This window comes from Hymenobacter sp. BT559, assembly GCF_017571525.1.
Taxonomy (GTDB): domain Bacteria; phylum Bacteroidota; class Bacteroidia; order Cytophagales; family Hymenobacteraceae; genus Hymenobacter; species Hymenobacter ginsengisoli.
The window spans coordinates 1-57,671 of record NZ_JAGETY010000013.1 but is presented as its reverse complement, the minus strand read 5'-3'; the positions used below and the strand labels follow the sequence as shown (position 1 = coordinate 57,671).

Below are 57,671 nucleotides of genomic sequence, written 5' to 3'. Positions count from 1 at the left end.
GCTGACGGCAAAAACAGTAGCGCGGACTTTCAGTCCGCCAGCAAGCAGGGCGCTGCACACTTACGGACTGAAAGTCCGCACTACTGCACTATTGAGTAATAAAAATGCCCGTAGGCACCGCGGCCACGACCCAGCTAGGGGTCGCAACCGCGATGGCTACGGGCATAGTGAGGCGCATGCGCCCCGGGCAGTAAAACCGGCGGCCCCGGCAAGGACCAGCCAGTGGCGGCGGCCTAGCGGCTGCCGAAAGTGGAGGTGAAAACGCACGGAGTTGGTTGCGGGTGGTGGGGTCTCAGAATGCAGGGCTGCATCGGTGACACGCTCGGCGGCTGGGTACCCAGCCACCCGCAACGCGCCGCCTTAGTTGCCCTCGGCTACTACTTGCTTTTTCTCTTCTTCTTGGCCTTGGTCTTCGGGCTGGCCGGCTAGCACGCCCTGGGCACGCTTCACCACATTGGCCACCGTGAAGCCGAATTTCTCAAACAGCTCCTCGGCGGGGGCCGACTCGCCAAAGCGGTTCATGGCAATGATGCCGCCCTCGTCGGTGGTGTACTTGTGCCAGCCAATGGGCGAGCCGGCCTCAATGGCCAGACGCTTCTTGATAGCCGACGGCAGCACCTGCTCGCGGTAGGCTTTGTCTTGGTGCTCAAACAGTTCCCAGCTCGGCATGCTCACTACGCGGGTGGGCGTACCGGCTTTTTCCAGTTCTCCCTGCGCTTCCATTGCCAGCTTCACTTCCGAGCCGGTGGCGATGAGGATGAGCTTGGGCTCGCCGCCCTGGGCTTCGCTCAGGATGTAGGCGCCCTTGCGCACACCCTCGCGGGCCGAGCCGAGCTTGCTCTGGTCAAGAATCGGCAGTTTTTGGCGCGAGAAGATGAGCACGACCGGCGACTTAGGCGTGGTCATGGCGATGCGCCAGGCCTCGGTGCTTTCGTTGGCGTCGGCGGGGCGCAGCACCACGATGTTCGGGATGGTGCGCAGGGCCAGCACCTGCTCTACCGGCTGGTGGGTGGGGCCGTCTTCGCCCAAGCCAATGCTGTCGTGTGTGAACACGAACGTGGCCGTGCTCTCGGCCAGGGCCGTGAGGCGGATAGCCGCGCGCATGTAGTCGCTGAACGTGAGGAAGGTACCGCCGTAGGTACGCAGGCCGCCGTGGTGGGCGATGCCGTTCATGGCCGCGCCCATGGCGTGCTCGCGCACGCCCCACCACACGTTGCGGTTGGCCGGGTGCGCGGGCTGGTAGCTGTCGCTGCCCGCCTTGTCCATCTCGTTCGAGCTAGCCAGGTCGGCCGAGCCGCCGAACATAAACGGCACCGTTTTCTTGATGGCATCCAGGGCTTTGCCCGAAGCCTGGCGGGTAGCCAGCTCGCCATCGGCGGGCGTATATACGGGCAGGTTAGCGTCCCAGCCCTCGGGCAGTTCGCCGGCGAAGGAGAGCTTGAACTGGTGGGCCTCGTCGGCAAATTTCTCGGCGTACTTGGCGAAGTCGGCTTCCCACTGCTTTTGCAGCTCGGCGCCGCGCTGGCCGGGCTGCTTGAGGTGCTCGTACACCTCCTGCGGCACCTGGAAGCTCTGCTCGGGGTCGAAGCCGTAGAACTTCTTGGTGGCCTTCACATTATCGGGGCCTAGCGGCGAGCCGTGCGACTTGCTGGTGCCTGCCAGCGGCGAGCCGAAGCCGATGATGGTGCGCACCGCAATAATCGAGGGCCGGTCGGTCACCGACTGCGCCACCTTGATGGCGTTTTCGATGGCGTCGAGGTCGTTGCCGTCCGTGACGTGCTGCGTGTGCCAGTAGTAGGCATCGAAGCGCTTCATCGGGTTCTCGGTGTAGGTCAGGTTGGTGGGGCCGTCGAGCGAGATGTTGTTATCGTCGTAGAGATAAATCATCTTGTTCAGCTGCAAGTGGCCGGCCAGCGAAGCCGCCTCCGAAGCAATGCCTTCCATCAGGTCGCCGTCGCTCACCAGCACATAGGTGTAGTGGTCCTGCACCGGCGCGTGGCCCTCTTTGTTGTAGAGCGCGCCGAGGTGCGACTCGGCCATGGCCATGCCCAGGCCGTTGGCAAAACCCTGGCCTAGCGGGCCGGTGGTCACCTCCACGCCGGGCGTGATGTGCGACTCGGGGTGGCCGGGCGTCTTGGAGCCCATCTGGCGGAAGTTCTTCAGGTCGTCGAGGCTCAGGTCGTAGCCGTAAAGGTGCAGCAGGCTGTAGAGCAGCGCCGAGCCGTGACCAGCCGACAGGATAAACCGGTCGCGGTTGGGCCAATGCACATCCTTGGGGTTGAAGCGCAGAAAGCGCGACCATACCACGTAGGCCATCGGGGCAGCCCCTAGCGGCAGGCCGGGGTGGCCCGAGTTGGCTTTCTGTACCATATCCACCGATAGCAGGCGGATAGTGTTAACGCTCAATTCATCAATCGAAACGTTGTTGGGATTGGAGTTGCTCATGGGTAAGCGAAAAAGATTGGTAGCGCAAAGGAACGCGGTGTAGCCGCGCCGCACCGCGTTCCTCTACGAATTTTTCGCTAGATGTACTGATTAATGATGCTCTCCAGCCACTCCTGCTTGCCGCTGCGGGGCGTGGGCTCGCCGGTTTCGTGCGCAATGCGGCGCAGGTCTTCCAGCGTGAGGCCCCCCTTTTCGTACTCGGCGCCGTGGCCGGCGTCGAACGAAGCGTAGCGCTCCTGGCGGAATTTCTTGTAGCCCGACTTGCTCAGGATGGCATCGGCCGTCACGAGGGCCCTGGCGAAGGTGTCCATGCCCGCAATGTGGGCGATGAAGATGTCCTCCAAATCGGTCGAGTTGCGGCGCGTTTTAGCGTCGAAGTTGATGCCGCCCTGGGTGATGCCACCGGCCTCCAGGATGATGAGCATGCTCTCGGTCAGCTCGTTGAGGTTGTTCGGGAACTGGTCGGTATCCCAGCCGTTCTGGTAGTCGCCGCGGTTGGCGTCCATGCTGCCGAGCATGCCGGCGTCGGCCGCCACTTGCAGCTCGTGCTGGAAGGTGTGGCCGGCCAGCGTGGCGTGGTTCACTTCCAGGTTCAGCTGGAAGTCTTTGTCCAGGCCGTGCTCCTTCAGGAAGCCGATTACGGTGGCGGCGTCGAAGTCATACTGGTGCTTGGTCGGCTCGGCTGGCTTGGGCTCGATGAAGAACTTGCCTTTGAAGCCCTGCTGGCGGGCGTAGTCGCGGGCCATGGTCAGGAACTTGGCCATGTGCGCCAGCTCGCGCTTCATGTCGGTGTTGAGCAGGGTCATATAGCCTTCGCGACCACCCCAGAACACGTAGTTTTCGCCCCCTAGCGCGATGGTCGCGTCGATGGAGTTTTTCACCTGCGTGCCAGCATGGGCCACCACCGCGAAGTCGGGGTTGGTGCTAGCCCCGTTCATGTAGCGCGGGTTCGAAAACACGTTGGCCGTGCCCCACAGCAGCTTCACGCCGCTTTCCTGCTGCTTGCCCTTGAGGTAATCGACGATGGTGCTCAGGTTGCGCTCATATTCGCTCAGCGAAGCGCCTTCGTCCACCAAGTCGATGTCGTGGAAGCAGTAGTAGGGCGTGCCGAGCTTGGTGAAGAACTCAAACGCCGCATCGGCTTTGTCCTTGGCGCGGCCGATGATGTCGCCCTTCTGGTCCCAGGCAAAGTTCTTGGTGCCGGGGCCGAAGGGGTCGCCGCCGGTGCCTACGAAGGTGTGCCAGTAGGCCGTAGCGAAGCGCAGGTGGTCCTTCATGGTCTTGCCGGCTACCACGCGATTTTCGTCGTACCATTTGAACGCCAGGTGATTATCAGAGTCGCGGCCTTCGTACTTAATCTTGTCGATGCCCTTGAAAAATTCGGAGGTTGCCATGAAAATGGTTGGGGTAATTGGGGTAATTAAGAAGTTCTTAGTTTTGGTTGTTCTGGCGCCGGACCTCATCCCCGACCACTCTCCTTGGGGAGAGGGGCCAGGGGTGAGCAGTCGCTAGCCCCGCCGTGGCTCCCCTCTCCCTAAGGAGAGGGGCCGGGGTGAGGTTTTTACGCTAGCAGCAATTCTGCCGGACGGGTTTCGCGGGCCAGCAGGGTCTGCCAGTCGCTATACATTTGTTGGTATTGCGCCTGCAAAGCGGGCGTCGGCTCTACGGTGCTGATGCGGGCCAGCCCGTTGAATGCCTCTTTGGGACTGGCGTAGATGCCCGCGCCGATGCCCGCGCCGCGCGCCGCGCCCTGGGCCGCGTCGGTGTCGTAGAGCTCCAGCGTCACGTTGCCGCAGTTCACAAACGCCTCGCGGAACACCGGGCTCAGGAACATATTGGCGTGGCCGGCGCGCACGGTTTGCACTTGTACGCCGGAGTTACGCATGATGTCCATGCCGTAGTTCAGCGCATACACGATGCCTTCCTGCGCGGCCCGGATGAGGTGCGGCTGGCCGTGCACGTTAAACTGCAAGCCGTGGAGGCTGGCGGCGGCGGGCCGGTTTTCGAGGATGCGCTCGGCGCCGTTGCCGAAGGGCAGAAACAGCAGACCCTCCGCTCCTACTGGCGCCTGAGCCGCTAGGGTGTTCATCTGGTCGTAGGGCAGGTTGCCCACCGCTTTGCGCAGCCAGCTGTTCAGGATGCCCGTACCGTTGAGGCACATGAGCACGCCGTTTTTGGGCTGCTCGCGGGTGCTATTCACGTGGACAAACGAGTTGACGCGCGAGCGCGGGTCGGCCGTGGTGGTTTCGTTGATACCGTAGACTACGCCGCTGGTGCCGCCGGTGGCGGCTACTTCGCCGGCATTCAGCACATTGAGCGAGAAGGCATTGTTGGGCTGGTCGCCGGCGCGGTAGCTGATGGGCGTGCCGGCAGCTAGGCCCAGTATTTGGGCCGCTTCGGCCGTGAGGCGGCCCTGGATGGCGAAGGTGTCCACCACCTCAGGCAGCAAATCGGCGCTGATACCGTAGTAGTCGAGCAGCTCCTGGGCAATGGCTTGGCGCTTGAAATTCCAGAACACGCCCTCCGAGAGGCCCGATACTGTGGTTTGCATCTGGCCCGTGAGCTGGTAGGCGAGGTAGTCGCCGGGCAGCTGAATCTTGTGAATTTGGGCGTACACCTCCGGCTCATTCTCGCGCACCCACTTCAGCTTGGAAGCGGTGAAGTTGCCCGGCGAGTTCAGGAAGTTTTGCAGGCAAAACTCCTCCCCTAGCTCACTGAAGGCCTCGTTGCCAATTTCGACAGCGCGGCTGTCGCACCAGATGATGGCGGGGCGCAGCACGTGGCCCGACTTATCGAGCAGCACCAGGCCGTGCATTTGGTAGGTGATGCCAATGCCAGCCAGCAGCGAGGCGTCGAAGCCGTAGCTGGCTTGCAGCTTTTTGGTGGCGTTGATGACTTCCTGCCACCAGCGCTCGGGGCGCTGCTCGGCCCAGCCGGGCTGGGGCACGGCCATCTCCATCTCGGTTTCGGGCGAGGTGGCAGCGGCTACGCAACGCCCGGTGGCGATGTCGAGCAACGAGGCTTTAATGGAAGAGCTACCGATGTCGTAGCCGAGTAAATATTTCATATCAAAAGCTATTTAATAGTAAGCAGCGCCGAGGTGGGCTTGGCAGCTCCCAGGGCCAGGCTGCGCGCCGAAGGCAGCGAGCCGCCCACGTATACCGTGACCGGGCCGCTCGGCGTCACGGCGCTGCCGGTTTTATCAATCAAGGCCAGCTGCGCAGGGGTAAGCGTGAAGTTGACCTGCGTGCTAGCCCCCGGTTGGAGGTTCACGCGCTTGAAGCTCTTCAGGGCAAACAGCGGCGTTTGGGTGCCGGCCTTGGGCGGGTGCGTGAGGTAGAGCTGCGCCACTTCATCGGCAGCCACGGTGCCGGTGTTGGTGATAGTTACCGTGACTTCGGCCGACTCTTTTTTGCCAATTTTGGCCTTGCCGAATTTTAGATTCGAGTACGTGAATTTGCCGTAGCTGAGGCCGTAGCCGAACGGATACATGGGCTCGGCGTCGAGGTAGCGGTAGGTGCGGCCCTTCATGCCGTAGCTTTCGTAGGCGGGAAGCTGGGTCAGGCTCTTGGGGAAGGTGACGGGCAGGCGACCCGAGGGCGAAGCCTTGCCAAACACGAGGTCGGCCACGGCGTTGCCGCCTTCCTCACCGGGGTACCAGGTCAGTAGTACGGCGTCGGCCAGCTCGTGCACCTCGCTCAGGTTCATGGGGCTGCCGCCCGTTACGATAGCGATGATGGGCGTTTTGCTGCCCTGGCGCAGCTTTTTGAGAAAATCAATCTGGTTCTGAGGCAGGTTGTAGTCGAGGCGGTCGCCGGCATTGGGCGAGGCGATAGACTCGCCCTCCTCCCCTTCCAATACACCCGTGATGCCCATCACTACGATAATGGCATTGGTCTGCTTAGCTTCGCCGGTGGTCCAGTCGATGGGGTTGATGTTGGGCCGGTCGAGCAGGGCACCCTGCTTGTATTCAATCTGGCTGCCGGGCTGCACGGCGCTCACTAGGCCCTCCAAAACGGTACTCATCTGGCCATTCACGCCGTAGTAGTTGCCGAGCAGCGCTTCCACGCTGGTGGCATTGGGGCCGGTCACGAAGTACTTGCCCAGGTCGGGGCGCAGGGGCAGCACGCCGTTATTTTTCAGCAGCACCATCGACTTCAGGGCTACCTCCTTGGCCAGGGCGCGGTGCGCGGCACTGTTCACTACTTCGGAGCCTAGCCGGTCATAGGGCGTGGCGTTGGGGCCGTCGAATAAGCCCAGCTTAAAGCGCGTGCGCAGCAAGATGGCCAGCGCGCTATCTACCTGGCTTTCCTTGAGCAAGCCCTGATGTACGGCATCGGGCAGTTTGGTATAGGTATCGCCGCAGTTCAGGTCTACGCCGCGCGAGAGGGCTAGCGCGGCAGCTTCGGTCTTGGTCTTGACCGTTTTGTGGCCTTGGTAGAGGTCGTCGAGTGCGCCGCAGTCGCTCACTACGTGGCCCCGGAAGCCCCACTCCTTGCGCAGCACTTGGCTGAGCAAAAACTCGTTGCCGCAGCAGGGCTCGCCGTTGGTACTGTTGTAAGCGCACATCACGGCCTCCACGTTGGCGTCTTTTACCAAGGCCTGGAACGCGGGCAGGTAGGTTTCGCGCAAATCCTGGGGGCTAGCCTCGGCGTTGAACTCGTGGCGCAGGCGCTCGGGGCCGCTGTGCACGGCGTAGTGCTTGGCGCAGGCCGCCACTTTGAGATACTTCGGGTCGGGGCCTTGCAGGCCCTTCACGAACGCGACGCCCAGGCGGCTCGTCAGCGTGGGGTCCTCGCCGTAGGTTTCCTGGCCGCGACCCCAGCGCGGGTCGCGGAAGATGTTGATGTTGGGCGTCCAGAACGTGAGGCCGCCGTATTTCACGTAGTGGTTTTTGGCAATGGCCGCGTTGTACACCGCCCGCGCCTCGTCCGAGATGGCCGTGGCTTCGCGCAAAGCCAGGTCGTCGTCAAACGTAGCCCCTAGCCCGATGGCCTGCGGAAACACCGTGGCCGGGGCCGAGCGGCCCACGCCGTGCAACGCCTCGTTCCACCAGCTATACGCCGGAATGCCGAGGCGCGGAATGGCCGGGCTCTGGTCGAGCATCTGCTGGGCTTTTTCCTCCAGTGATAATTGCTTGATGAGGTCATTCACCCGCACACTGAGCGGTTGCTTCGCGTCGCGAAACACGGGCGTGGTCTGGGCGTGCGCGCCCAGGCTTGCCAGAGCCAGCAGCGCCAAGCCAGGCAGCGTGAGGGTCGGCCTAAAAGTCATCGGTGCGGAACGTAGAAGTGGGCAGGCCCGCTTTGTTGTACAGATTAGCGCCTTCGGGGTTGTCGGCCCAGGCGTAGCGCACGGCTACGGGCGCGGCCACCTGGTCGCTCCACACCACTACTTTATTGCCCTCGATGCGGGCCTGGGCCCACACAAATTTCTTGTCGGCCCCGGCCACGGCGAAGCCTGTCAGCAGCCCGCCGCCCTTGGCCACCAAGGTGCTGCCGGGGTCGCTGAAGGTGACCGTGATTTTGTTGCCCGTAGTCTGGGCCGATTGGAAAAGCGGCCCCGCAGCCACCACCTGCTTGTCGCCATAGGCAACCTGCTCGGCCGCCAGGGCCAGGCGGTGGCCTACCGTCAGCTTGTCGAGGGGGTGAATGTCATTCCACTCGCCCACATCGAGCAGCACGGCCATGCCGGTGTGCGGCACGGCCAGGGTGCGGCGCTGGGCGTCGCGCAGGGCCGCCCAGCCGCTTTCGCTAGGCTCCTTTTTCACAGCCTGGAAGTTAGGCAGCTGCGCGTAGATAAACGGCAGCGCGGGCCGCTGCGCGTGGGTGCGCCAGTCCTGGATGAGGCCGGTGAGCAGCGCCTGATAATCTTGCGGGTGGCCGGCGTTGCTCTCGCCCTGATACCACAGCACGCCCTTCACGGCGTAGGGCAGGACCGGCGCAATCATGCCATTGTAGAGCCCGCCCGGCTGGTACTGGAACGTAGTAGTGCCGGGCGTGGGCGGCATGGTGCCACCCAGCTTATACTGCCAGGGGCCTTTCAGGTCGATGGTCTGGCCACCGGCCACCAGGCGATACTCCTTGCCCATCGTGAAGCCGCCGCGCCCGCCGTTGCTGATGAGGCGCACCGTAATTACGTTTTTGCCAGCCTTCAGCACGCCGGGTCCGAAGTCGTACTTGCGGGGCGGGTATTGGTAACCGGTAGTGCCCACCAGCTTGCCGTTGATATAAGTAGAGTCGGCATCGATGAGGGTGCCCAGCTCCAGGCGGGCCGGCTGGCCGACCATGCTAGCGGGCACGTCTACTTCTTTCTTAAACCACAGCACGCCGTTGACGGGGCCTAGCGGCGTTCGGTCGGCCCAGTAGCCGGGCACCTGCATGGTAGCCCAGTCGCTGGCGTTATAATCAGCTGCGCTCCACTTGGGCTGGCCGGGCTGCTCGCCCTGGTCAGCCTGGTGCAGGCGCTTGTACCAGTCGGCCACGGCGGCGCCTTCGCGCTGCTTGGTACCGGCCACCAGGGCACTATCGCGGTACTTGGCACCTTGCTGCTCGTAGGTCGGGAATTGCTTCAGGGCGTCGGCGCTTAGCCAAGCCTCGGCCGGCGAGCCCCCCACGGCGTCCTTAATAATGCCGACCGGCACGTTGTATTTGGCTTGAATTTCTTTGGCGAAGAAGTAGGCCACGGCCGAAAACTTGAGGATGCTTTCGGGGGTGGTGGCTACCCAGCTGCCGCCGGTCACGTCGGCCCGCGGGCCATTGAAGGCGTAGGCCATCGGCACCTCAAACTGCCGGATGCGCGGGTTGTTGGCCTGGGCTACTTCCTGGGGATAGCGGTCGCGCACGCGGCTCATGGGCGTTTCCATGTTCGACTGGCCCGAGCACAGCCACACGTCGCCCACCAGCACGTCGCGCACCACTAGGTGGTTGGTGGCGTCGATTTTCAGCTCGTAGGGCCCGCCGGCTTTCTGGGCGGGCAGCTGCACCTGCCAGCGGCCATCGGCGCCAGTGGTGGCGGTGTAGGTTTTGCCTAGCAGGGCCACGCTCACCTTCTCGCCCGGCGCGGCCCAGCCCCAGAGCCGCAGGGGCTGGTCGCGCTGCAGCACCATCCCATCGCTCACAAGGCGGGGCAGGCGCACGGCGGCACGGGCGGCGGGGGCAGCCAGCAAGCCTAGCCCAAGGCTTAGCAAGCCGGCAGACTTTAGACTGAATATGAGTTTATTAGCTAACATAAAGCATCTTTCTAGTACCCCTTCATAAATAAGCCCCGGTTTCGAAGTGAAACCGGGGCTTATTTTCAACCTGCCGCTAGCTTACTAGTAGCCAGTATTTTGCGTGATTTTACCGTTGGTGCGGTCAATCTCGCTCTGCGGAATGGGGCGCAGCACGTGGTAGTCTTTGATATTGGCAGCCGCGTTGGAGCCGTATACCCCGCCCTTGGTAGGGCCATCGGCTGTGATGGAGCGGAAAGCGGGGGCGTAGTTGGTATTGCGCACCCGCGTTAGCAGCTCGTTGGCACCGCTGGCATTGTAGGTGCGCTTGAGGTCGTACCAGCGGGTAAATTCGCCGCACAGCTCGCGCATACGCTCGTCAAGAATGAAGTCGATATTGACCTGGGCCGCGGTGATGTCCATCTGGGCCTTCTTGCCGCTGGCGGCGGCGCGCTCGCGCACCACGTTGAGGTAGGTGGCTGCCTGGGCCGAGTTGCCGAGGTAGTAGTACGCTTCGGCCGCAATCAGGTACGTTTCGGCCAGGCGATAGATGATGTTGGGGCGGCTCGAGAAACCGTTGACCGACGTGCGGTTGCGGCTATCAAACTTGTTGAGCGTGGGATAGTATTCGGTGGTGTACTGGTTGGGCTGAATAACTGCGTAGGGTACCGGCGTGCGGGCCGCAATCTGGGCTAGCCGGGCGGCCGGAAGCTGGCGGCCGGGGTACCAGATGGACGTGTCGCCGACCACGGCCTTCGAGCTGCCGCCGTTGGCACCGGGCGAGTTCACGTAGTAGGTCGTCGTAAACCACTTGTTGTAGCGCGTATCGGTGGTGCGCAGGCTGGCGTCCGCCTCCAAGGGGCTGCCGCTGGCATCCTTCAGGATGTACGAATCGAGCAGGAAGAACGTGGGCACGTGGCGGGCAAACGGCCGGCCGTTGTTCAGGTCGCGCGCCATGTTGGGCAGCTTGTCGTAGCGGCTGCGGAACTGGAAGGCGGCAATATTCTCGCCGCCGTAGGTGAAGCCCCCTAGCTGCGAGAACGTGGGGTCGGCGTTGAACTGGGCATTGAAAATTACTTCCTTGCCGTTCTCGTTGCCTTCGGCAAACACGTTGGCCGGGTCGCTTTCCAGGGCCAGGCCGTAGCGGCCCTGGTTGTCGATGAGCTCTTTGGAATACTGCGCAGCCATCTGGTAATCAGTAGCCTGCTTGGCCGAAGAGGTGGCTCGCGTCAGGTACACTTTTGAAATCAAGTGCAGGGCCGTGGCGCGGGTCACGCGGCCGGGCTGGGCGGGCTTGTCGGCAATGCTGGCCAGCGACTCGTTCAGGTCCTTCAGAATCTGCGTGTACACGTCGGCCATCGGCGCGCGGCTGATGTCGGTGGTCGGCGAGTCTACGAAGTTGAGCATCAGGGGCACATCGCCGAAGTCCTGCACCAGCCGGAAGTAGTACTGGGCGCGCAGCAGCTTGGCCTCGGCCAGCAGTTGCGTGAGCCGGGCGGGCGCAATGCCCTGGGCATTGGGGCCGTACTTGAGCACGCCGTTGGCGTTGTTAATTTGCTGGTAGCACACGTTCCAGATAAACGAGTTCGAGCCGTCGTTGAGCGGCGTCAGGTCGGTGGGGCTGTAGTCCGACAGGCCGCTGCTCGTGGCAATACCCGAAGTCCACTCATCGGTGCCGGCCACGGTGGTAAAGAAGGCCGCGTCGTTGCCGTATATCTGGCGCAGGCCCGAGTACACGCCCGTTACGCCGGCCTCGACGCCCTGCGCCGTTTGCAGGAACGACGGTGTAATAACCGACTGCGGGTTTTCGTCCAGAATGTCTTTGTTGCAGCTCGTCGCCGACAGCACCAGGGCCGTACCGAGCGTAGCTAATACTATTTTTTTCATGATGACTACAAAGGAAGGGGTGGGAAATGGGGCCGGCGGCGGCTAGCGGGGCTAGCCGCCGCGCTAGGCTAGAGGCCCAGGTTTACGCCCACGATGAAGGCGCGCGTAACGGGGTAGTTGCTGCCACCCTGGAAGTCGATGTTGGCCGAAGCCGTGCCCGTGTTGCTGAAGCGCGAGGAGTACGAGAGGGCATCGGGGTCGATGGCCTTGTTGCGCTGGAAGTACTTGTCGGCAGCCCAGATGTAGGGGTTCTGCACCTGCAGGTACACGCGGGCCGAGCTCATGAAGGCCGCCTTGGCCCAGGCGGCGGGCAAGGTGTATCCCAGGTCAATGCTGCGCACCTTGATGAAGGTGCCACTGTGGTAGCCCAGCGTCGAGCCATAGGTCGGCCATTCGTTGGCACGCGAGGTCTGGTCGGGCTGCGGGTAATCGTTGCTGGGGTTGGCAGCTACGCCACCGGGGGTCTGGGGCGTCAGGTTGCCCGGAATAGCCGCGGCGTAGTAATTGAAGTTCAGCTGGTTGCGGCGGCCGGTGTTGGTGGCGTAGTAGCTAGGGCCGAACGAATAAGGGTCCACCACGGTAGCGCCCACGCGGGTCAGGGCAACTACGGTCAGGTCGAAGCCCTTGAAGCGGAAGCGGTTGGTGAGGCCGGCCTCAAACTTGGGCTGACGCGAACCTACGATTACACGGTCGTTAGCGTCAATCTTGCCGTCACCGTTCACATCTTCTACCTTAATCTGGCCAACCTTCGAGCCGTACTTCTTAGCCTGGTCGGCCTCCGAGGCTTGCCAGACGCCGATGTTGTGGAAGTCGTAGATGACGTAGAGCGGCTGGCCGATGAAGCGCTGGTTGCCGATGTCGTTGCTAGGGCTGCCGTCGGCATTGTACTGGTTCAGGTCGAGAACTTTCTCGCGGTTCAGCGTGAAGTTCCAGTCGGTGCTCCACTCAAAGCCGCCGAGGTCCTTGGCGCGCACGTTCACGGTGGTCAGCGTGGCTTCAATACCGCGGTTCTGGGTTTTGCCGGCGTTGATGAGCACCGAGCCGTAGCCGCTGGCCTGTGGCAGCGCCTTGGGCAGCAGCAGGTCGTTGGTGGTTTGCTGATACACCTCCAAGCTACCCGTGATGCGGTTTTCGAGGAAACCGAAGTCGAGGCCGAAGTTGGTAGTGGTGGTGTACTCCCAGCCCAGGTTGGGGTTCGGGATAGCGCCAGGCACTACGCCTACCGCGCCGGTGGGGCCGTAGTTGTAGGCCCCCTGGCCCAGGCCGGTCAGCAGCGAGCCCTGAGTCTGGTACGGGTTGATGGCGGTGCTACCTACCCGGCCGAGGCTGGCGCGCAGCTTCAGGGTGTTGAGCCAGGTGTAGTCCTTCAGGAAGTTCTCGTTGGCAATGTTCCAGGCCACGGCGGCCGAAGGGAACAGGTTGGTTTTGTGGCCGGGTGCCAGGCGCGACGAGCGGTCGATACGGGCCGTGAGGGTGGCCGAGTAGCGGTTGTCGTAGGCATAGTTAATGCGGCCCATGTACGACTCCAGGCCCCAGTCGATGGGCTGAGTGGTATTGTTGACGCGGGTGGGCGTGCCGGCGCCCAGGTTGGAGTTGTACTGGTAGTCGGCCAGCGTGTTCTGCACGGCCCCACCAAAGCCATCGGTGTGGTAGGTCTGGCGGCTATACAGGGCCGTCACGTTCAGGTCGTGCTTATCGGCAAAGTTGCGGTTGTAAGTCAGAATGTTCTCTGCCAGCAGGTTGTAGGCAATGCTGGAAGCGCTGCTGGCCGTGTTCACACCACCGCCGTTCTGCGGCGTTACGGAAGCGTAGAAGCTGTCGTCGGCCTGGGCGCGCCCGTCGAGGCCCACATTGAGGCGGTAATCGAGGCCCTTCAGGATGTTAACCTGGCCGTAGAGGCTGTTAAACGAGCGCAGGCGGCGGCTGCGGTCGAGGTGGGCGTTGGGCGTGTAAAGCGTGAGCGGGTTCGAGAGCTGGTCGCCGTTGGGGTAGAGCACGAGCTGGCCGTTGGCATCGTAGGGCGAGGCTAGCGGGCTGGTCGTCAGAATCTGATACAGCACGTTCACGTTCGGGTCCTTGGCATCGGTGAACGTGTTCAGCGTATTGAGGCCCACTTTCACGCGCTTGCCAATCTGTTGGTCGAGGGTGCCACGCAGCGAGTAGCGCTGGAAGCGCTGCACCGGCACGATGCCGGTTTCGTCGTAGTAGCCCAGCGAGGCCGAGTACTGCGTCTGGTCGGTGCCCCCGCTTATGCCCAGCGAGTGGTTCTGGATGTGGCCATGCTGGAAGAGCAGGCTCTGGTAATCGGTCGTTTTGCCGGCCAGGTAGTTGGCCCGCTCGTCGTTGGTGAGGAAAGTGGCCGCCGACGGGTCGAAGCTGGGGCTTTGCGCCCGGTAGGCCTGCAGCTTGTAGTTGTAGTACTGCTCGCCGTTCATCAGGTCGTAGCGGCCGTAGACGCGCTTCTCGCCGTAGTAGCCGGAATAGGTGACGCGGGGCGCGCCGCTCTTGCCGCGGCGAGTGGTGATGAGGATAACCCCGTTGGCACCCCTAGCGCCGTAGATGGCCGTCGAGCTGGCATCCTTCAGCACTTCGAGCGAAGTGATATCGTCGGGGTTCAGGTCGTTGAGGCTGCCGTCGTAGGGCACGCCATCTACTACCAGCAGCGGGTCATTGGAGCCAGCCAGCGAGCGGTTGCCGCGGATGCGGATGGTCGGGGCCTGGCCCGGCGCCGTGCCGTTGCTCGATACCGTGATGCCCGCCGCGCGGCCTTGCAGGGCCTGGCCCACGTTGGCTACCGGCACATCGTGCAGCTGCTCGTCGCTCACCGACGAGATGGCGCCCGTTACCTGGCTTTTCTTCTGGGTGCCGTAGCCCACCACCTGCACCTCGTTGAGGGCCTGGGTTTCGGGCACCAGGCTCTGGCTCACGTTGGTGCGCTTGCCCACCGCAATTTCCTGCCGCGTATAGCCTATCGAGCTAAATACCAGCACGCTGTTGTCGCCGGGCACGTTCAGCGAGTAGTTACCATTGGCGTCGGTGGTGGCGCCCGTAGTCGTGCCTTTTACCACTACCGTGACGCCCGGAATGCCTTCTCCATTGTCAGAAGTTACTCGGCCGGTTACGGTATGGGTGCCGGCTACCTGGGCATAGGCAACCTGGGGGGCTAGCGGAGCCAAGCCACCGCTCAGCAAGAGCAGCGGCACCAGCCGCGACCATTTCAAGCCCTGAAATGGGCGAGACGAAGGTATGCGTGTGTTCATGGGGTGGGAAAATTGAAAAGTGAAAAGCAGAAGAAAAGCAAGCGCCCTTGACAGCGCAAGCCCTTAGAAACCAATAGAATTGCCGCCATCCACGGGCAAGGACACGCCCGTGATGTAGCGCGCCCCCTCCGAGGCCAGGAACACAGCCGCGTGGCCGATGTCGGCGGGCTTGCCAAACTTGCCCATCGGGGTGCGGCGCATGGCGCGGTCGCGGCGGTCGGGGTCCGAGTTCATGGCCGTGCGGCTCATCTCAGTTTCGATAAAGCCGGGGGCAATGGCGTTGACGCGCACGCCCTGGCTCGAAAACTCCGAAGCCAGCACCTTCACCATGCCTTCTACGGCCGACTTGGAAGCGGCATAGGCCACCACGCGGTCGATGCCGTAGTAGGCGGCCATCGACGAAATCATGAGAATGACGCCGCTGCGGCGGGCCAGCATGCGCTGGGCCGCGGCCCGGGTGAGGGCAAACACAGCATTCAGGTTGGTGTGGATAATGCGGCTGAAATCCTCGTCGGTGACTTCGAGCGCGGGCTTTTTCATGTTGATGCCCGCGTTGTTGACCAGGATGTCGAGCGGGCCATGCGCGGCCTCCACCTGCTCCACCAGCCCGTCGAGGCCAGCCAGGTCGGTGATGTCGTTCACCACGAAGTGCGCCCCCTCCCCTAGCGCAGCAGCCGACTCTTGCAGCACGCTTTCGCGGCGGCCAGTGATGATAACCGTGGCGCCGGCAGCTACCATGCAGCGGGCTATTTCGAGGCCAATGCCTGTGCCGCCGCCGGTGATAATCGCCACCCGGCCGGCTAGCGAAAACACGTCGCCCTGCGGGGCCGATTCGGGAGTAGCAGCGGCCGCGTGGCCATTTGGAGCGAGTACAGCGTGGTTCATGAGGATAAATGCGGGCTGAATAGGCGGGAGTTATTTAAGCTGGTAAAGCTGCACGAGCTGCTTGATGTCGGCCAGCGAGCGCGTGGGCGGCGCAAAGGGCGCCGGAATGGGCTGCCGGGCGAACGTCTGGAAGTAGAGCACGCAGGCATCGCGCCACCATAGGGCCTCCTTGCGCTGGGTTTGGAGGCGGGCCGCCACGTCTGCGTAGAGGGCGGGGTCGAGGGCGGGGCGGGCGGCTAGCCACTGCTTTTGCAGCCAGAGCACCGAGTCGGCCCCGGTGTAGTAGCGGGTGGCCAGCTCATTCCAGAGGGTGCGGCCGGTGCTGAGCTTCTGCGTCCAGGGCACGTGGTGAAACCAGAGCAGGTAGTTGAGCGGGCAGGTGCGGGCATCACCCCACTGCTTCTGCACCTCGGGCTTGTAGAGGGCTAGCGCGTTGGAGCCAGTAGCCGTGCGGTCGAAGCCCAAGCCGATGGAGTCCGCTTTATGGTAGTACACGGCCGTCCAGTCGGGGCGGCCCGCCTTAGCCAGCCAGGGCTGCGGGCCATAGTGAATGCTCTCGCCCATAATGTGATGCAAGCCCAGGGGCATCGTGTAGCGCACGTAGATGCTGCGCGACTGCCCTAGCATATCCGCGATAGTGCGCACGGCGGCCGGCTCGGTAGTCAGCGTCATGCGCGTCCACTCCCGGGCAATGGCGGCCGGGCTCAGCTCGTGGTCCCAGGCCAAGCGGCCGAAGGCATACCAGTTGGCCTGGCCCACCGGGTGGCCGGTCCAGTTGCGGTCAGAGCCGATATTGGATACGCCCGCAATGGCGCTCAGCGCGTGATGGTCTACCGAGCCATCCACTACCCTAGCCACTGTCGAGCCGGGGCCCTTGGCGTAGGTGTCCGACTCTAAGACCTCCTTGATAAGCGGCCCCAGGTACACGAGGTGGGTAGCAAAGCCTAGATACTCTTGCGTCAGCTGCACTTCCAGCACCAGCGGCGTTTTGGGCATGGCCCCAAACAGCGGGTGAAACGGCTCGCGAGCCATGAAGTCAATCGGCCCGTTCTTCACCTGCACCAATACTTTCGGGTCAAACTTGCCGTCGAGGGGCTGAAATTCCTCGTAGGCCTGCTTGAAGCGGTCGTCGCTGCCGGCCTTGTATACGAAGGCGCGCCACATCACTACGCCATCGTGGCGGCCCAGGGCCTGGGCCAGCATATTAGCGCCGTCGGCGTGGTTGCGGCCGTAGTCCTGCGGGCCGGGCTCGCCCTCCGAGTTTGCCTTCACCAGAAAGCCCCCGAAGTCGGGAATGGCCTTGTACAGCTCGTCGCTCTTGGCGGCCCACCATTGCTTCACCTGGGGGTCGAGCGGGTCGGCGGTGGCTAGCCCGCCCAGCACCTTGGGCGCCGCCCAAAATACTGACAGGTACACCCGCTGGCCATAGGGCCGCAGCACGCCCGCCAGAGCCGCCACCTTGCCAATATACTCGGCCGACAGGTAGCGGGCACTGGCGTTCACATTATTGATTACTACACCGTTGATGCCGATAGAGGCATTGGCGCGGGCGTAGTCGGTATAGCGTGGGTCGAGGCGCTCGGGCAGCTCGTACCATTTCCAAATCGACGAGCCGGCGTAGCCGCGCTCCACGGTACCATTCTGGTTGTCCCAGTGGTTGAGCATCCGGAAATCGATGCGCGGGTTGCTGCTCAGGTTGAGGCCAGCCAGCGGCTGGCGCGTCTGCACCTGCCGCAGCAGGGCAAAGGCGCCGTAGAGCACTGCCCGGTCGGTGCGGCCCGTGATAACAAGGTTATTCTTCTCCGAGAAAATGCGGTAGCCCTCCGCCTTGAGCGGCTGGCCGGCCGCGCTGGCCTGGGCATCGACGCGCAGCACAATGCCGCCCGTGCGGCTGCCCGCGCTCGGCACTGCCGGCACCGCCTGGCCCAGCAGCCCCCCTAGCCCACGCGTCAGCTCGGCACTGGCGGCGCGCAGCACTGGCGTGTTGCCGGGGCTGGCCACAAACTGCGCCACCCGCACATAGCCTTGGCGCTCAGCGGCATTGGCAATTCGGTCGTACTTCAGCCACAGCCGGTAGCCATCGTCGGCCCGGCTGGGCGACACGGCTACAAGGCATAGGAGCAGCAGGAACACGTTGCGTAGCAACATGGCGGGTGGGTGGGAAAAGTGGCGGAATGCAGGCAGAATTAGCGGGCGGCGTAGGTGGCCGGGGCAGTTGTTGCGGCTTCGGTCAGGGTGCGGCGCAAGCCGTATTCAAGGCCCCGCAGCTCGGCTAGCCCGCGCAGGCGGCCGATGGCCGAGTAGCCGGGGTAAGTGCGCTTGTTGGTGCTCAGGTCGTCGAGCATCTGGTGGCCGTGGTCGGGGCGCATGGGCAGCGGCGGGCGGTTTTCGCCGGCGGCCTCGCGGCGCAGCTCCTCCTCCACCAAGGCCCGCACCACGGCGTACATATCCACGTCGCCGGCCAGGTGGTCGGCCTCGTGGAAGTTGCGCGGGTTTTCCTCGCGCTTGGTGGTGCGCAGGTGCACAAAGTGAATGCGCGGGCCGAAGCGCTCGACCATACCGGGCAGGTCATTGTCGGGCCGCACCCCTAGCGAGCCGGTGCAGAACGTGAGGCCGTTGGCTGGCACGTCGCAGGCGGCCAGCAGGCCCGCCAGGTCGGCCTCGGTGCTCACCACGCGCGGCAGCCCCAGCAACGGGAAGGGCGGGTCGTCGGGATGAATGCAGAGGCCAATGCCTACTTCCTCGGCCACCGGCGCCACTTGCTGAATGAAGTAGTGCAGGTTAGCCGTGAGCGTGGCAGCGTCAATGTGCTTGTATTCGTTGAGATAAGCCTGGAAGCTGCTCAGCTCAAACGCCTCTTCGGAGCCGGGCAGGCCTAGCAGCGTGGTATTGGTGAGCTGGGCCACCGCTTCGGGGCTCATGCTGGCAAACTGCCGGCGGGCAGCCTCAGCCACGGCAGGCTCGTAGTCGGCCTCGGCGCCAGGGCGCTTCAGAATGCACAAATCAAACACGGCAAAATCCTGCCACACGAAGCGCAGCGCGCGGCTGCCATCGGGCATTTCGTAGCTCAAATCGGTGCGCGACCAGTCGAGCACCGGCATGAAATTGTAGCACACCGTGCGGATGCCGCAAGCCGCCAGATTGCGCAGGCTTTGCTGGTAATTGGCGATATACTGGTCGCGGCCAGGCTTCCCTTTCTTGATATCCTCATGCACCGGCAGGCTCTCAACCACAGCCCAATGCAGGGGCGAATGAGTTTGATTATCGGCTTCGATAAGCTGCTGCCGGGCTTCAATTTCGGCCACCGGCCACACCGCGCCCACGGGCAGCTGGTGCAGGGCCGAAACGATTCCGGCGCAGCCTGCCTGGCGAATATCGAACAACGAAACCGGGTCGTTGGGCCCAAACCAGCGCATGGTGTGCAGCACGGCAGCTTGTTTAAAAAGTACAATTTTCTTTCCTCTGCACAAAGTTGCGATAGCTAATGCTGGCAAGCCTTACGGCGGAGAACCGAGGTGGAATCTGATTCAAATGTAAAGGTACTGTTATCACTTGCCGAAGGATAAAAAGCTCAATTTCAAGGAAAATAAGAATAAAAACTATCGGAAACGTTTGCGAAAACGTTTCCGATAGGTAAATTCGCAAAAATATTTTTTCAGTGCTTGTCATCCGCTAGCTATTCCATAGCTTCCATCCGACCTTCGCATTATCTAACTTCTTTCCCACGCTTGCCTCATGATTAAATGTGTTAAGTGCAGCCTCGCCGACGATGTCATGAAAGCGGGCTTTGTGCGAGGCCGGCAGCGCTTTTTCTGCAAGGCCTGCGAGTACCATTTCACAGTTGATAAGCCGGCCGGCACCCCTAGCCGCAAGCGCCACCAGGCCACCATTGCCGATGTGGCCCGGCAGGTGGGCGTGGCGCCCTCCACGGTATCGCGGGCGCTCAATGGCCATTCCGACATCAGCCCGCTCACGCGCCAGGCTATTCTGGAAGCCGCCCAGCAGCTTGATTACCAGCCCAACCTGCTGGCTCAGAGCCTCAAGAGCCAAGCTACGAACACTATTGGCGTGCTCATTCCTGACCTGGAGCGGCCGTTTTTTGCTACCGCCGTCAGCGGCATTCAGCAGGTGGCCACCAAGGCTGGCTACCGGGTGATGATTTGCCAGTCGAAGGAGTCGTACGAGGCGGAGGTGAGCAACGTGCAGGCCCTGATTGCCAGCCGGGTCGATGGCCTACTCATCTGCCACTCGCGCGAAACCGAGAACTTCGACCATGTGAAAGACCCGGCGCGGCGCGGCATCCCGGTTATTCATTTCGACCGGGTGTGCAACGAGGTCAACAGCGCCAAGGTCATTCTCGACGACCGGCTAGGGGCCTACACCATCACCGAGCACCTCATTGAGCAGGGCTGCCGGCGCATTGCCATCCTGGCGGGGCCGGCGTCGCTGCTCATCAGCCGGCAGCGGCAGGCGGGCTACCTCAGCGCGCTGCGCAAGCACGGCCTGCCCATTATTGAGGAGCTGTGCGCGCATATTGACTTCCGGCCGGCCTCGGCGGTGGCGGCGCTCGATGCCTGGCTAGCCCTGCCCGAGCCGCCCGACGCCATTTTTGCCATCAACTATACCAATGCCTTCGACCTGATACTGGCCCTGCGCGAGCGCCACGTGCGGGTGCCCGAAGACATGGCCATCGTGGGGTTTGGGGATGAGTTTCTGGCTAGCCTCATTGAGCCCGGCCTCACGACCGTCGACCTGCACCCCTTCCGCATCGGCCAGCAGGCGGCTAGCCTCTTCCTGGAGCAAATGGCTCAGAAAGAAGACTTTCAGCCGCGCACCTGCGTAGTTACCAGCGAGCTGGTAGTGCGGCAGTCGTCGCTTAAGGGGCGAAGCGTGGCGGCCAAAGCCATCCTCTAGCCTACCGCGCGCCAACGGCCCGCCCGGCGCGCGGTAGGGCTAGCTGGCGTAGGGCAGGTACACGGAGAACGTCGTGCCGACGTCGAGCTCACTCTCGAACTCGATGTGGCCGCCCACGTTTTCGACGATGCGCTTCACCATGTACAGCCCGATGCCCGACCCTTCGACGTGGTTGTGCAGGCGCCGGAACATGGTGAAGAGCTCTGGGTAGCGACTGGGCTTGATGCCTAGCCCATTATCTTGCACGCACAGTACCAGGCATTTACCTTCCTGGCCGGGCCGGCAGTAGATACGCACCTGCGGCGCCCGGTCGGGGTGGCGGTATTTTATGGCATTGCTGAGCAGGTTGTAGACCACCGAGCGCAGGTTTTTAATCGAAAACAATACGGTCGGGCAGGCGGCCACGTCTACCTCTACCTGCGCGCCCGCGGCGGCGATGAGCGGCTGCAGGTCCTGGCGCACATCGTCGATAACGGGCTGCAGGGCTACTTCCGTCACGAGCTGGTTGTGCTCCTTTTGCAGCCGGGTAATGTCGCTCAGGTGGCTAATCGTGCGCTGGAAGCGCGTTACCGATTCGAGCATCATCGTTAGCAGCGGGGCCACGCCGTAGGTCTGCTGCACCTTGGGCGGCAGCTGCGCCTGCAGCTCATAGAGCAGGCCCTCGATATTGGTGATGGGCGATTTTAGGTCGTGCGAGGCGGTGTAGATGAAGTTGTCGAGGTCGATGTTGGTGCGCGTGAGCTGCTCGTTCGAGCGCTGCAACAGCTGCTGCGAGTGCCGCAAGGCCTCTTCGGCTCGCTTGGCCTCCGTGATGTCGAGCACAAACTTGACGCACTCATGCTCGCTCAGGCGCTTGCCGGCCGACAAGCCCCACCAGCGCGAGCCGTCGGGCCGCACGTACTGCTTCTCAAATGGAGTGCTTTCGCCGGCCGTGCGCAGCTGCTCCAGGGCCCGGCGCGTGGCCGGCACAAACTCCGGCACCGTGAGGGCTTCGAGGTAGGTATGGCCATCAGCCAGCCCGGCGCGCGAGTGCCCGCTCATGCGCTCGAAGGCGGCGTTGCTGTCGTGAATGGCACCTTCCAGGTCGAAAAACAGCACCCCTACCGTGGCAATAGACAGCGCCTTTTGCAGCCGCTCTTCGGCCTGCTTGCGGTCGTGAATATCCACCGATGAGCCAAACCAGCGCGTAATCTGCCCGCTCACCGGGTCGTGAAACGGCTCGGCGCGCACCAAAAACCACCGGTAGGTGCCATCGGCCGCCCGAATACGGTGCTCGACCTGAAAAACGCTGGCCGTCTGCCGGGCTTCTTCAAAGGCCTGCATCGTGCGGGCGCTATCCGCGGGGTGCACGTAGTCATCGGCTATGCCGGCGGCTGTGTTCGGGGTATAGGGCACGCCGGTATAGTGGCTCCACTGCCGGTTGAAAAACTCGGTGCGGCCCTCGGCGTCGGTTATCCAGATAATCTGCGGCACGGCATCGGCCATAACCCGAAACCGCTCCTCCGACTCGCGCAGGGCCGCTTCGGTGCGGGCGCGCATCACGGCGGCCCAGGTGCGCTCGGCGGTTTCCTCCAGCAAGGCCAGCTCCTCGCCCGACCAGTGGTGGGCCTCGGCATAGTGCATAAAGAGCACGGCCATCAGCTGCCCGTTCTTGAGCAGCGGCACATTGACGGTGGCCCCTAGCTGCAGGGCGGCGTGGGCGGCTTTCTCGTCGGGCGTGAGCGTGGGGTCGTGGGCAATGTCGGGGCGCACTACCGTGCGGCCTTCCTTAAACGCGCGCAGCAGCTCGGGGCCGTAGTCCTGGTAGTGGTAGCGGCCCTCGATGCTGGGCACGCCAGGGCGGGTATAATTACGCGTCACCACGATGTGCTCGTCGTCGGCCTGGTCTTCGGCGTAGCCCACGCGGCTCGCCCCCAGGTACTCGCCCAGGGCACAGGCAGCTTGGTACTGAATGTCGGCGGCGTCGGCCAGGGGGCGCAGGCGGTCGCTGAGCTGCAGCAGAAACGCCTGCTGCTGCCCGCTGCGCCGCAGGGCTTCTTCGGCCTGACGGCGCAGCGAGATGTCGTTGAACAGCACGGCCACCTGGCGCTGCTCGGGCTCGCCCACCCGAAAGGCGTACACGTCAAACCACCGGCTCAGGGGCTCGGCCCGCTGCTCAAAGCGCCTGGGCTTGCCCGTCAGGGCCACGCTGCCGTAGGTATCGAACCAGTGCTGCTCAAGCAGCAGCGCCATTTCGCCGACGGTGCGCCCGGTAGGGTTTACGAGGCCGGTTTGCTGCTCGAAGGCTGGGTTTACTTCCAGAAAGCGGTAGTCGTAGGGCCGCTGCTGCTCGTCGAAGAGCACCTCAATCAGGCAAAACCCTTCGTCCATGGTTTCGAAAAGCGCGCGGTACTTGGCTTCGCTGGTGCGCAGAGCCGCCTCGGCCCGCCGGCGCTCGGTCAGGGGCTGGGTGCGGCCGGCCACGGCTTCTACCTTGCCGTCCGGGCTGAGCAGGGGTACGAAGATATACTCATACTCGCCCACCTCGCCGCTAGGGCTGGTATAGGCTGTTTCGGCGGTCACGGGCTGCCGGGTGGTAGCGGCCTGCTGAATCTGGGCCTGTAGCTGCGCGGCCTGCGGCGCCGGATAGTCTAGGTCGAAGAAGTTTTTGCCGACGGCCTGCTCCAGCGTCAACCCCCACAGGTCCAGCAAGGGCTGGTTCACGTAGCGAAAGCGCCCGTCGAGGTCAAAGAGGTACACAAACTCCTGCAAGCTGCCCAGGATGGCGTCGAAGCGCGCCAACTGCTGGCTGCGTTCGGCCAGGTTAGCGGGCTCATGAGCTGGGGCCACCGCTTCCGGCTCGGCCGGCGCTTCAGTGAAGTTGAGCAGCAGCCCCTCGCCCACGCGCTGCCCGTCGAGGCGCAAGCGGTGCGGGAGCTCTCCAACGGGCTGCCTGAGCTGAAACTTGCCCGGCTCGTTCGAGAGAAAGCCCGCACGCAGCTGCGCCCAGTTGCCAGCGGGGCAGCTACCGGCAAACTGCTGCGTGAAGGTGACACCGGGCTGGGCCGGCAGGCGCAGCAGGCGCTGGGCGGCCGGGTTAAGGTAAGCCAGCGTCATATCCAGCAAGGCACCGGCCTCGTCGTAGACGGGCGTGCAGAGCGCGACGCCGCTGGGCGAGAGGTCGAGCACCGTGGTCAGCAGCAACTCAGCGGGAAACAGGTCAAGGGCCTGCAATGGAGGAACGATAGACATTATACTACAAAGCGAGCGTGAAAATACATACTCACTTCGGGGGCGAACTACGTAGATTCCCAGAATAATCAAACCCGACTCAGGTCCCAGCTCATCGGCTAGGCTTACTGCCCTAGCCGCACAGCCAGGCAGCCAGCTTAGTGGCGCATGGGTAAGGACGAGCTGCGCACCGGCATCAATTTATTTTTAGAAAGCCTGCTACCGGCACCAAGCACCTGTCGGGAGCCAGCATTACGCACCCGCGCCGGGCAATGCCACGCAAAGCAGCTAGGGGGCCGGCGCTGGCGGGAAATACGCCTGCAAGAGGGTCCCTACTTTTTCGGCAGTCAGGGGCTTGCTGATGAAATCGGCTACGATACCGAGCTGCGCGACGCGCTGCACATCGCGCGGGTGCAGCGAGCTGGTCAGCATCACAATAACAATGGCGGGCTGCGCGGCCAGCTCCAGGTGCTGGTATTCTTCCAAAAACTCGATGCCGTTCATGCCGGGCATGTTCACGTCGAGCAGGATAAGCGCCGGGCAGCCTGGGGTGGGCGGCGAGCAGTGCTGCCGCAGCTCGGCCAGGGCCTGCTCGCCATCTTCGGCCACCACAATGCGCTCGGCCACGCCCAGGCGGGTTAGCAGTGAGCGGTTTAGAAAATTGGTTGTGGCGTCGTCGTCGACCAGCAGCACACACGGCAAGGGCGTCATCGGCAAAGGCGCGGGGGAGGTAGCAAGCCCCCGTAAAGCTCCCTATACGGCCTCTATCGCAGAAAGGCGACGAAAAACGATGCCCGCTGAGCGCAAGCTGGGCAGTTGAGCAAGCTCATTACCCGGCAAGATTTCTCTAAAGCGCGGAGTGAGAGAACGCGCTTATTGAGTTAGCTAGCCAGACTATGTAGACCACAAGTAGCAGCTAAAACATCGCTAGCCCTCCTAAAAACATCGCTAGCCCTCCTAAGACAACCACGGTGCTACGCCGTCAAAAACGAGTCATCCCTGCGCGGACGCAGGTGATGATGGTCGCACTAATCAGGAAAAACGGGAATGCCGCGGCCCACGGTGGCACCACAAAATAGGTGTTGTGCAGCTGAATATCCAGCTGCTTCACCCACAGTTGCTTAAAGCCAATTAGCCAGCCCAGGCATCCAAATGAAATAGCCCAGCTGCCAAGCAGCCAGGCTATTTCGAGAAGCGTGTTTTTACTCTTACTGGTCTTTTTCCAGCGCATTGCCAAGCGCGGCTAGAAGCTCTGCACCATATTGTTGTGCAGCGTGCGGGGGCTCCAGTAGCCGCTGGCAATGATGCGGCGGATGGTGAAGAGCGGGTCCTGCTGGTCGCGCTTCTCGGCCAGGCTGAAGGCCGCCACGAAGCCGCGCTTTTTCAGCTCGGGGAAGGCCTGGGTGTTCCAGAGGCCGAAGGGATAGGCGAAGTACTTGATTTTCTTGCCCGTGATGTCTTCCAGCGTCTTGGTGGGCTTGTCGATTTGGGTTTCCCAGTCTTTGCCCTGGTACTTCTTCACATTGTGGTGGTCCCAGGTGTGCGAGCCGATTTGGTTGCCCTCGTCGGAAAGCTGCTTCACCATGTCCTTGGTCATGTAGTGCGGGCGGCCAAGGCTCACGGTCATCACGAAGTACACGCCTTTGTAGCCATACTGCGCCAGGGTGGGCCTAGCGATGGTAAACTGGTCGAGGTCGGTGTCATCGAAAGTCAGCATTACCGGCTTGCTGGGCAGCTTGGCGCCAGTGGTGAGGTAGGCGTAGAGCTGGTCGGGCTGAATGCTGTGATAGCCGCTGTCGGCCAGCATCTTAATCTGCGCCTTGAAGGCCGCGATGGGGATAATGTAGTCTTTGGCCCCCTTCGAGTCGCGGGCCGTCCAGTCGCGAATCTGGTGGTAGCACAAAATCGGCACCTGCGGGCGAGCGTAGATGGCGGCCGCATCGCCGGCCTTCGCGGCCGGAATGGTGCTGGGGTCGGGGCCGGGCTTGGCGTTGGCCTCGTCGGCGGCCACGGCGGCGGTGCCCGAAGTGGGCGCGGCCTCGTCGATTTTAGCCGAGTCGGTTTTGCCCATGGCCTCGGCGTCGGGGGTGGTGCGGGCTTCGCCAGTGGTGGCGGTTTTGGAGTCGCAGGCGGCCAGGCTCAGCGTGGCAGCCACCACGGCGGCTATCGGAAACAGGTTTTTCAAGGAAGCAATAAAAAAGCCGGCTAGGCGCAACGGCGGACGAAGAGTGTACTTTTGCACAAAGCAACAACCCCCATCGCGGATGAACAAACTACACGGCACCGGCGTGGCTCTGGTGACCCCCTTTACTGCCACCGGCGCCATCGATTGGGCGGCCTGGGAGCGCCTGCTCGATTTCAATATCGCGGGGGGCGTCGAGTACTTGGTAATCAATGGCACCACGGGCGAGTCGCCCACCGTTACGGCTGCGGAGAAAACGGAGCTGCTGGACGTGGCGCGCCGGCACGTAGCCGGCCGCGTGCCGCTCGTGTACGGCATCGGCGGCAACAACACGGCCACCGTGGAGCACCAGCTGCGCCACACCGACCTCACCGGCATCGAGGCTATTTTGTCGGCTAGCCCGGCGTATAATAAGCCTAGCCAGGCGGGCATACTCGCGCATTATCAGCGCCTGGCTGAGGCATCTCCCCTGCCGCTCATCCTCTACAACGTGCCCGGCCGCACCGGCTCCAACATGGTGGCCGACACCACGCTCAAGCTGGCGCAGCACGACAACATTATCGGCATCAAGGAGGCTAGCGGCAACGTAGAGCAGTGCCTGGCAATTCTGGCCCAGAAGCCAGCTGATTTTCTGTTTTTGAGCGGCGACGACATGCTCACGCTACCGCTCATCGCCTGCGGTGGCCAGGGTATTATCTCGGTGCTGGGCAATGCGTTTCCGCAGAAATTCAGCGACATGACGCGTGCCGCGCTGGCCGGCGACTTTGCGCGCGCCAGCCAGCTGCTGTATTATTTCGTGGGCCTCAACCCGCTCATGTATGAGGAAGGCAACCCCGTGGGCGTGAAGGCTGCGCTAGCCCTGCAAGGCGTGTGCGAAGCCGCCGTGCGCCTGCCACTAGTGCCCGCCAGCGAAGGGCTAGTGGCGCGGATTAAGGCGCTGTTGTAACCTATGAGAAACAACAGTTAAACTAGGTATGGAGAACAATAACCATTGTATAGGCATAAGACAGCATCAAGACAATAGCATACAAAAGCCAGTTTAATTTAAATGTTGTAGGTTTTGTTACTAAAGCCCAGTTTTTTTTGACAAACTTTAGATTGGCATAATAGATTAGGAATGCAATAGAAAGTTCCCCTATCAAGAAACAGGTATAGTCAATGGTAGTACTAACCTGTTCCAGTAAAGCAGTAGCCGAGATACTAACAACTAGCAGTTCTGGTATAGATGTAAGGAAAACTACTTTGTCTAACGTGACATTATCCTTACGAATAACACCATAAGCAATACGAATATAAGTAATATATTTCATCAAATCTAAATTCGAAAGCAGCAATTAAAATAAAACTAGTTAAGGCTATTCTGATAAAGGCCACTGCGATACTTTTGAGGGATGCGTAGCCTATGCAAATGCTTTTAAATTACTGCATCCCTTCGTGCATAACAGTAATTTGCATTTGGCTATTAATGCAAAAATGCTGACGCCTTCAAAATCGTTTGTCATTGCGAGCGCAACGAAGTAGAGCGCGTCAATCTTTTCTTAATCGTTGGAGTAGTAACCCTAGCGTAAAGGAAAGATTGCCGCGCTCTACTTCGTTGCGCTCGCAATGACAACTGCAAGAATCAGCTAACCGCCGCAGCCCGCTGCTCGGGCGCAAACGACTCTGCCTCCACAAAAATGCGCTTGAACTCGGGGTGCTTGGCGCGGATGGCTTTTTCGAGGCGGCCTACGGCTTCTTCGACCTGCTGGGCCGAGAGGTTTTGCTGAAAGCGCACGTCGAGCGCCAGGAACGCTTCGGCGGGGCCGAGGTACATGGAAAGCGGTGGGCGCATGCTGCGCACGGCCGGGTCGGCCTGGGCAATGGTTAGCAGGCTAGCCCGGGTGGCAGCGTCGATGCCCTCGCCTACTAACAGGCCGCGCGTTTCCTTAAGCATGAACACAGCCATGCCAATGAGCAGCACGCCGATGGCCATGGAAGCCCCGCCATCGAAGTACGGATTGTTGAGCAGGTGCCCGAAATACACGCCGCCTAAGGCGATAACCAGGCCCACGAGCGCAGCCAGGTCTTCGAGCAAAATGGCGTACACGGCCGGGTCGCGGCTGGCGCGCAAGGCTTTCCAGAAGCCGGCGTCGCCGCGCGTTTTGTTGAATTCGCGGAAGGCTAGCGAGCAAGCAATGCCTTCGAAGAGCACGGCTAGGCCCAGCACCCAGTAGTTCCAGGTAGGGTCGGTGAGCGGAGCAGGCTTTTGGATATGAATCCAGCCCTCGTAGAGCGAAAGGCCACCGCCCACCGCGAAGATGAGCACGGCCACTATCATCGTCCAGAAATACAGCTCTTTGCCGTGGCCAAAAGGGTGCTCCTCGTCGGCAGCCTTGCTGGCGCGCGATAGGCCTAGCAGAATGAGCAGCCCGTTGCCGGTATCGACCAGCGAATGAATGCCTTCGGAGAGCATGGCCGCACTTCCCGTAAAAAACGCTGCCGTGAACTTAGCGGCCGCAATGGCAAGGTTGGCGCCGATAGCCCCGTACACTACGATTTTAGAACCTCCGGCCATTAATCTGAAGAATGGATGAAGGTTTGGTACGCGCCCTGGCTGTTGAGGTTGCTGGCCAGCGGCTAGCCTACCAGCCGCTGGCCAGCACGTCGGCAATGTGCATCGTTTTGATAGCCAGCTTCTCCCGGCGGATATACGCTTCCAGGTGCATGAGGCAGCTCACATCGGTGCTCACGATATAATCGGCGCCCGTGGCTAGGGCATGCTCGACCTTTTGCTGGGCCATAGCCACCGAAATAGCCTCAAACTTGACGGCGAAAGTGCCGCCGAAGCCGCAGCAAGTGGTAGTCTCGGCCATTTCAATACGGCTGAGGCCCGCCACCCCATCGAGCAAGCGGCGCGGCGCCTCCCGAATGCCGCACTCGCGCAGGGCCGAGCAGGAGTCGTGGTAGGTATAGGTGCCCGCCAGGCAAGCCCCCGGAATGGCGTCGACGTGCAGTACGTCGGTCAAAAATTCGGTCAGCTCGTAGGTACGGCGCTGCACGCCCTGGCAGCGCGCGGCCTCGGGAGTACCGGCGAAGAGGTGCGAATAGGCGTTGCGCACCATACCCACGCACGAGGCCGAAGGGCTCACGACATAGCGCGTTTCGGCGGTGCCAGGGGTAAAATCGGCCAGAAACTTCTCGGCAATATCACGGCTTTCGGCCTTGTAACCCGCGTTGTAGGCGGGCTGGCCGCAGCAGGTTTGGGCGGGGTTATAGTGCACTTGGCAGCCAGCTTTTTCCAACACTTTCACCATGTTCATGGCCGTGTGCGGATAAAGCTGGTCGACGAAGCAGGGAATGAAAATATCGACTTGGGGAGCGGGCATAGCGAAACGGTCGGGACCGATGTAGAGACGCATCCTTGCGTCTCGTCAGTGTTTATACCGGAGCAAACGGGTCGTTCAACGGGGAGACGCAAAGATGCGTCTCTACCTCATATCGCCTTTAGTTGAACACGGCAGCCGACAGGAGCCAGGCTTGCTGAAACGCCTGCCTATCCAATTTCAATTCTTCCCCCACTTCCTCCAAATACGCCACTATATTCTCCGTCGCCATATTGCCCGTGAGCACATCGGCGGCCATCGGGCAGCCACCGATGCCACCGATGGCGCCGTCGAAACGGCGGCAGCCGGCCTGGTAAGCGGCCTGTACTTTTTCGCGCCAGGTAGTGGGCGTAGTATGCAGGTGCGCGCCAAACTCAATCTGCGGGAAGGCGGGAATTAGCTCCTCAAACAAGGGCCTAATGAGGGCCGGCGTGCTTACGCCGATGGTGTCGGATAGTGCCATTATGCGCACCCCTAGCGTGGCTAGCTGCTGCGTAAAGTCGGCCACTACGGCGGGGCTGTAGGGGTCGCCGTACGGATTGCCGAAACCCATAGAGAGGTACACAATCAGCGTTTTACCCACCCGCTCACATAAGGCGTGCATGGCAGCTACGTCGGCCAGGGCCTCGGTAATGGTCTGGTTGGTATTGCGACGCTGAAAGGTTTCGCTCACCGAGAGCGGAAAGCCCAGGTAGCTGATTTCGGGGTGGCTAGCAGCCTGCTCGGCGCCGCGCAGGTTGGCCACGATGGCGAGCAGCTTCGTCTTTGTCTGGCTTAAATCGAGGCCAGCGAGTACTTCGGCGGTGTCGCGCAGCTGCGGAATGGCTTTAGGCGATACGAACGAGCCGAAGTCGAGCACATCGAAGCCCACGGCCAGCAATTGCTGAAGATAGGCCGTTTTAGTGGCGGTCGGAATGAAGTCATGCAGGCCTTGCATGGCATCGCGGGGGCACTCGGTAAGAACGACAGGGCGGGTAGGCATAGGAAGGCGAAGGTACGTTTGGGCCGAACTTGCCCGGCCGCGCCGGCGTTGGCCAGGTATGCTTTTTTCGTTCTTTCCACCCTCTGGCAGGCGGCAGGCTGGGGGGTTTTTAGTGGCGCTGCTTTTACTGGCTAGCGGTTGCAGCAAGCCTCAGACCCTAGCGGCACTATTCCAGAAAACCACCCCGCACGATGATTATGCGCGGGCCCTCACCCGAGCCGGCTTGCAGGAAGCGGCGCTGGGCCGGCAGTGGCAGCAAGCCGCCGACCAAGCCCTGCACGACTCACTCACCGTGACGCTGCCCGTGCTTGAAACCGGCTACTTTCGCTCCGAGCAGCCCACCGCGGCCAGCTACCGCTATGCCGTGCGCGCTGGCGAGGTGGTGCACGTGCGCCTTACGCTGGCGCCTGGTCCCACACTAGCCCCGCGCGTGTTTGTCGATGCGTTTGGGCTGGCCGCCGGCCAGCAGCCCGAGCTGCTAAAATGGACGGCTACCGATACGACGGCCGCCGGCACCTACGACTACAGCTATCAGGTTGCCAACGATGGCCAGCACCTGCTGCGCGTGCAGCCCGAGCTGCTGGCGGCCGGGCGCTACACCCTGCGCCTGTGGCGCGGGCCGGGGCTAGGGTTGTTTCCGGTAAAAGGCCGAACCGACCAGGCCATTGGCAGCTTTTGGGGAAATGAGCGCGATGGCGGCGCTCGCCGCCACGAGGGCGTAGACATCTTCGCCCCGCGCGGTACGCCCGCCGTGGCGGCCACCGATGGGTACATCACCCGCACCGGCGAAACCAAGCTGGGTGGCCGCGTGGTGTGGCTAGCCGATGCCCGGGGCCAGCACCTCTACTACGCTCACCTCGACAAGCAGCTGGTGCAGCCCGGCCAGCGGGTGCACGCTGGCGACACGCTAGGCCTGGTGGGCAACACCGGCAACGCCCGCACCACGGCACCGCACCTGCACTTCGGTATCTACCGCGTGGGCGGGGCCGTGGACCCCTGGCCATTTTTGCACCGCGCTGACCCGGTGCCGGCCGCCCTGGCAAGCCCCGACCGCCGGGGCGAATGGGTGCGGCCGCGCCCGGCGCAGGCCAGCCGGCTACTGCCAGCCACGTTGCCCCTGCTGGTGCTGGGCCAGCGGGCCGACTACCTGCGCGTGGAGCTGCCGAATGGCCAGCGCCGCTACCTAGCGGCCCGCGTAGTGTCCCCGGCGCAGCCGCTGCGCCGGCTGGTATTGCCCACTGCCCACGAAATTCAGGCTCATCCTCAGGCGATTGCGCCAGCCCTGGCCGCCTGGCCTTCTCAAACGGCCGCTATCGTGCTAGGCCAGAGCAACGGCTACGCGCTGCTACGCAACGCGGCCGGCCAGCAGGGCTGGGCGAAGATTTAACGACTGGACAGCCCGCTTGCGGCGGTCGGACCGGTCGTCGTTGACACAGTTTGGTCATTTGACGTAGCCTAACGACGACCGGTCGGACCGCTGTATGCGGTCTTTCCGATACGCCAACCATTCAGCGAGCTTAATTGCTACTGATTGATGACCAGCACCTTATTCAGCTGGCGCGAATAGGCTAGGCGGCTTTCGCCGGTGCCACTGGGGTAGTCGAAGCCGACAGCCTTGGGGTCGTCGCGCAAGCTGGTCCAGGCCTGGGTATCGAGCTCGGCGGGCTGGGTGGCGGTGCTGGGCACGGCTGGCTGCACAAAATGGCTAGGGCTGAAGAAGCTGTTCATGCCACGCAGGATGCTGATTTCCTTGTCGCGCACGGTGGCCGACTGGTTGCTGCGCAGCGTGCGGTCGTCGAGCAGGGCGGTGGCGGGCAGCACCTCATGGCGCAGGGTATCGCCCTTGCTGCTTACTACAAATAAGTGCACGCGGCTGCTGAGCACGCGCGGGCCCCTCATCTGCAAAATGAAATTATCGGGGGCCTGGGGGTCGGAGAAGGTGTGGGTGGTGCGCACCGTATTGAGCACCGTGGCGCCGCCCACGCGCTGGCCGCGGCCATTGGGGGGCGTAAACTCGTCGCGCGGGTTTTTGGTAGAGGTGGCGGTTTCACGCTCGGTGCTTACGCAGGAGCTGACCGTGAGCAGGATAGCGGCAACGGCGCCGAGTTTGCAGAAAGAGGTTGTCATAAAGCAGTAGAGTTCGGGCAAGCAAAAATGAAGCGGTCGCTAGACTAGGGCAGGCCGCCGGGCCGTGTACGCAGGCGCGGCGGCTGGGGGTTCAGAACCAGCCTATCTCCAGGCCCAGCTGCCAGCGCGGCGGCTCGGGCAGGGCTGGGCCACGCAGGGCATCGCTGAGGCGGTAGCGCCCCACCAGGGCCAGCGAGTTGCTGCCCAGGCGCAGGCCTACCCCACCCTGCCAGCGGGCCAGGTAGTCGGGCTGGTGCGCCACTACCTCCAGCCGGCCGCCGCTCGGGCCGGGGCCGGCCGTAGCGTAAGTAGTGGCAAAAGCCCAGCCGCCGTAGGCCAGCACATCGAGGTAGCGCCCTACGGTGTTGCCCCGGCGCCGGTAGGGGTTCAGGCGCAGGCTGGCCTCGCCCTGCAGCTGGTGGTAGCTGAAAAACTGGCTGTCGAACCCGCTGCCAAATGGGCCGGGCCGGCTAGCCCCAGGGTCGAGGCCATAGCGCAGGTAAGCATAGCGCAAGTCGGTATTAAAGGCCACCAGGGCGCCTAGCCGCCGCTTGAGACGGCCGCCCAGCTGAAATTCGGACGACGGAAAGCCGTACGCCAAGCCCAGCGCGCTCGGGCCGGCGGCCAGGGTGTAGCCGACGTAAAGATGACCGAAATAGCGCCGGTTGGGCCCCGTGCGGCTCGGAATGGTATCCTGGCCCACATCGGTTTGGAGCAGCACTTGCTGGGCGTGGGCAGCCGAGGTAGTTAGCAGTGAAACGTGAAAGATGAAAAGCGTGAGGAGAAGCGTAACAACGCCCCCCCTGCCGGGTACCGTGGCTTTCAGCTTTTCACTTTTTTCTTTTACCTCCAAGATATTATTCCGCATATTGCCCCGTATAGCCTTGATAATAAACGCGCAGTACGTTGCCGGCGCGGGCTAGCCGGCGCGGCACCTGCACCACCAGCCGCTGGGTAGCGGCGCGCACCTCGTAGCGGTGCAGCACGCCGCGGGCATCGGCCAGGTGCCAGTAGAGGCGGGCCGGATAAGCCGGGTAAGGCGGCAGCGCGGGCGGCGAGCCGGGAGGCGCCTCGTGTTCTTTGCCCACGGGTGCCACGTTGGGAGCCGTGGGGGTAGGCGTGCCGGGCGCGGGGGTGGGCGGCGCGAGCCAGTCGGTAGTACCCGCGGCCAGCTCGTCGGTTTCGGCCACCAGGGGCAGCGGGCGGGCGGCGGGCACGGTGGCCTCGGGCCGCAGCACCACGGCTACCAGCGAGTCGTGCACCACAAAGTCGAACGTAGGCGCCAGGGCCGGCAGGGGCCCTAGCCGCCGGGCCAGCAGGCGGCTGGCTTCGGGGCGGCCATAGCCGTGCGCGTAGTCATAATAGGGATACAGTTCGCCCGCCTCGCGCACCTGCCGATACAGCTCCATGGCCGTGAGCTTGCCGCCGCTGGCCTGTTGCGCGCAGGCCGCTAGCCCTGCCACCAGCGGCGCCGAAAACGAAGTGCCTTCTACCCGCTCAAACCCGCCCGAGGCATTGGCCGTGAGCACGATGCCAAAGGCTGACACGTCGGGCTTGAGGCGGCGGTCGGCGCTAGGCCCCACCGAGCTGAACGCCACGTGCAGCCCCGTGGCGGGGTCGAGGCCCCCCACGGCCAGCACCGAGTCGGCATCGGCGGGTGTGCCAATGCGCACCCAGTCGTCGTCGCCATCGTTGCCGGCGGCGCTCACCACCAGCATGCCCTTGCGGGCCGCCAGCGTGGCCGCCCGCCCGATGAGCGAGTGCCGGCCATCCATCTGCTCGGGAAAATAGCGCTGCTCGGTATAGGCCAGCGACGAGCTGATGATGTCGGCGCCCTGCTGGTCGGCCCACTCGGCGGCCCGCAGCCAGGCTTCTTCCTCACGGTAGCGCTCACTGGCTAGCCCCTCGGTGCGGGCCAGCAGGTAGGTGGCGGCCGGCGCCAGCCCTAGCGCCGGGCCCAGGTGCAAGGTATCGGGACCGGGCAGGCGGCCAGCCAGGCACCCTAGCACCTCGGTGCCGTGCGAGCCGCCCCGGAACACCTGGGGCTGGTTTTTCAGAAAATCATAGGTGGCCACGATGTGCTTGTCGCGCCGCAGCGCCCGAAAGGCCGGGTGCCAGTCGGCCCCCCGAAAGCCCACGTCGAACACCGCGATGCGCACGCCCTGCCCCAGCAGCCCGGCCCTACTCAGGTCGGCCCGGCCCAGGGCAGCCGTTTGCTGGCGGGCCAGCAGGTAGTCGGCCGGCGATACCCCCAAGCGGCTCACGCGCGCTGCCGATTCTTTCTTATTGATAGCTTGGCGCCTGGCCGGCAACAGCCGATTGGCCAGCGGCCAGGCCACCACGGCCGCCACGCCGGGCAGCTGGCGCAGGGCGGTGGCCTGGGCGGGCGTGGCCCGGCAGGCTACGGCATTAAACCAGCGACTAACCAGCGTGAGGGTATCGACGCGGGCCTGCACGGCAGCCACGTAGTCGGGCCGTACGGGGCGGTCGGTGAAGTCGGCAGGGGGCAGCCCCTGGCGCCGCCTCCGGGCTTGCGCGGCGGGGCTGAAATAGCGGGCCGGGTCAAACTGCACCCCGGCTTTATCGCGAAAGCTGACCCAGTAGCGGGCAGGCCCGGCCGCCGGCACCTGCGCCCGGCCAGCCTCGGGCACGATCAGCAGCCCCGTTAAAAATAGCAGTAAGAATGTGCGCATAAAACGATAAGGCCCCACCCGGCCGCGCGCAAAAGTACCCCGGCGCTGCGCTCCGGCCCCGGGCAGGCGGCAACCTGGGCTTTATCCCGGCCGTTTAGCCAGCATATCCTGGCCCTAGCTGGGTCGTTTTTACCGCTTTACGCGCTTTGCCCGATGTCTTTATCTTCCTCCACATTCGCCTTCCCTACCCTGCTGCTGGCTGGGGCTCTGCTAGCCCTGCCGGGTTGCAATCAGAAAGAAATTGCCGCTTTGCAGCAGCAAAACGCCGACCTTACCAAGTCGCGCGACCAGTTGCAGGCAGAAAAAATGGCCTTGCTACAAGCTAAAAATCAAAATGAAGCCGCGCTCGGCGCCGACCTGCTGGCCCGCCAGAACCGCGTCAATCAACTCAACCAGACGCTGGGCACCACCGAGCAAGACCTGGCCGGTAAAAACGCCCGCGTGGCCGAGCTGCAGCGCATTCTGGATGAGAAGGACGCCGCCACCAATGCCCTGCGCAAGAAGGTGGCCGATGCGCTGTTAGGGTTTAATTCGCAGGACTTGCAGGTGAACGTAAAAAACGGCAAGGTCTACGTGTCGCTCTCCGAGCAATTGCTCTTTAAATCGGGCTCAACCAAGGTAGACCCCGCCGGTCAGGACGCGCTCATCAAGCTGGCTAATGCTTTGACGGGCAATAAGGATGTGAACATCCTGGTAGAAGGCCACACCGACAACGTGCCTATTAAAGGCGTGGTAAATGGCGCCAAGGATAACTGGGACCTGAGCGTGCTGCGCGCCACCGAAATCACGCGCCTGCTCACGGCCGCCGGCATCGACCCCACCCAGATAACGCCCTCGGGCCGCGGCCAATACCTGCCCGTAGCAGCCAACGATACGCCGCAGGACAAAGCCCTCAACCGCCGCACCGACATCATCCTCACGCCCAAGCTGGATGAGCTGTTCTCGATTTTGAATACCAACTAAGGGCTTCAGGTATAAATAACAAACCGTCGTACTGCGCTTGTCGAAGCATCTCTTCCGCACCGTTAGGGTGTCGTTCGGTAGCGATGCTCCGACAAGCGCAGTACGACGGCCTGTGTAGCACTCAAAGCGTTCCGCAACCTAGCGGCTTACCGAATACGTTTTGCGCCCCGGCCCCACGCCGGTAATCTTCACCGACTGCCAGCCACTGGGCAGCGTGGTTTTGCGCTGGGTGATGCCTAGCGGCGTAATGTCGAGCCCACCGAAGCCCATGAGCACGGCTTGCAGCACGCCGCCCGCGCCGGTGGCGAAGTAAGGATTGGTGCCGCCCTTGGTTTCGGCGATGACGCGGAAGGGCGGCAGCAAGTTGGGCGTGTAGGCATCCTGGAAGAAATGCTGCGCCTTGGCACCGTCGCCGAGCCGGGCGTAGAGCAGCGCGAAAATGGCTTGCGTCATGGCCGGCGTGCCCTCATTGGGCACGCGCGTTTCGTAGTAGGCCAGGTCTTTCCTAATCTGGCTAGGGTCGGTAATAGTGCCCAGCGGGAAAGCCAGCAGGTTGGCATCGCCCTGCTTGATGCCCTCGCCGTGGTAAGTGGCGTGCTCCTTGGTCACGCCGTCGGGCATTTTCAGGATGGGAATATTTTGGGCCACCAGGGCCCAGTCGGCGTTGGCGGGGCGGCCGAGCAGCTTGGCGGCAGCCGCGGCGGCGCGTAGGTTGGCCTGGGCAGCGGCGTTGGTGAAGGCGTCGTTGTCCACGTTTTCGGCCCACTCATCGGAGGCCACCACGTTCTTGATGTCGTAGTGGCCGGAGCCGTTACGTTCGACGCGGCTAGCCCAGAAATCGGCGGTGGCTTGCAGGATGGGCCAGCCTTTCTCGCGCAGCCAGTCCTTGTCCTGCGTCACGCAGTAATACTGCCAGGCGGCTAGCCCCACGCAGGCTGTAATATGGTGCTCAAACGGCCCGCTCAGGGCCCACACGGGGGTTTCCTCCACGCCCGTATCGGCACTTTCCCAGGGGTACATGGCGCCTTTGTAGCCGTGCTCAAAGGCGTTGCGGCGGGCCAGGTCGAGGCGGTTGAAGCGGTATTCGACCAGCGACTTGGCGATGTCGGGGTGCAGCACCAGCAGGGCCGGGTACATCCACAAGTCGCTGTCCCAGAATACGTGGCCATTATACCCTAGCCCCGACAGGCCCATGGGCGAGGGCGAATAGTCGGTGCCCGCCCGCGAAAAGCTGTAGAGGTGATACAGCATACTGTGCACATCTTGCTGGGCCTGCGCATCGCCGGCTATCTGAATGTCGCTGGCCCACAGGTCCTGCCAGGCCTTCTGGTGAAACTCCAGCAGGCGCTTGCGGCCTTCGAGACGGGCGAAGATGGTGAGGCGCTCGGCCTCATTGAGCGGGTCGGGGTGGTGGGCTGAGGTGATGCTGGAGCCCGCCACGGCATACGCGTAGGTTTGGCCGGCCTTCAGCGTCTTGCTGAATTTCATGAGGTGCATGTTGTTGTCCCACATCTCATGAATGATGCGCGGCTCCTGGCCGTGCGGCTCCTCAAACAGAAAGCTATTGCTGGCGCACAGCGTCAGCTTGCCCGTCGGGCTTTTGGCCGACGAGGTGAGCAGGCTGAGCGTGGCGTGGGGCCGGTCGATTTCGTTGTAGTAGTTCTGGGCATCGCGCAGCGCATCGGGCGTTTCCATCACGCTGGCCGCCGTCAGGGCCAAGTCCTTTTTGGCCGTGATGCTGACATCCATGAGCACCGTAAAAGGCAAATGCCGCAGGGCGTAGTAGGTGTAGCTGATGGTGGCCTTGTCGCCGTAATCGAAGCTGGTGGTGAGGCTAGCTCCCTTCATATCGAGCTGCTGCCGGAAATTGCTGGCATCCTGAGCGCCTAGCCGACGGCCGTCTACTTCCAGGTACATATTCAGCAGGTTGAAGCTGTTGAGGAAGTTGCTCACCCGGCCCCGGCCGTACTGGTCGTAGGCGCCCGCCAGTACCACGTTTTTGACCTGAAACGGCACCGGCGACGAGACAATGCCCAGCATGCCGTTGGCCACCGTCACGCCGTAGTAGTGGCTAGGGTCGATTTTATCGGCGCTGAGGCGCCAGGGGTCGGGGGTGGGCTGAGCAGCCAGCGGGCGGCTAACCAGCAGCACCGCGCCCACGGCGCACAGCAGCGCCGCCAGCCGGCGGGAGATGGGTGGGAACATAGTAAAAAGAAGAGCAAAGAAGCCTACGAGCGCGAGCTAGGCAGCTAGTACGAGCCAGAAAACGGCGTCAAAATACGCGCTTCGCTCCTAATACCAGTGCTTAGCCGACAGCCGGATTAGCTGGGCTGGTATGCTAACAGCCAACGCCGGGCCGGGCAGCCGTGGGGCTGCTGCCGCTATTTAGCGCTTTTTCCGCTACCTTCCCCCTACAATTCAGAAACTGCTGCTTAAACTTGGTTGGTTAGTTGATACTTAACTGCTATTGCTAGCCGTCCTGGCTGGGCAGCCGGTCGCCACGCTTCTTTCCCACCCGTTGAAAACCATCCTGCTACCTTACTGGGGTTGCCGGCTGCTGGCGCTGCTTTGGCTGCTAGGGCTGGCTGGCTGCGCCCCGGCCGCGCGCGAGCCGGTGTACCGCATTGGCTTTTCGCAGTGCACCACGGCCGATGCCTGGCGCCAGGCCATGCTGGCGGGCATGGAAAAGGAACTGAGCTTCCACCCCAACGTGCAGCTTCAAATGCTGGACGCTCGCAATGACACCGAGCTGCAGCGGCGGCACATTCAAGAGTTTATTCGGCAGCGGGTCGATGCGCTGCTCATTTCGCCTAACCAAGCCACGCCCCTGGCCGACCTCGTCGATACGGCCGCGGCCCACCACATTCCGGTTATTATTCTCGACCGGCGCACTACCTCGCCGCACTACACAGCCTACGTAGGTGGCAATAGCCTGGAGGTGGGCCGCACCGCCGGCCGCTACGCCGCGCAGCTCCTGCACGAGCGCGGCCAGGTGCTCGAAATACTGGGCCGGCCGGGCTCCTCGCCGGCTACCGAGCGCCACCTGGGCTTTGTGCAGGCCTTGGCCCAGCACCCCAACATGCAGCTGGTGGCCCAGCTGCCGGCCGCCTGGCAGTCCGACCTGGTGCTGGCGCAATTGCCGGCCCTGCTGCGCGCCCACCCCGGCGTGCGCCTCATTTTTGCGCATAATGACCCTATGGCCCGGGCCGCCCACCAAGTGGTGCAGCAGCTGGGGCTAGCCCGCCGCATCCGCATCATTGGGGTTGATGGCCTGCCGGGGCCGGGTAATGGCTTGCAGCTGGTGGCCAATGGCACGTTGCAGGCTACGCTGCTGTACTCGCCAGGCGGTGAGGAAGCTATTCGCACGGCGCTTCGCATTCTCAGCCACGAGCATTATACCAAGGATAACATCTTGGTAACGATGGTGGTAGATTCGACCAACGTGCAAGCCGTGCGTGGCCAAACCGAGCGGCTGCTAGCCCAGCAAAGCGACCTTTTCCGGCAGCAGCAGCGCTGGCAGCAGCAACAGCAGCGCTACAACAATCAGTCGCTGCTGGTGTATCTGCTGCTGGCTAGCCTGCTAGGGGCCGTGGTGTTGGGAATGCTCACGTGGCGGTCGTCGCGCCTAAACCAGCGCATCAGGCGAGTGCTGGAGGGGCAAAACGCTGAAATCAGCCAGCAGCGCAACCAGATTGCCGACCTGGCCGAGCAGGCCCGCGCCGCCGCCGAAGAAGTGCGCCGCACCTCGGAGGCCAAGCTGCGCTTTTTCACCAACTTCTCGCACGAGCTGCGCACGCCGCTCACGCTCATCTTGGGGCCGGTAGAAGACTTGCTCACTAGCCCCACCGACGACCTCACGCCCGCCCAGCGCCACGACCTGGGCCTGGTGCGCCGCAACGCGCAGCGGCTGCTCCAGCTGGTGAATCAGCTCATGGATTTTCGCAAAATCGACGTGGGCAAGATGGCCGTGCACGCCCTGGAGGGCGACCTGGTAGAGTTTCTGCGCGAAATCATGGACGTGTTTGAGAAAACCGCCCGGCGCCGCAGCATCACGTTCCGGTTTGTGCCCGCCGAGCCGGTTATTTTCCTGTGGTTCGACGGCGAGATTCTCGACAAGGTCTTCTTCAATCTGCTTTCCAACGCCTTCAAATACACGCCCGATGGCGGCCAGATTACGGTGAGCATAGGCCCTGAGGCAGCTACTAAAACTGTGCTTATCAGCGTGGCCGACACCGGCCGGGGCATTGCCGAAGCCGACCAGCCGCACATTCTGGAGTGGTTTTACCAGGGCAGCCAGCCCACGCCCAACAGCTCGGGGCTAGGCCTGGCCCTGGCCGAAGGCCTCACGCGGCTGCACCAGGGCACGCTCTCGTTTCAAAGCCAGCCGGGCGAGGGCAGCACATTTGAAGTACGCCTGCCCCTTAACAAGCCCGCCGCCTTTCTCGACGTGGAGCCCGGCCTGCCGCGCCCGCTCAGCGCGGCCACCGCGCCCGAAGAAGAATTGCTAGCCCCCACCCAAGAGGCCGCCCCGGTTCGCTCCGATGCCACGGCCCTCGTGATTGAGGACAACGAGGAGGTGCGCGAGTTTTTGGTGCAGAAGCTCCAGCCGCACTTCCAGGTGAGCACGGCCGCCGACGGCGCGGCTGGCCTGCGCATGGCCAGCGAAACCATTCCCGACGTGATAGTGTGCGATGTGGGCCTGCCCGAGCTCAGCGGCCTCGACGTGGCCACCACGCTCAAGGGCGATTGGCGCACCTCGCACATTCCGCTGGTGCTGCTCACGGCCCAAAATGCCCCCGAGCAGCAGGTGGCCGGCGTGCAGGCCGGCGCCGACCTCTACCTCACTAAGCCGTTCAACCCCACCTTTTTGCTCGAAAGCCTGCGCACGCTGCTGCGCAATCGCGACCAGCAGCGCGAGCATTTTCATCGGCAGTTGTCGGGCGCGCCTCCCACGGCCGTGCCGCAGCGCGTCGACCAGAAGTTTCTGGCCGACCTGGCCGCCATTATCGAGGGCCGGCTCGACCAGCCCAGCCTGGGCGTCGATGACATTGCGCACAGCCTGGGCGTGTCGCGCACCCAGCTCTATCGCAAGGTGAAAGCCCTGCTCGGCACCGGCGTCACGGAGTATATTCAAACCGTGCGCCTCACCAAGGCCCGGCAGCTGCTGCTGCAGGAAGGCAGCACCGTGGCCGACGTGGCGTACCAGACGGGCTTCTCCTCGCCGTCCTACTTTTCCACGGCTTTCAAGGGCAAATACCAGGTGTCACCCTCCGAGTTCAAGGCTCTGCACACGCACCTACGGGCCTGACCGATTTTTGAAAGCGTGTCGCAATAGTGAAGACTGCGCTTGGTGAGTCAGCACTTACTTTCAATTTATACTATTAAAAACCAGATAGTTATCGTTCTTGCATTATTTTTAAATGCATTTGGTATGCTCGTGAACGCCCTGCGCTGCCCCATAGTAGACTTTTGTCCAAACGGTTCAGGTCATGGTGCAACGCAAGGTTCTTTTTTGGTCTATTGTCACAGCGCTTGGCGGCTTCCTGTTCGGCTTTGATACGGCCGTTATCTCGGGGGCCGAGAAAGCCATTCAGCAGCTGTGGCAGCTGAGCGCGGTGCAACACGGCTTCACCATATCCATTGCCCTCATCGGCACGGTGCTGGGGGCCATGTTCGGTGGCATTCCGAGCGATAAGCTGGGCCGCCGCCAAACGCTGCGTTGGATTGCGGTGCTCTACCTGGTATCGGCCGTGGGGGCGGCCCTAGCCCCGGCCTGGGTGCCGTTTATGGTCTTCCGCTTTTTGGGCGGGCTGGGCGTGGGCGCCTCGTCGGTCACGGCCCCACTCTACATCTCGGAGATTTCGCCAGCCGACTCGCGCGGCAAGCTGGTGGGGCTGTTCCAGTTCAATATCGTATTTGGCATTCTGGCCGCTTATCTCTCTAACTACCTGCTAGCCAACGTAGGCGACCATTCGTGGCGCCTCATGCTGGGCGTGCAGGCGGTGCCGGCCATCGCCTTTTTACTGTTCCTGTTTCGGGTGCCCGAAAGCCCGCGCTGGCTGCTGCTACACGGCCGTGTGGAAGAAGGCAAAGACGTCCTGCGTCTTATCAGCCCCAGCACTGTAGAGGCCGACACGGCTGCTATTCTCACGGCCCAGGCTGCTGCCGGGCAGCAAAGCGAGTCGCTGTGGGCTAGCCAGTACCGCACGCCGGTACTACTGGCTATGGCTTTCGCATTTTTCAACCAAGTGTCTGGCATTAACGCGATTATCTACTACGCGCCGCGCATTTTTGAGATGACGGGGCTAGGCCAGGGCGCCGCGCTGCTTTCGTCGGCGGGCATTGGGCTGGTCAATTTCATTTTCACGCTGCTGGGCGTCAACGTCATCGACCGGTTTGGGCGGCGCAGCCTCATGCTGGTGGGCTCACTAGGCCTCATTGCCACACTAGGGCTGGTGGCGATGGCCTTTTATACCCAACGCTTTCAGCTCTTTGGCGGGCTGTTGGTACCGGGCCTGCTCTTTGCCTATATCGCCTTTTTTGCCTTCTCGCAAGGGGCAGTTATCTGGGTGTTCATCTCCGAGATTTTTCCCAATGCCGTGCGGGCCAAGGGTCAGGCGCTCGGGTCGAGTACGCACTGGGTCATGGCCACGGTCATCGCCTTCACCTTCCCCTACTTCGCCGAAAAGCTGGGCGGGGGCAACACGTTCGCCTTCTTCTGCGGCATGATGGTGCTGCAATTAGTATTTGTGCTGCGCTTCATGCCCGAAACCAAGGGCACCAGCCTGGAGGGCGTAGCCAAAACGCTGGTCATGCACTAGTCCCGAAAAGCTTGAAAATCAACTAAAAGTCAACTGCTTGACAAAATCTTACCCTTCGCACGTATGGCTATCACTTGCTTTGGAGAAATGTTGTGGGACGTGCTGCCCACGGGCAAGCAGCCCGGCGGCGCCCCGCTCAACGTGGCGGTGCACCTGCGCAATTTTGGGCAGGAGGCGCTGCTCATCAGCCGCGTGGGCCACGACGACCTGGGCACCGAGCTGCTAGCCTTCGTGCAAAGCAAAGGCCTGAGCACCCGCTACATCCAGCGCGGCGAGACGCACCTCACGGGCGTGGTGAAGGCCAATGTGAGCGACAGCCACGAGGTAACTTATAAGATAGTGCAGCCTGTGGCCTGGGATTACATTCAGTACGAAGACGCGCTGGGCCCGCTGGTAGAAAGCGCCGAGGCCTTCGTGTTTGGCAGCCTGGCCGCCCGCAGCGGCGCCACCCGCGAAACGCTCTACCGCCTGCTTCAACGCGCTGCCTTTAAGGTATTTGATGTAAACCTGCGCGCCCCGCACTATTCGCGCAGTGTAGTGACCTACCTGCTGCGCCAGGCCAATCTGGTGAAGCTCAACCACCACGAGCTGGCCGAGATAATGGGCTGGTTTGGGGCGAGCCCCGACGAGGAAACCGCCCTGCACTGGCTCGCCGACCGCTTTGGCCTCCAAGCCGTGTGCGTGACGAAAGGCGCCGACGGGGCCGTGCTCTGGACCGGCGGGCAGCTGCACCGCAGCCCGGGCATTGCGGTGCAGCTGCAGGATACCATTGGCAGCGGCGACGCCTTTTTGGCGGCTCTGCTCAAAGGCTGGTTAGCCGGCCAGCCCCCGGCCGAAGCGCTAGCCTTTGCCTGCGCAGCTGGCTCATTAGTAGCCACCTATCAGGGCGCTACGCCTGCCATCTCCGAGGCCGATGTGCTGGCCCTTGCCGCTTCTATCGCTTGATTTTCTGCTTTTTACCGAGCCATGTCGTTAGCTTTTTTCCCTGCTTCTCCCCTTTCCAGGCTCCGGCTGGCGGCGGCTTTGCTGCTGGTAGGCGCGGCAGGCTGCAACTCGGGTACCAAGACGGACACTGCGGCCACCTCGCCGCCCGAAGCTCCTATGGCCAAGGCTACGCCAGCCGCCAGCCTCTCCAAACCGACTGACTGGTGGAAGGAGACGGTGGTGTATCAGCTGTATCCGCGCAGCTTTCAGGACAGCAACGGCGACGGCGTGGGCGACCTGAAGGGCATTATCGCGCGGCTTGATTACTTGAAGAGCCTTGGCGTAGGCACGGTATGGCTGAACCCCATCTATGCCTCACCCAATGATGACAACGGCTACGATATCAGCGATTACCGTCAGATAATGCCTGAGTTTGGCACGATGGCCGACTTCGATGCGCTGCTCAAGGGTATGCACGCGCGCGGCATCAAGCTGGTGATGGACCTGGTGGTGAACCACAGCTCGGACGAGCACGCCTGGTTTAAGTCGGCGCGGGCCTCGCGCACCAGCCCCTACCGCGACTATTACTACTGGTGGCCCGCTGAAAAAGGCACGCCGCCGGCTCGCTTCAGCACCTTCGACGTGAAGCACGATGCCTGGCAGTACGACGCGCCTACTAAGTCGTACTACCTGCATATTTTCTCCAAAAAGCAGCCCGACCTGAACTGGAACAATCCCAAGCTGCGCCAGGAAGTGCACAATATCATGCGCTTCTGGCTCGACAAGGGCATCGACGGCTTCCGCATGGATGCCTTCCAGTTTGTGGCCAAAGACCCGAGCTTTCCGCCCATGCCGGGCCTCACCGAGCGCACCTTTGCCAACGCCTACAACCACGGCCCGCACCTGCACGACTACCTCAAGGAAATCAACGAGCAGGTGCTGCGCCACTACAACGTGATGACCGTGGCCGAAGGCGCGGGACGCAACACCACCGAGGCCATGCTCTTTGTGGACCCCGCCCGCAAGGAGCTCGACATGACCTATCACTTTGAGGGCGTGGGCGTGGGCAGCGGCTCCGCCACCTACAAGCTCACCGACCTCAAGCGCGTATTTACGAAATGGGATAGCGCCTTTGCCCGGAAAGGCTGGCAGGCCATTGACCTCGGCAACCACGACCAGCCGCGCATGGTGAGCAAGTTTGGCGACGACCGCCCGGCTTTCCGCACTCCATCGGCCAAGCTGCTCAATACGTTCCTGCTGACCATGCGCGGCACGCCCTACTGCTACAACGGCGACGAGCTGGGCATGACCAACAGCCCCTTCAGCGGCATAGCCGAGTACCGCGACGTGGCCGCCCGCAACGCCTACACGCAGCTCAAGCAGCAGGGCGGCGATGAAAAAGCATTTTTCCATTCGCTAGCCCGCTTCTCGCGCGACAACAGCCGCACACCCTTCCAGTGGAATGCCTCCGCTAACGCCGGCTTCACCACCGGCACGCCCTGGATTAAGGTGAACCCTAACTACGTGACTCTTAACGAGGCTAGCGAAGACATAGACTCGACCTCAGTGCTCCATCACTTCCGCCGGGCAATGGCCGTGCGCAAGCAGCACAAGGTGCTGGTGTATGGCCAATATCAGCTGCTGGATGCGGCCAACCCGCACATCTATGCCTACACCCGCACGCTAGGCCCCGAGAAAGTACTGGTGGTGCTCAACTTCTCGTCATCGGGGCAGCGCTGGCCGCTGCCGGCGGGCCTCCAGCCCAGCGGTGCCACCTGGCTCAACAACTACCCGGGGGCGGCCCCTGGCGGGCCGGCGCTGGCCCTACAGCCCTGGCAGGCAGTAGTCTACCACTTAAAGTAGTATTCTGACAGGTACTCACTTAATTCTTTACCAAGCTTTTTCTTTCCAGGTTTCACTCGGCCCCGGCGCTTTACACAGCCTTTGCTCGAAATCGATTGCGATAGGTAGCGCCCAGCTTAGTGTTTTCAGCATTTCCCACTTTACCCCTTTTCACTCATGCGTAACACCTGTTACTCGACGCACCAGGCCTATGAGCAGCCGGCGGCCCGGTCGGCCCTCAGCGGCAAAACGCTGCTGCTAGCTCTTTTTCTGCCAATAATCGGCCACGCGCAAACCCAGCGCGAGGTATCGGGCAAGGTAACCGATGCCAGTGGCACCGGCCTGCCCGGCGTAACGGTACTCGCTACGGGCACTTCTATCGGCGCCAGCACCGGCGCCGATGGCAGCTTTCGCCTGCAAGTACCCGCCACTGCTACGTCGCTCACGGTTTCCTTCGTGGGCTACGCCAAGCAGACAGTTGACATTACCGGCCGCAATACGGTGACTATTGCGCTGAAAGACGACGCCCAGGCGCTGGGTGATGTAGTGGTGGTAGGCTATGGCACCGCCCGCAAGGAAGACCTTACGGGGGCCGTTAGCACCTTGAGCACGAAGGACTTCAACAAGGGCACTTTCACTTCGCCCGACCAACTTTTGCAAGGCCGCACCTCGGGCGTGCAGATAACGCAAAACAGCGGCCAGCCCGGCGGCGCTTCGACCATCCGCATTCGCGGCAACTCAGCCGTAACTGGCACCGGCCAGCCCCTATACGTAGTAGATGGCGTGCCGCTCGATGGCCGCTCGGCCCGCCCAGGCCTAAACACCTCGCTCGGTGACAGCCCCAACAGCAACCCGCTCAACTTCCTGAACCCGGCCGACATTGAGTCGCTGACCGTGCTTAAGGATGCTTCGGCAACGGCCATTTATGGCTCGCGTGCAGCCTACGGCGTAGTGCTCATCACTACCAAGCGCGGCAAGGTAGGTGAGGCCAAGTTTGACTTTGGCGTATCGGGCGGCTTTTCGAATATCATGCGTCGCATTAAGGTGCTTGACGCCAGTCAGTTTCGGGAAGCTATCGGGTATTACGGCCTCGACCCCAAACAGCTAGACCTGGGCCAGAGCAACGACCCGCTAGGGGCTATTCTGCAAACCGGCCCGCTCCAGAACTACAACGGCGCCGTGAGCGGCGGCGGCGAAAATGGGCGCTATCGCCTCTCGCTAGGCTACCTCGACCAGAAGGGTATTGTGAAGAAAACGGGCTTCCAGAAGTATAGCGCCAATTTTGTAACTAACGCCAAATTCCTGGAAAGCAAGCGCCTGGGTGTTGATATCAATATCACGGCCAGTCAAACGCGCGAGCAGCTAGCCCCCATCACCAACAACGGTGACTACCGGGGCAGCCTCATCGGCCAGGCCCTGCAGTGGAATCCCACCGACCGGCTTTATAACGACGACGGCACTCCGTTTGTGCGCCAGGGCCAGGTTATTAACCCGGTAGCCCAGCAGCAGTACTACAATGATAACTCGCGGGTTACCACAGCACTAGCCTCCGTTTCGCCCTACTACAAGTTTACCGACTGGCTGGAGTACCGCGCCCTGTTTGCCACCAACTATAGCACGGGCATCCGGCGCACGTCTATCGACCAGCGCCTCAATATCCAGGATTATATGAACCTGGGTTACGCATCCATCAGCACCACCGAGCTACAGACGCAGCAGATGACGCATACACTGAACTTCAACAAGAAGGTAACTTCTGATTTGAACGTGAATGCGCTGCTAGGCTACGAATACACGAAGTTCAACTACTCAGGGACTAACCTGAATGGTCGCGGTCCGGTCAGCTCCAATGGCACACCCATTGGCTTTGGTACCTACGGGCTCGACTACACCAATTACCTACAGTATTCGAACCCCTCGGGCCGCCAAATCTCCTCGTTTGTGGACCCCGTTACAGAGCTGCAATCGTTCTTTGGCCGCGCCATCCTGAACTACAGAGACCGCTATTTGCTCACGGCCACCCTGCGCGCCGACGGTAGCACCAAGTTTGGCGAAAATAATAAGTACGGCTACTTCCCGTCCGTATCGGCTGCTTGGGATATCAGCCAGGAGGATTTCCTGAAATCCAAATACGAATCGCTCAACCAATTGAAGCTACGCGTGGGCTACGGCCGCACCGGCAACCAGGAATTTCCAGCGGGCTCGGCCCGTAGCCAGTTTGTGTTTCAGGCCAACAACGGGGGCCTAGTACAAACCACTAATGCCAACCCCAACCTCAAGTGGCAGTCGGATGAGCAGTACAACGCTGGTATCGACGTGGCCATGTTCAATAACCGCCTGACGTTGACGGCCGACTACTTCTACAAGCGCACCACCGACCTGCTCTATCCCAATATTCCCGGCTTTCCGGCAGCCCCCGGCGGCAGCAGCGTTATCTGGCAAAACCTGAACGGCGTTATCGTTAACAAAGGGGTAGAACTACAACTCGGCGTGACGGCCGTTGACAACGAGCGCTTCGGCATCAACTTCAACGCCAACGCCACCTTTGTGCACAATAACGTGACGGGCTTGCCCCCGGCGCTTATCATCCAGACAGGTACGCTTAACGGCCAGGGCCTATCGGGCGTGCTAGCCGAAACCATCCAGAACGGCCAGCCCCTCAATGGCTTCTACCTGCCGACTTACAACGGCATAAACCCTGCCACTGGTACTTATAATGACTTCACCCCGGCAAGCTACGTGGGCAACCCCAACCCCACTGCCATTGCCGGCCTAAGCGCAACTTTCCGCTTTGCCAAGCTCTCGCTCATTACAAACTTTAATGGCGTATTTGGCAACAAGATTTACAACAACACTTTCAATAGTGTGCTCAACGTGAGCCAGATTCGGGCCGGCAAAAATATCTCGCTGTCTGAATACCAGGGTGTGAAGGAGTCACTAGCCAACGCGGTAACGCCCTCGACGCGCTACCTCGAAAGCGGCAATTTTGTAAAACTCTCCAACGTAACGCTCTCCTATGCCCTCGGCGACCTGGGCAAGGTGTTTAAAGGGGCTAGCATCTATGCTATTGGCCAGAACCTGTTCGTTATCACCAAGTACCGTGGCTTCGACCCCGAGGTGAATACCAACAAGGCATCGGGGGTAGTGCCCTCGGCCGGTATCGACTACACTGGCTACCCATCGGCTCGCACGTTCACGTTTGGTGTTAACTTCTCTCTCTAACCCACCCATCGCTACTAGTTATATGAAAAAGATACTCAGTGCGGCGGCCATGCTGGCCCTGCTCCAGCTAGCCGATAGCTGCAAGATTAACGAGGAGTTTCAGGCGGGCCTGACGCCGTCTCAGCTAGGCACAAGCAATGCCTCCTCGCTGCTCGACGGTGCCTACAACGCCATGCGCAGCCCATTTCAGGGAGCCACTCAAATATTTGCCATGTCCGAAGTAACGACCGATGAGCGCCTGATGCCCACCCGGGCCGGCGACTGGGACGACAACGGTAAGTGGCGCGCGCTGCACCTGCACAACTGGGATGCCAACCACCCTGAAATACGCGACGCCTTCGCCAACCTGGGCGGCGTCATTTTCGCGGCTACCGATGTGCTGCGGCCCGAGTTTGGGGCTAGCGCCCAGCAGCAGGCCGAAGCGCGGTTTGTACGGGCGTTTGCCATGTACTGGACCCTCGACCTCTACGACCAGGTGCCTTACCGTGAACCGGGCGAGCTTGTGGTCAATAACGCCAAAGTGCGCAAGGGCACCGAAGCACTAGACTATATCATCAGCGAGGTAAATGCTGTGCTGGCCACTCTGCCCGATGCGCCCGTGTACCGGGCCAATAAGGATGCCGCCCGCTGCCTGCTGATGAAGTGCTACCTCAACCGGGGCGTATATGCCAACCGCAATGCGCCTACGTTTGCCGCCGCCGACATGAACCAGGTTATTACGCTGGCGGACCAGATTATCAACAGTGGCCGCTACAAGTTCGCCGCCAACTACTTTGACAACTTTGCCCCCGACAACACGAGCATCGGCACCGAAAATATCTTTACCGAGCTGAACGTGGGTGGAGTGAGCAGCGGTGCGCAGTACGACCTGTGGCGTTTTATCTCACACTACAACATGACTCCGCAGGGCTACAACGGGCCGTGCGCACTGCCAACATTCTACGACACGTTTGGGGCCGACGACCTGCGCCGCGGCCAGGTGTACAGCTATAAAAACGGCCCTTCCAACCCATTCAAGCACCAGAATGTGGGCTTCCTGATTGGCCAGCAGTATTACTTGAACGGTACTACCAAGCGGGGCGGCCTCGACTCGGCTTTGGTTGACCGGACCGGGGCGCCGCTAGCCTTCACCCGCGACGTGAAGATTATCGAAACCGGGGCCAACCTGGAGGTAACCGGCATCCGGCCCATGAAATACCCGCCCGATTTTACCAATAACTCGGCTGGGGCCATCGACAACGACATGGTGCACTTCCGCCTGCCCGACGTGCTTCTGATGAAGGCCGAAGCCATCTTACGCGGCGGCACCGGCACTACCGCTGGCACTTACGGTAGCACGGCGCTGGCCTTGGTTAATTCTATCCGCACCGATGCATCGCGCAATGCCGGGGCTTTGGCTACAGTAGATTTGAATACGCTCTATGCCGAGCGTGGCCGCGAGCTATATCTGGAAAACTGGCGCCGCCAGGACATGGTGCGCTTCGGTAAGTTCTTGGGTCCGATTGAGCAAGGGCCTACGAGCAGTGACCCTAAGTACCTCATCTTCCCGATTCCGAACCAGCAATTGGCCGTGAATCCTAACCTTACCCAGAACCCTGGGTATTAGTAGGCAAGCGCTAGGCCCGATAGCAGCAGCGGTTGGCAGTGGCCGGCCGCTGCTGTTTTTTTCGGGCTGGCCCATCTTGTTCACCTTGCTTTCCTTACGCTTATGAAAAACCTGTGTGTTGCCGGCCTGCTACTTTTCGCTGGCCCGGCCCTGGCGCAGCCGGCCACCCAGCCCACGCCGCGCCAGCTTTACCCGGGCTTGTTTGAGGCCATTCAGCTGAACCGGGTGTACCCTGATGGCAAAACCTTCGTGGATATGCTGCCCACGGCCACACCGGCTGCCGTGCTAGCCGCCTATGCCAGGGAGAAAAGCCAGCCAGGCTTCGACCTAAAGGCGTTTGCCAAGCGCTACTTCTATTTGCCTAACACCGACACGGCCAAGTATCACAGCAACATCGGGGCTGGCATTCGGGCGCACCTCGACACGCTCTGGACGGTGCTGCGCCGCCCGGCACAGGCCACGGCACCGCCCTATTCGTCGCTGCTGCCGCTACCCCACCCCTACGTGGTACCGGGCGGGCGCTTTCGGGAGGTGTACTACTGGGACTCGTACTTCACAATGCTCGGGCTGCGCGAGGCGGGCCGGCTAGGCCAGGTGCGCGACATGGTCGATAATTTTGCCTATCTGATTGACAAGCTGGGCTTTATTCCCAATGGCAACCGCACCTACTACCTCACGCGCTCGCAACCGCCCTTCTTTGCCCAAATGGTAGGGCTACTCGCTACTGGCCCCGACTCGGTAGCCGTGCTCACGCGCTACCGCCCCGCGCTAGCCCGCGAATATGCCTACTGGATGGCCGGGGCCGACAAGCTGAAGCCTGGCCAGGCCTCCCGCCGCGCCGTGCGCCTGCCCGGCGGCGAGCGCCTGAACCGCTACTGGGACGAGAGCGACCAGCCCCGCGAAGAGTCGTACCGTGAAGACGTGGAAGCCGCCAAGCTCAGCAAGCAGCCCACCGGACAATTCTTCCACAACGTGCGGGCAGCGGCGGCCTCGGGATGGGATTTCAGCACCCGCTGGTTTGGGCCCGATATGCAACTCAGCTCCATTCATACCACGGATTTGGTGCCGGTAGACCTCAACTGCCTGCTGCTGGTGCTCGAGCAAACCCTGGCCCGCGCCACCCGCGCCGCCGGCCAGCCAGCCGAGGCTAGCCAGTACCGCCAGCAGGCGCAGGCCCGGGCGGCGGCCATTCAGCGCTACTGCTGGGATGCGCAGACCGGCTTCTTTGGTGATTACGACCTGCCCAAGAAGAAGCTCGCCACGGTGCGCACCCTGGCCGGCGTGTTTCCGCTCGCGTATGGCGTGGCTACGCCGGCCCAGGCCTGGGCCGTGGCGAGCCGCCTGCAAAGCGAGTTTTTGCGGCCCGGTGGCGTACTCACCACTACCAACAACAGCCACCAGCAATGGGACGCCCCCAATGGCTGGGCACCCCTGCAATACCTCACGGTAGCCGGCCTGCATCGCTACCACCTACCCGACCTGGCCGATACCATCGCCCACCGCTGGACGACGCTGAACGTGCGCGTATTCAACCGCACCGGGCGGCTGCTGGAGAAGTACAACGTAGAAGACCTGAGCCGCGCCGCCGGCGGTGGCGAGTACCCGCTGCAAGATGGGTTCGGCTGGACCAACGGCGTGCTACTCAAGCTGCTGGATGAGCAGCGCAGCCGCGAGCAGCGCCGCAAGTCGATGTAAAAATTTTATTTACAAAAACCAGAACGTCATGCTGAGCTTGCCGAAGCATCTCTATCGCGCCGCTAGGGTGTCGGGCGGTAGAGATGCTTCGGCAGGCTCAGCATGACGTTCTGGTTTTTGGTGCTCCTGAAATTATCAGCCAGCCGCTAGCCCCTTCTACAAACCATACTTGCCCAGCAGGTATATGAGCGAGGCCATGCTGGCGCCGCCCAGCTCCAGCTCGCGGCGGTTTACTTGCTCGAAGGTGTCGAGGACCGAGTGGTGCAGGTCGAAGTAGCGCTGCGAGTCGCAGTCGTAGCCGAAGAGCGCCACGGGCTTCACGCTCGCGGCCAGGGGCTCGATGTCGGTGCCAGCGTGGCCGGGCGTGAGCTGGCCGGCCAAATACGGGGCTAGCAGCGGCTTCCAGGCGGCCACTTTCTGGAACACGGCGGGCGTGGTTTCGACGTTGAAGCCGCGTGGGGTGAAGCCGCCGCCGTCGCTCTCAATGGCGGCCAGGTGGGTTTCGTGGTTTTGCTTGGCTAGCTCGGCATACTTCTCACCGCCACGGGTACCGTTCTCCTCATTCATGAAGAGCACGGCGCGCACGGTGCGCTCGGGGCGCAGGCCGGCGGCTTTGAGCAGGCGCAGGGCCTCAATGCTTTGCACGACGCCGGTGCCGTCGTCGTGGGCGCCCTGGGCGAGGTCCCACGAGTCGAGGTGGCCGCCCACGGTGATAACCTGGTCGGGGTATTTCGAGCCTTTAATCTCGCCCACTACGTTGTAGCTTTTTTCGTCGGGCAATTGCTGGCAGCTCATTTCCAGCTCAAACTGCAGCTTGGGGTCGGCGGCGAGTAATTGGCTGAGCTGGTCGGCGGCCTGGGTGCTGAGGGCCGCGCCGGGCACCTTGGTGGGCGTGTCGCCGTAGTTGGTGGCGCCGGTGTGGGGGTTGTTGTCGCGGGCGGCGGTGAGCGAGCGCACCAGGGCGCCCACGGCCCCGCGGCGGCCGGCCTCAGCCGGGCCCGAGCGGCGCTGGTCGCCGGCGGCGCCGTAGGCCGCGCCGGGCTCGATAAGGCGGTCGTCGAAGGGTCGGTTGAAGAAGATGAACTTACCGCGCACCGCGTCGTCGGGCAGGGCTTTCAGCTCGGCCAGGCTCTTCACCTCCACTACGCCGGCACGCAGGGGCTTGCTACCGGGCGTGGCCACCGAGCCCCCTAGCGCGCACACGGCGGCCGTAATGCTTTTGCCCTTATTGCCAATTATTTGGCCTTTCTCTTTGGCGCCGCGTACCCAGTGCGGCACCATGCATTCCTGCAAGTATACCTTGTCGAAGCAGTTGGCTTTTTCCATCGTGAGCTTGCCCCACTGCACGGCTAGGGCCGCCTGCGGCGAGCCGGCGAGGCGGCCGCCGATTTTCTGGCATAGGTAGCGCAGGTTGTCGTAGCTCTGGCCGCGCAGCAGCGCCTCGTCGTAAATTTTGCGAATGACGACGGAATCGGCTTTGGCCGTAGCTTGGGCGGCGGTGGTGGTTGCGCTGGCAGCCAGCAGGCCCGCCAGGAGCAGCGAGGAAAATGAACGCATAAGGAAAGAAGCAGAAAAGGCGTGTTTGGCCAAAAGTACCAGGCTGGCGGCTTTTATTCCTACTATTTCTTACCTACACGCCACAAACCGCGCTCACGCACCGTGCAAGCCACCGGCGAATCGGGCCGCGTTCAGGAGGTCGAGCTGGGCCGCGCCGTAATAATAGACGCCGGCGCATACCGTCTGGGTGCTGTCATACTGGTTGGGGCCAATGGTCAGGGGCCGGCCGCCCACCGTGCCTTGGTAGCGGTGGTAGCCCGTAGTCGGCAAGCCAGCCTGCTGGGCCGCTGCCGCCGCTTTTTCTTCTTTAGCAGGCTTAGTATAGCGCTGACATGCAACTACTTCCCTCAGCTAGTACGCGGCCCAGCCAATACGCCGAATCAGACCGGTAGCGTGTAGTATCATTCCTATACCTAGCGCATGGTATTACCGCCCGCCGCCTGCGGTGCCGCGCCGTAGCGGCTCATTTCCAGTCGGGCGGGCTGGCCTTCGCGCAGGGTCACCTTGAAGAGGTAGTTGTATTCCTCATCGCGGATTTCGGCGGGTAGCGGGGCCACGCCCAGCGCGGCCAGCAGCGGCAGCAGGGTATTGGAGTGGCCTACTACCACCACCGTTTTGCCAGCGTAGTCTTGCCGCAGGCGGCTAGCCAGGGCGGCGGGCTCCTTGGCGCTGTATACCTCGGGCGTGAGGCCTGTGGCCTGGGCCAGCGCGGCCAGCGTGGCGCGCGTGCGGCGCGTATCGGTAGTGAAGAGGGCGGCCGGGTGCTGGCGACGCAGGCGCTGGGCCAGCAGCTGGGCGCGGGTTTCGCCGGCGGGCGTGAGGGGTGGGTCGGCAAGGCCGGGCGTGAGGTCTTTCTCGGCGTGGCGCACGAGGTAGATGATGGTGCGCGGCGGCTTGGCCGCGGCCCCGGCGGCTAGCCCCAGCAGGAGCGCGCACAGCATCGGCAACCAGCTTGTGTTCAGCATAAGTACAAGATGCCGGCCCTGGTAGCAGGCTCGCCAAAGGTAGCCGCAAAAAAATCGGGCTGCCCAACGAGCAGCCCGATTCTAAACCTTCTAGCCTTGTCGTTTCTGGCCTTACTGCTTGGTAAAGTGGCGGCTGCTGCGCTCCTGGGTGGGCGAAGTCAGCAACAAGGTGTACTGCCCCGGCCGCAGGGCCGACACGTCGAGCCCGGCCGCACCTATGGTGCCCTGGCCAGCCACGCGGCCCAAGGCATCGAGCACCTGGTAGCTGTGGCCTACCAGCTCGGGCTCAGTGCGCAGGTAGTCGCTGCCGGCCACGGGGTTAGGATACAGGCCCGCCACCGAGGGGGTAGCCGCTGTGCTGGGCAGCGCCATGCGCGCCCCGGCCGGGTTAGTGATGCTGACCCAGTTGATGTTCCAGCCACCGGTTTGAGCAAACACCCCGAAGTTGTAGGTGCCCGCGTTGATGTTCACGGTTTTGCTCACGGTGGTCCAGGTTTGCCAGCCGCCGGTGGCCGGAATGGCCGTGTTGCCGAGCTGAATCGAGCCGGCGTTCAAATCGGACGATACGGTGCCGCCGTTGGGGCTAGCCACGCGGTAGCTGATGGTGTAGGCGCCCGTCACTGGGAAATTTATATTATTGAAAACCAGGTAGTCGCTGGCATCGACGTAGCCCATGTCCTGGCCGCCGCCAGTGTCGGTGGTCGTTTCGGCCTGCATGCCGCTGTTTACGTTGGCCGCCTCGGCCTGCAGGGTGCGCACGGTGCCGCTGGTGCTGCCGCTCGTGAGCTGGTACACCCGCACGTAGTCCACGTTCATGGTGGCGGGCAGCTTGCTTTCATCCACCGTCTGGCCGGGCCAGTCGCCGGCCACGGCCATATTCAGCAGCAGGAAAAAGGGTTTCTGAAACTCCTCGGTGCCACCCGTGCCGTTGGTGATTGTCATCTCGTTGTACTTGGCCCCATCCACAAACCAGCGGATGTAGTCGGGCGTCCATTCCACGCTATACACGTGGTAAGTATTGGCGGTAGTGGCCACGCTCTGGCCATACTGCGCGTGGCCGTTGTTATCCCAGTGCGCGGTGCCGTAGCAGCGGCTATCGGCATTTATCTGCTCCATGATGTCGATTTCGCCGCAGCCCGGCCAGCTCACCGTGTTAATGTTGGCGCCCAACATCCAGAAGGCCGGCCACAGGCCCTGCCCCAGCGGAACTTTAATGCGAGCCTCCATGCGGCCGAAGGCGAACTGCCTGAGGCCCTGGGTTTTCAGGCGGGCCGAGGTATAGGGCATGCCGCCCACGCTCTCCTTTTTGGCCGTAATAACGAGTTCGCCATTAACCACCATGGCGTTGGCGGCCTGGTAGTACTGCTTCTCGTTATTGCCCCAGCCGCCGCCGCCGGTTTCAAAAACCCAGTTGGAGGTGTTCACGGCCGTGCCGTTAAATTCATCGGCCCAGACTTGCTGGTAGGTTTGGGCCTGGGTGGGCAAGGACGCGCCGACGAGCAGCGCCACCCCGCCCAGAAGGGAGGTAAGCGTACCTTTCATAAGGTAGTGGAAAAGGAAGTGGGTGGGAAAAGAACTGCTGGCCTGCCAGTCGCCGCGAGGGCGAGCCAAGGGCTAGCGTCTTCAAATATCCAACTTTATCTGACAGTTGGCAAGTCTGAAAAATGCGGTTTTCGCCCATAGGAGCCCGCAAATTGACAGGGCTTTACACTTAGCGCACATGTGGTAGTTGTGCAATTTTCGGGGCTAGCCACTTTGCCCGACGCCTAGTTCTGCGCCCCGCACCGGCTAAAAAACACGTAAAAAAAGTGGTCTGACAGCCAGTTTTTTCCGGTGGCGGGCTGGTGAGCTGGTGAGCTGGCACTGGTTTCGCCCTGGCGACTACTGGTCGGGCGGCTGTAAGCCGGCTGACCGGTCTTCGAGTGCTCAGGCAGCGCGCTGCCAGCGGCCCTGCTCAACGCTGCCGCTCAGCAGGTTGTTATCCCTGTCGTTGGCTTGGCGCAAAACAGAATTGTCAAAAAATTTCTTCATCTTCATCAAATCAACAGCAAATCTTCATCTTCATTTAACGGCCCTAGCCCGAATGTTGCATCATCATTCCTCCTTCACACCTCCCCGCTCCATGCACGTTCTGCTCGTTGAAGATGAAAAAAGCCTCCACCAGGAGGTGCGCCAGTTTCTAACGCAGGCCCAATATCTGGTAGATTCGGCTTATACGTACGCCGAAGCGTCGGAGAAGCTGTTTGTCAATTCTTACGACTTTGTGCTGCTCGACCTGGGCCTGCCCGGCGGCGATGGCCTCGACCTGCTGCGCGATGCCCGCCAGAGCGAGAAGCAGGAGGCGTCGTTTATCATCCTCACCGCGCGCGGCGCCCTCGACGACCGCATCAAGGGCCTCGACCTGGGCGCCGACGACTACCTGCCCAAGCCCTTCTCGCTCTTGGAGTTGACGAGCCGCATGCAGGCCATTACACGACGCAAGTTTGGCCTGAAGCGGCCCGAAATCACGTTTGGCGACGGCTTTGTGCTCGACGTGACGGCCCGCACCGTGCGCTACGGCAGCACGCCCGAGGTGCCCGGCCCCGAGGTGCCGCTCACCAAAAAAGAGTTTGACCTGCTGCATTACCTGCTGCTGCATCGGGGCCGCGTGCTCACGCGCCTGCAGCTCGGCGAGCACCTGTGGGGCAACGTGCTGGAAGACGACTCTGACTCGAACTACATCGATGTGCACATCAAAAACGTGCGCAAGAAGCTGGCCCAGTTCGGCTCGCCCGACTTTATCGAGACGGTGCGCGGCATTGGCTACCGGGCGGTGTAGCCGTAATTTTCGCCGTTTATTTTACAGTTGTCATTGCGAGCGCAACGAAGTGGAGCGCGGCAATCTTTCCTTTGACGTTGGATTAGGAATCCTAGCGTAAA

At 62.3% G+C, this 57,671-nt stretch carries 38 protein-coding genes; 12 read left to right on the top strand and 26 right to left on the bottom strand.

Features of this window, described 5'->3' with window-relative positions; all coding sequences use genetic code 11:
* Positions 1-360: 360 nt before the first annotated feature.
* The 10 genes from tkt to uxuA form a co-directional block, all read right to left on the bottom strand.
* The gene (tkt, locus tag J4D99_RS16830; RefSeq protein WP_208132901.1) at positions 361-2,445 is read right to left on the bottom strand and encodes a transketolase; all 2,085 of its coding nucleotides are present in this window, start codon (positions 2,443-2,445) and stop codon (positions 361-363) included.
* Between the two features lie 77 nt (positions 2,446-2,522).
* The gene (gene xylA / locus J4D99_RS16825; RefSeq protein ID WP_208132900.1) at positions 2,523-3,839 is read right to left on the bottom strand and encodes a xylose isomerase; all 1,317 of its coding nucleotides are present in this window, start codon (positions 3,837-3,839) and stop codon (positions 2,523-2,525) included.
* 167 nt (positions 3,840-4,006) lie between these two features.
* Positions 4,007-5,512, bottom strand: a complete 1,506-nt coding sequence (locus J4D99_RS16820; protein ID WP_208132899.1) for a xylulokinase — start codon at positions 5,510-5,512, stop codon at positions 4,007-4,009.
* 8 nt (positions 5,513-5,520) lie between these two features.
* A complete protein-coding gene (locus J4D99_RS16815) occupies positions 5,521-7,719 on the bottom strand; it encodes a glycoside hydrolase family 3 N-terminal domain-containing protein (RefSeq protein WP_208132898.1) in 2,199 nt (732 codons plus the stop codon).
* Positions 7,709-9,613 (bottom strand): sialate O-acetylesterase, encoded by a 1,905-nt coding sequence (locus J4D99_RS16810; protein ID WP_309509562.1) that lies wholly within the window; start codon positions 9,611-9,613, stop codon positions 7,709-7,711. The genes J4D99_RS16815 and J4D99_RS16810 overlap by 11 nt, the downstream gene beginning before the upstream one ends.
* A 147-nt stretch (positions 9,614-9,760) precedes the next feature.
* Positions 9,761-11,542 (bottom strand): RagB/SusD family nutrient uptake outer membrane protein, encoded by a 1,782-nt coding sequence (locus J4D99_RS16805; RefSeq protein WP_208132896.1) that lies wholly within the window; start codon positions 11,540-11,542, stop codon positions 9,761-9,763.
* 68 nt (positions 11,543-11,610) lie between these two features.
* Complete coding sequence (locus tag J4D99_RS16800) at positions 11,611-14,802, bottom strand: SusC/RagA family TonB-linked outer membrane protein (RefSeq protein WP_208132895.1); 3,192 nt, start codon at positions 14,800-14,802, stop codon at positions 11,611-11,613.
* A gap of 63 nt (positions 14,803-14,865) precedes the next feature.
* On the bottom strand, positions 14,866-15,687 hold the full coding sequence (locus J4D99_RS16795) for an SDR family NAD(P)-dependent oxidoreductase (protein ID WP_208132894.1): 822 nt from the start codon (positions 15,685-15,687) through the stop codon (positions 14,866-14,868).
* Between the two features lie 30 nt (positions 15,688-15,717).
* Positions 15,718-17,835 (bottom strand): alpha-glucuronidase family glycosyl hydrolase, encoded by a 2,118-nt coding sequence (locus J4D99_RS16790; RefSeq protein WP_208132893.1) that lies wholly within the window; start codon positions 17,833-17,835, stop codon positions 15,718-15,720.
* A 38-nt stretch (positions 17,836-17,873) separates the two neighbouring features.
* Complete coding sequence (gene uxuA / locus J4D99_RS16785) at positions 17,874-19,103, bottom strand: mannonate dehydratase (RefSeq protein ID WP_208132978.1); 1,230 nt, start codon at positions 19,101-19,103, stop codon at positions 17,874-17,876.
* A gap of 319 nt (positions 19,104-19,422) precedes the next feature.
* Here uxuA and J4D99_RS16780 point away from each other — a divergent pair, with 319 nt between their 5' ends.
* Positions 19,423-20,601: a LacI family DNA-binding transcriptional regulator gene (locus tag J4D99_RS16780; RefSeq protein WP_208132892.1), complete on the top strand. Its 1,179-nt coding sequence runs from the start codon at positions 19,423-19,425 to the stop codon at positions 20,599-20,601.
* Positions 20,602-20,640: 39 nt separating this feature from the next.
* Here the strand turns inward: J4D99_RS16780 and J4D99_RS16775 are convergent, their stop codons facing one another.
* The 4 genes from J4D99_RS16775 to J4D99_RS16760 all read right to left on the bottom strand — a co-directional run bounded on the left by J4D99_RS16775 (position 20,641) and on the right by J4D99_RS16760 (position 25,996).
* Entirely contained in the window at positions 20,641-23,832 is a 3,192-nt protein-coding gene (locus J4D99_RS16775) for a PAS domain S-box protein (RefSeq protein WP_208132891.1), read from the bottom strand.
* A gap of 267 nt (positions 23,833-24,099) precedes the next feature.
* Complete coding sequence (locus J4D99_RS16770; protein WP_208132890.1) at positions 24,100-24,522, bottom strand: response regulator; 423 nt, start codon at positions 24,520-24,522, stop codon at positions 24,100-24,102.
* A 271-nt stretch (positions 24,523-24,793) separates the two neighbouring features.
* Positions 24,794-25,042: a hypothetical protein gene (locus tag J4D99_RS16765; RefSeq protein WP_208132889.1), complete on the bottom strand. Its 249-nt coding sequence runs from the start codon at positions 25,040-25,042 to the stop codon at positions 24,794-24,796.
* 12 nt (positions 25,043-25,054) lie between these two features.
* Complete coding sequence (locus J4D99_RS16760) at positions 25,055-25,996, bottom strand: polysaccharide deacetylase family protein (protein ID WP_236018715.1); 942 nt, start codon at positions 25,994-25,996, stop codon at positions 25,055-25,057.
* Positions 25,997-26,075: 79 nt separating this feature from the next.
* Here J4D99_RS16760 and dapA point away from each other — a divergent pair, with 79 nt between their 5' ends.
* On the top strand, positions 26,076-26,939 hold the full coding sequence (gene dapA, locus J4D99_RS16755) for a 4-hydroxy-tetrahydrodipicolinate synthase (protein ID WP_208132887.1): 864 nt from the start codon (positions 26,076-26,078) through the stop codon (positions 26,937-26,939).
* 22 nt (positions 26,940-26,961) lie between these two features.
* On the opposite strand, the gene J4D99_RS16750 is transcribed toward dapA, so the two are convergent.
* The 4 genes from J4D99_RS16750 to J4D99_RS16735 all read right to left on the bottom strand — a co-directional run bounded on the left by J4D99_RS16750 (position 26,962) and on the right by J4D99_RS16735 (position 30,337).
* On the bottom strand, positions 26,962-27,303 hold the full coding sequence (locus J4D99_RS16750; RefSeq protein ID WP_208132886.1) for a hypothetical protein: 342 nt from the start codon (positions 27,301-27,303) through the stop codon (positions 26,962-26,964).
* Between the two features lie 311 nt (positions 27,304-27,614).
* Positions 27,615-28,547 (bottom strand): cation diffusion facilitator family transporter, encoded by a 933-nt coding sequence (locus J4D99_RS16745; protein WP_213019579.1) that lies wholly within the window; start codon positions 28,545-28,547, stop codon positions 27,615-27,617.
* Positions 28,548-28,614: 67 nt separating this feature from the next.
* The gene (locus tag J4D99_RS16740) at positions 28,615-29,358 is read right to left on the bottom strand and encodes a (Fe-S)-binding protein (protein ID WP_208132885.1); all 744 of its coding nucleotides are present in this window, start codon (positions 29,356-29,358) and stop codon (positions 28,615-28,617) included.
* A gap of 118 nt (positions 29,359-29,476) precedes the next feature.
* Positions 29,477-30,337 (bottom strand): hydroxymethylglutaryl-CoA lyase, encoded by an 861-nt coding sequence (locus J4D99_RS16735; RefSeq protein ID WP_208132884.1) that lies wholly within the window; start codon positions 30,335-30,337, stop codon positions 29,477-29,479.
* Positions 30,338-30,449: 112 nt separating this feature from the next.
* On the opposite strand from J4D99_RS16735, the gene J4D99_RS16730 reads away from it, so the two are divergent.
* Complete coding sequence (locus tag J4D99_RS16730; RefSeq protein WP_208132883.1) at positions 30,450-31,724, top strand: peptidoglycan DD-metalloendopeptidase family protein; 1,275 nt, start codon at positions 30,450-30,452, stop codon at positions 31,722-31,724.
* A gap of 137 nt (positions 31,725-31,861) precedes the next feature.
* On the opposite strand, the gene J4D99_RS16725 is transcribed toward J4D99_RS16730, so the two are convergent.
* The 3 genes from J4D99_RS16725 to J4D99_RS16715 all read right to left on the bottom strand — a co-directional run bounded on the left by J4D99_RS16725 (position 31,862) and on the right by J4D99_RS16715 (position 35,157).
* Positions 31,862-32,464: a hypothetical protein gene (locus J4D99_RS16725; protein ID WP_208132882.1), complete on the bottom strand. Its 603-nt coding sequence runs from the start codon at positions 32,462-32,464 to the stop codon at positions 31,862-31,864.
* A gap of 91 nt (positions 32,465-32,555) precedes the next feature.
* On the bottom strand, positions 32,556-33,332 hold the full coding sequence (locus tag J4D99_RS16720) for a hypothetical protein (protein ID WP_208132881.1): 777 nt from the start codon (positions 33,330-33,332) through the stop codon (positions 32,556-32,558).
* Positions 33,322-35,157, bottom strand: coding sequence for a S8 family serine peptidase (locus J4D99_RS16715; protein WP_208132880.1), 1,836 nt, complete (start codon positions 35,155-35,157; stop codon positions 33,322-33,324). Before J4D99_RS16715 ends, J4D99_RS16720 begins: the two co-directional genes overlap by 11 nt.
* 153 nt (positions 35,158-35,310) lie before the next feature.
* On the opposite strand from J4D99_RS16715, the gene J4D99_RS16710 reads away from it, so the two are divergent.
* Positions 35,311-36,120, top strand: a complete 810-nt coding sequence (locus J4D99_RS16710) for an OmpA/MotB family protein (RefSeq protein ID WP_208132879.1) — start codon at positions 35,311-35,313, stop codon at positions 36,118-36,120.
* Between the two features lie 138 nt (positions 36,121-36,258).
* On the opposite strand, the gene J4D99_RS16705 is transcribed toward J4D99_RS16710, so the two are convergent.
* Entirely contained in the window at positions 36,259-38,325 is a 2,067-nt protein-coding gene (locus J4D99_RS16705; protein ID WP_208132878.1) for a kojibiose hydrolase, read from the bottom strand.
* Positions 38,326-38,638: 313 nt separating this feature from the next.
* Between J4D99_RS16705 and J4D99_RS16700 the strand changes: the two genes are divergently transcribed.
* The 7 genes from J4D99_RS16700 (at position 38,639) to treA (ending at position 52,230) form a co-directional block, all read left to right on the top strand.
* Complete coding sequence (locus J4D99_RS16700) at positions 38,639-41,428, top strand: substrate-binding domain-containing protein (protein WP_208132877.1); 2,790 nt, start codon at positions 38,639-38,641, stop codon at positions 41,426-41,428.
* Positions 41,429-41,609: 181 nt separating this feature from the next.
* Positions 41,610-42,941 carry a sugar porter family MFS transporter gene (locus J4D99_RS16695; protein ID WP_208132876.1) on the top strand — a complete coding sequence of 444 codons (1,332 nt, stop codon included), beginning with the start codon at positions 41,610-41,612 and terminating at the stop codon, positions 42,939-42,941.
* A gap of 63 nt (positions 42,942-43,004) precedes the next feature.
* Positions 43,005-43,886 (top strand): carbohydrate kinase family protein, encoded by an 882-nt coding sequence (locus J4D99_RS16690; RefSeq protein WP_236018714.1) that lies wholly within the window; start codon positions 43,005-43,007, stop codon positions 43,884-43,886.
* 21 nt (positions 43,887-43,907) lie between these two features.
* On the top strand, positions 43,908-45,728 hold the full coding sequence (locus J4D99_RS16685) for a glycoside hydrolase family 13 protein (protein ID WP_208132875.1): 1,821 nt from the start codon (positions 43,908-43,910) through the stop codon (positions 45,726-45,728).
* A gap of 156 nt (positions 45,729-45,884) precedes the next feature.
* Complete coding sequence (locus J4D99_RS16680) at positions 45,885-48,929, top strand: SusC/RagA family TonB-linked outer membrane protein (protein WP_208132874.1); 3,045 nt, start codon at positions 45,885-45,887, stop codon at positions 48,927-48,929.
* A gap of 22 nt (positions 48,930-48,951) precedes the next feature.
* A complete protein-coding gene (locus J4D99_RS16675) occupies positions 48,952-50,535 on the top strand; it encodes a RagB/SusD family nutrient uptake outer membrane protein (RefSeq protein ID WP_208132873.1) in 1,584 nt (527 codons plus the stop codon).
* A gap of 102 nt (positions 50,536-50,637) precedes the next feature.
* Positions 50,638-52,230, top strand: a complete 1,593-nt coding sequence (treA, locus tag J4D99_RS16670) for an alpha,alpha-trehalase TreA (RefSeq protein WP_208132872.1) — start codon at positions 50,638-50,640, stop codon at positions 52,228-52,230.
* Between the two features lie 156 nt (positions 52,231-52,386).
* On the opposite strand, the gene J4D99_RS16665 is transcribed toward treA, so the two are convergent.
* The 4 genes from J4D99_RS16665 to J4D99_RS16650 all read right to left on the bottom strand — a co-directional run bounded on the left by J4D99_RS16665 (position 52,387) and on the right by J4D99_RS16650 (position 56,294).
* A complete protein-coding gene (locus J4D99_RS16665) occupies positions 52,387-53,787 on the bottom strand; it encodes a M20/M25/M40 family metallo-hydrolase (protein WP_208132871.1) in 1,401 nt (466 codons plus the stop codon).
* A gap of 93 nt (positions 53,788-53,880) precedes the next feature.
* Positions 53,881-54,057: a hypothetical protein gene (locus tag J4D99_RS16660; protein ID WP_208132870.1), complete on the bottom strand. Its 177-nt coding sequence runs from the start codon at positions 54,055-54,057 to the stop codon at positions 53,881-53,883.
* A 143-nt stretch (positions 54,058-54,200) separates the two neighbouring features.
* Positions 54,201-54,752: a histidine phosphatase family protein gene (locus J4D99_RS16655; protein ID WP_208132869.1), complete on the bottom strand. Its 552-nt coding sequence runs from the start codon at positions 54,750-54,752 to the stop codon at positions 54,201-54,203.
* Between the two features lie 111 nt (positions 54,753-54,863).
* Positions 54,864-56,294, bottom strand: coding sequence for a carbohydrate-binding protein (locus J4D99_RS16650; RefSeq protein ID WP_208132868.1), 1,431 nt, complete (start codon positions 56,292-56,294; stop codon positions 54,864-54,866).
* A 580-nt stretch (positions 56,295-56,874) separates the two neighbouring features.
* Between J4D99_RS16650 and J4D99_RS16645 the strand changes: the two genes are divergently transcribed.
* A complete protein-coding gene (locus tag J4D99_RS16645; RefSeq protein WP_208132867.1) occupies positions 56,875-57,570 on the top strand; it encodes a response regulator transcription factor in 696 nt (231 codons plus the stop codon).
* The last annotated feature ends 101 nt before the right edge of the window (positions 57,571-57,671 follow it).

Coding starts and splice junctions, on each gene's coding strand:
- J4D99_RS16790 (WP_208132893.1), bottom strand. CDS start 17,835: ATGTTGCTACGCAACGTGTTCCTGCTGCTCCTATGCCTTGTAGCCGTG.
- J4D99_RS16805 (WP_208132896.1), bottom strand. CDS start 11,542: ATGAAAAAAATAGTATTAGCTACGCTCGGTACGGCCCTGGTGCTGTCG.
- J4D99_RS16685 (WP_208132875.1), top strand. CDS start 43,908: ATGTCGTTAGCTTTTTTCCCTGCTTCTCCCCTTTCCAGGCTCCGGCTG.
- xylA (WP_208132900.1), bottom strand. CDS start 3,839: ATGGCAACCTCCGAATTTTTCAAGGGCATCGACAAGATTAAGTACGAA.
- J4D99_RS16665 (WP_208132871.1), bottom strand. CDS start 53,787: ATGCGTTCATTTTCCTCGCTGCTCCTGGCGGGCCTGCTGGCTGCCAGC.
- J4D99_RS16820 (WP_208132899.1), bottom strand. CDS start 5,512: ATGAAATATTTACTCGGCTACGACATCGGTAGCTCTTCCATTAAAGCC.
- J4D99_RS16695 (WP_208132876.1), top strand. CDS start 41,610: ATGGTGCAACGCAAGGTTCTTTTTTGGTCTATTGTCACAGCGCTTGGC.
- J4D99_RS16710 (WP_208132879.1), top strand. CDS start 35,311: ATGTCTTTATCTTCCTCCACATTCGCCTTCCCTACCCTGCTGCTGGCT.
- J4D99_RS16765 (WP_208132889.1), bottom strand. CDS start 25,042: ATGCGCTGGAAAAAGACCAGTAAGAGTAAAAACACGCTTCTCGAAATA.
- J4D99_RS16690 (WP_236018714.1), top strand. CDS start 43,005: ATGGCTATCACTTGCTTTGGAGAAATGTTGTGGGACGTGCTGCCCACG.
- treA (WP_208132872.1), top strand. CDS start 50,638: ATGAAAAACCTGTGTGTTGCCGGCCTGCTACTTTTCGCTGGCCCGGCC.
- J4D99_RS16650 (WP_208132868.1), bottom strand. CDS start 56,294: ATGAAAGGTACGCTTACCTCCCTTCTGGGCGGGGTGGCGCTGCTCGTC.
- dapA (WP_208132887.1), top strand. CDS start 26,076: ATGAACAAACTACACGGCACCGGCGTGGCTCTGGTGACCCCCTTTACT.
- J4D99_RS16735 (WP_208132884.1), bottom strand. CDS start 30,337: ATGCCTACCCGCCCTGTCGTTCTTACCGAGTGCCCCCGCGATGCCATG.
- J4D99_RS16815 (WP_208132898.1), bottom strand. CDS start 7,719: ATGACTTTTAGGCCGACCCTCACGCTGCCTGGCTTGGCGCTGCTGGCT.
- J4D99_RS16795 (WP_208132894.1), bottom strand. CDS start 15,687: ATGAACCACGCTGTACTCGCTCCAAATGGCCACGCGGCCGCTGCTACT.
- J4D99_RS16675 (WP_208132873.1), top strand. CDS start 48,952: ATGAAAAAGATACTCAGTGCGGCGGCCATGCTGGCCCTGCTCCAGCTA.
- J4D99_RS16800 (WP_208132895.1), bottom strand. CDS start 14,802: ATGAACACACGCATACCTTCGTCTCGCCCATTTCAGGGCTTGAAATGG.
- J4D99_RS16770 (WP_208132890.1), bottom strand. CDS start 24,522: ATGACGCCCTTGCCGTGTGTGCTGCTGGTCGACGACGACGCCACAACC.
- uxuA (WP_208132978.1), bottom strand. CDS start 19,103: ATGCGCTGGTTTGGGCCCAACGACCCGGTTTCGTTGTTCGATATTCGC.
- J4D99_RS16740 (WP_208132885.1), bottom strand. CDS start 29,358: ATGCCCGCTCCCCAAGTCGATATTTTCATTCCCTGCTTCGTCGACCAG.
- J4D99_RS16775 (WP_208132891.1), bottom strand. CDS start 23,832: ATGTCTATCGTTCCTCCATTGCAGGCCCTTGACCTGTTTCCCGCTGAG.
- J4D99_RS16645 (WP_208132867.1), top strand. CDS start 56,875: ATGCACGTTCTGCTCGTTGAAGATGAAAAAAGCCTCCACCAGGAGGTG.
- J4D99_RS16680 (WP_208132874.1), top strand. CDS start 45,885: ATGCGTAACACCTGTTACTCGACGCACCAGGCCTATGAGCAGCCGGCG.
- J4D99_RS16720 (WP_208132881.1), bottom strand. CDS start 33,332: ATGCGGAATAATATCTTGGAGGTAAAAGAAAAAAGTGAAAAGCTGAAA.
- J4D99_RS16780 (WP_208132892.1), top strand. CDS start 19,423: ATGATTAAATGTGTTAAGTGCAGCCTCGCCGACGATGTCATGAAAGCG.
- J4D99_RS16745 (WP_213019579.1), bottom strand. CDS start 28,547: ATGGCCGGAGGTTCTAAAATCGTAGTGTACGGGGCTATCGGCGCCAAC.
- J4D99_RS16725 (WP_208132882.1), bottom strand. CDS start 32,464: ATGACAACCTCTTTCTGCAAACTCGGCGCCGTTGCCGCTATCCTGCTC.
- tkt (WP_208132901.1), bottom strand. CDS start 2,445: ATGAGCAACTCCAATCCCAACAACGTTTCGATTGATGAATTGAGCGTT.
- J4D99_RS16715 (WP_208132880.1), bottom strand. CDS start 35,157: ATGCGCACATTCTTACTGCTATTTTTAACGGGGCTGCTGATCGTGCCC.
- J4D99_RS16655 (WP_208132869.1), bottom strand. CDS start 54,752: ATGCTGAACACAAGCTGGTTGCCGATGCTGTGCGCGCTCCTGCTGGGG.
- J4D99_RS16705 (WP_208132878.1), bottom strand. CDS start 38,325: ATGTTCCCACCCATCTCCCGCCGGCTGGCGGCGCTGCTGTGCGCCGTG.
- J4D99_RS16750 (WP_208132886.1), bottom strand. CDS start 27,303: ATGAAATATATTACTTATATTCGTATTGCTTATGGTGTTATTCGTAAG.